A 57,671-nucleotide genomic window follows, 5' to 3' on the forward strand; every position below is an offset into this window, starting at 1 on the left:
CCCAAACCTTGCTTATTATTAATGGCGATGGAGCAGGCTGGATAACGGCATGTCGGGAGTATTTTCGGGAACGCGCCTTTTTCACCATGGATCGGTTTCATGTAGCTCGTTCGATGAAACAGCTAATGAAGAGCCATCCTCGATACCGCTACATGAGAAGAGCGTTAAAAAACTACCAGGTAGAAACATTACTTCTAGAGTTGAATAGTGCAGTAGGAACAATGGATACACCAGAAGAAGAAGAAAAACTAGAGCATTTCCTCGCCTTTTTAACGCATCATCAGGAAACCATAAAAGATTATCGTAGTTGGTTACAGGAGAAAGGCGTGGATACGACAGCGTATCGACCAATGGGAAGTGCAGAAGCAATGATGAATCAATTAGCCAAACGATTAAAAAATGGAAGAGCATGGAGCAAAAAAGGCGTCATGAGCATGGCACGTTTGTGGATTGGATTGAAGGATGACCTATCCATCCAAACGATATATGGGAAATGGGAGAAAGAAAAAAGCCTAAATACATCAAAGAAAGAACATCAACCGAAAAGAAAAATATCCAGAAAATTAGTAACAGAAACCGTGCGTCAGAACCTGCCATACTTAAATCAAGCGATTGGAAAACCCATTCACTTTGCCTTACAGGGATTAAAAGGTTTTTAAAAAAGAAAAAGACGAAATTTTGATGAAAGAAAACATTTAGAAAACGGATACAAAATTAGAAGTTTTACTTTATAAAAAGGGAGCTAAAAAAAACTCCCACAAAAACTTGACTCAATCTTTTAGAATAAGTGATTTGTTACTGTTACCTTTTTTTTAGTAAACTGGCTTTTATGGATGGTGCCACCTCGTTTATCCACCAAGCCATAAAAGAAAGACCCTTTCTGTCTGAAAAAGAGTCTTTCTACTTCGTATATTTATTGATAACCTCTACTAAATGAGGAACCGATTCAAATCTATACAATTTTTCCTTTAGCAATCCCTCTTCTACAATAACTAAACATGGAACACTTTCGACTTCGTACTCTACCGCTAATTCTGGTGCATAATTCAAATCCATTTTTCCTAAATGTAAATCTGGCTTCATTGTATGTAATATTGTTAGCATTTTAGAAGCAACCATACATGTTCCGCAAAGGGGAGTATACAAATAAAGACATACAAGAGGAGCATCCTTGATTTGTTTCTCCCATTGGTCGATCTTCCAATCTATCATAATCCATTCATCCTTGCATCTAAATATTTTGCATTAATCTCAATGTTTGCCTGTAATAATAGTGTTGCTAAATGATGTTCAGGAGAGGTAGCAACTTCTTTGTACTTCCGATCAATATAAAGAAATTCTGCTTCTGGAAGCTCTCTTTTAAACTGCTTTCTTATCTTATCTCCAGATTTGTCTGCATCCACTAGAATATACACATCTTTATCCATTAATTCTTCTAATAATTCATCCAGCTTCGAAACGCCAATTGTTCCATTTGTGCAAATAATATCCACCGGTTCACGTACAATTTTTTCTACTTTTCGTTTATCCGATTTGCCTTCCACAATGATTACTTTTTTCATTTTGATCACCTAAAGGAGTTATTTGATATACTTTAACATATTCAAACTTAAAGAGAAAGAAGTAGGTTAATGGAACAATTTTCAACTTAATATTTATCTAATTAAGCACTCTATTGAAGAAAAGACATCGGCAATTTACCGATGTCATCATTACTAAGAATTATCCTTCATTCGTCATGTCTTCATATTGCTCTGCAGTCATTAGTGTTTCAATGTCTGCTTTATCACTTGGTTCAATAATTACCATCCAAGCATTTTCATAAGGAGATTCGTTAACATACTCTGGATTATCACTAAGATCCTCATTTACTTCTACTACTTTACCGCTGATTGGAGCATATAATTCCGAAACTGTCTTTACAGATTCTACACTTCCAAAAGGCTCATTCGCAGTTACTTCATCGCCTACTTCCGGTAGTTCAACAAATACGATATCGCCTAATTCAGATTGTGCAAAATGTGTAATTCCTATACGAGCATTATCTCCTTCAACTTTTACCCATTCATGTTCTTTTGAATATCTTAAATCCTTTGGTACCGTCATTATTAACCCCTCCGTAAAATCATATTTGCCCTTTATCTTAGAGCCACCTATTAAAAAAAGCAGGTAATGTTATGCCCAACTTTCTTTAAACATTTCTTCTTTAAAGCCTAATGTAACTTTATTTCCATCTGTCGTTAAAGGTCTTTTTATTAACATGCCATCAGAAGCAAGTAAATCAAGCAGTTCGTCCTCTGATGATTCTTTCAATTTATCCTTTAATCCTAGATCTCTGTATTTCTGTCCAGACGTATTGAAGAATTTCTTTAATTCTAGACCACTTTTTTTATACAAATCCTCTAATAATTCGCGGGAAGGAGGATTATCGACAATATGTACTTCTTCATATGACACATGATTTTCATCCAGCCACTTTTTTGCCTTACGACAAGTTGAGCATTTTGGATACCAATAAAAAGTAACTTTCATTCCATCACCCATAATCTATGTATTTTATAACATCCAACTAAATATTATCACAATTTTATATAAAGTGAAACTTCAATAAAGAAGACCTCTACGGAACTTATCTCCTAACTAGATTTCTCCATTCATTTTTGCGTTATGCAAAATGGAACTTCTTCTCTTTTGAAAAGGAAGATAACCATAAAGTATTGGGTTGATACAAGAGAAAGGTTCTTCATGATAGTAACCTAAACTGTCTGAAGAACCTTGAATCATTCTTATCAATAAAATTATACCTGATATCCACCGGCTTTTAATATACATGTAGCAGCCTCTCTCTTACTTCTAATAATCGGCTTTGGCGTAAATCTAGTATATTTCTTCAATACGGAAAGGGCTAATCTTAATTCATCGCCGCTAAGCATATATGCTAAAGTATCTGTTGCCTCTAAAATCACTTGTTGGAAGGCTTCTTGGCAATATATTTCCGTATATAATAATTTTTGCATTTCATCGTTCTTGCCCTTTATCATCGCCTTTTCCGTTCTTATAATACAAGAATCCATTGCAAAGACAGCATTGATTATATTTGTTAGATTCACCATAATCTCTTGCTGTTCTTCCAATTGTTGCTTATATTGTCTCAGCATCATTCCAAATAAGAGATAGGTAATTTTTCTTGCATTGGAGAGGAGCATCTTTTCTTGTGATAACGGTTTTCCATCTGGTTCATCCGGAAGATAGGAAAGCATCTCTTTTTCTGTCATCGCTGCTAGGGACAAAATGGGAAGCTCACCTTTTAGGCACTTTTTCGCCAAGGTAGGAGGTATCATTAACCTGTTTATTTCATTTGTTCCTTCAAAGATACGATTGATTCTTGAATCGCGGTACATTCTAACAATATCATAGTCTTCCATAAAACCATTACCACCATGAAGTTGAACACATTCATCTACAACCATATCTAATACTTCTGATGCAAAAATCTTATTTAAACTACACTCAATTACGTATTCATTAATAATTTTTGCCATTACTTTCATTTCTACATCGTCCGATAGTTCATCCATTGCTTCTGAAAGCATTCCAGCTGTTCGATAAACAGTGCTTTCTGCGGCATAAATATAAGAAGCCATCGTCGCATACTTTTCAAGTGTTAGAGGAAAATGAGCTATTGGGGTGGAAAATTGTATTCGTTGTTTTGTATAGGCAATCGTCTTTTTAAGGGCTTCCTTGCTAGCGCCAATAGCTCCAAGGCCTAGTTTATAGCGCCCAATGTTTAAGATATTTAATGCAATTAAATGGCCTTTTCCTACCTCTCCCAATACATTTTCAATGGGTATTTCTACCTGATCAAAACGGACTGCGCAAGTTGATGAGCTCTTGATTCCTAATTTTTTTTCTTCTTTTCCCACTGACACACCAGAAAATTCTTTTTCAACGATAAAGGCAGTAAAATACTCTTGATCGACTTTTGCATATACAATAAATATATCTGCAATTCCAGAATTCGTAATCCATTGCTTTTCTCCTGTTAAACGATAATGTGTGCCTGCCTCATTTAAAACAGCCTTTGTTTTTACACTAAGCGCATCTGATCCGGCCGTAGGTTCTGTTAATGCGTAAGATGCTATTTTTTTACCGCTAGCTAATGCTGGTAAATACTTTTCCTTCTGCGCTTTATTTCCAAATAAGACAATCGGCAATGAGCCAATTCCTATATGGGCACCGTGCGTAACAGAGAACCCCCCTGCCACAGACATCATTTCCGAAATAACTGCTGTACTAATTTTATCCAATCCCAAACCGCCATATGCTTCAGGAATATCTGAGCTTAAGAGTCCTAACTCTCCTGCTTCTTCCATCAATTGTTTCGTAATTGTAAATTGATGATTTTCCATTTCAGCTAAATGTGGCAATACCTTTTTTTGCACAAATTCACTTGTCATTTCTGCAATCATTTGATGCTCTTCTGTAAAATCCTCTGGTGTAAAGATAGCGTCTATGGTGATTGGTTCTGTTAAAAAACTTCCACCCTTTTGCATAGTAATCCTTTCCTTCCTTTCAAGGTTTTTCATCTTTATTTCGCTGTCAATGGCTTCCCTGTTTGTAATAAATGCAGCATTCTTTGCTGTGTCTCTTGTTTTCTAATCAAACGAATAAAAGCTTCTCTTTCTAGGTCTAATAGATAATCCTCCTCTACCAATGCTCCACAATCTACATCGCCGCCTGTAAGAACTGTTGCAAGATTGCTTGCAATGAAGGCATCATACTCCGATATAAACCCGATTTTTTGTAGCTTTACTATTTCCTTCATTAAGAATTGATAGCCATTTCTACCTGACACAACAATTTTTTCTTTTTTTGGAGGGAGATAATTTTCATTGGCTAATTGTAGGACTGCTTTTTTGGCATCTCTTAATATAAATCGTTCATTATTGGTTATCCCATCCATCTCCGTAAAAAAGCCTATTTCCTTTGCATGGGCGGCAGAAGTAGCAACCTTAGCTGTTAAAATCGTCTGAAATACCTCTCCTGTAAGCTTTAGTAAATCCTCCGTTGAAGAACTTGGCTTTTTTCTCCATTTATTACAATACAATTCGGTTGTTCCTCCACCACCTGGAATAAGCCCAACCCCTGTTTCCACAAGACCAATATACGTTTCTAAGGAAGCTTGCACCTTGCTTGCGGCCAGACAAATTTCCGCTCCTCCCCCTAATGTTTTTTGATAAGGAGCCGCTACAACTGGCTTTTTGCAATATTTTATGCGCTTCATTGCTTGCTGAAAACGGCGGACGGCTAGCTCTATTTCAACAGTATCTTCGTTTTGTGCTTCTAGAAGCATCAATGCTAAATTTGCACCGAGGCTAAAACTCTTTTTTTCACTACCAATAATCAACCCTTTAAATTCCTGCGCCTCTATCAATGCTATCGATTGCTCAATCATCGTCAGAATATCGACACCAATACTCATATTTCTACTGTGTAATTCAAGCAATAAGACACCATCACCTATCTCTATTAGACTTGCTCCATCATTAGAAAGAAGGGGATCTCTTTGCTTTTTACTTTCTCGAATGCTTATTTGATCCATACTTTTTGGAATGGGCAAATATTGTCCTTTATGATAATAATGCTCCACCCCATTAATTTCTTTATAAAATTGGTCAAATCCATGATCAATCATTTCTTTGATCCATAAAGGAATATCCATTAATTCTTCTTCCATTCGCTCGATCGTGTTTTTTAGAGATAATTTATCCCATAAACGAAACGGACCATTTTTCCAGTTAAAACCAGATTGAACAGCCTGATCTAACTCATAAATGGAATCTGTTATCTCACCAGCCATTTTTGCAGAGTAAAGCAAAAATGGGGCAATTCCATTCCATAAAAAAAATGCTTTTTTATTTTTTTCCTGTAAAAACGATGAAAGAGGCTTTTTAACCACATTTTCTTTCGTTGCTGTTAAATCCTTGTATGTGAATGTATGATAATCTAAAACTTTTAATCCTTTTTCTGTTTTACTATAAAACCCTTTTCCAACTTTTCTACCAAGCATCTTCTTCTTAAGCATTGCTTCTAGCAAAGCTGGGATTTGGTACATCTCTATTTCTTCTGCTAATTTCATTTTTCCTTGCATGTTTTGAATGACCTGATAAAAAGTATCTAACCCAACCATATCTAAGGTTTGAAAGGTGGCACTTTTCGGGCGGCCAATTAGCGGACCAGTTAATTGATCCACTTCATCGATTGTTAAATCAGCCTTCATCATTTCTTTCACAATGTTTAAAAAAGCATATGAACCAATTCGATTCGCAATGAAATTAGGAGTATCACTGGCTTTTACTACCACTTTTCCTAATGTCTCTTCAGCAAAATCACTTATGATTTTCACCACTACGGGGTCAGTTTCTTCTGTAGGAATTATTTCCATCAATTTAATATAGCGAGGCGGATTAAAAAAGTGTGTCCCTAAAAAGTGTGCTTGGAAATCTGCAGAAAGAGTCTCTTTCATTTTATTTATGGAGATACCAGAAGTATTACTGCTAACAATTGATTCTTTTTTTCTATATTGATCTACCTTTTTAAATAATTCCTTTTTTATTTGAACATCTTCAATTATCGCTTCAACTATCCAATCTACTTCCTTCAGAAGTGATAAATCATCCTCTAGATTCCCTATTGTTAAAAGCGATAAATTATGAAAAGAGGTGAGTGGACTAGGAGAATCTGTTTTCATTTTTTCGATGGCAAGCAGTCCATATCTATTTCTTACCATCTTATCCTTTTTCGTTAATCCTTTCTGTTTCTCTTCTTCTGTTAACTGATTTGGCACAATATCCAGAAGAACGGTAGAAATGCCTGCATTAAGAAACTGTGCCGCAATCGCTGCACCCATTACTCCAGAACCAATAACCGCAGCTGATTTTATCTCTTTCACCTTACTTCCTCCTTGAAAATTAATTAAGTTTCGATTGGCTTTTGTGTTTGTATTTGTTTGGCTGTTTTCGTAATGTTTGTTGCTATGAACCGCAGCCTGAATACACTTCGCTTTCCACGGGGCGAGTGGCGAGCCTCCTCAGCTACTGCGGGGTCTCGCCTTTCTCGCTAATCCCATAGGAGTCTACGTGTATTCAGGCTGCTCCGTATTACTAATTAGTTTATTTTCCCTTTTGAAAAAGCAACAATTCTATAAGAAAACAGCCTTTTGTCTAGATAGTCAATTATTAACCAAAACCCTTCTGTCTTTACGTATATACCATTTCTAATTAAGGACTGGACATAATAATCTCGAAGCTATGTGCTCATTAAATAAAAAAAATAGGAAATGCTAAAAATGTAACAAGAAAGGGAGGTGAATAGAAAGATGGCCCGTCTTAAAAAGAATCCTTCTAAATCAGGTGTTAGTGCGACTAGTGTGAAAGGAAATGCTGGTCCGACCGTTGAAACAGATGGTGGTGGAAAAGTCAATAGTCAAAATAATCAATATAAAAAGCGATAGTTTTTAGGAGGTCAAATTAAAATGCAACAACAGCAACCCAATAATATGACACAGCCAAACGGGATGATGATGAAACCACCAGTTATGGTAACAGTCAAAGATTCCCTTTATTTAACAGATATGCTATCTTGGAATTTATTAGCAATGAAAAAAGCACATTTTTTTGCTCAAAGTGCCCAAGATCCGGCTATTAAATCGCAGCTTGAAAAATGTGGACAAATGCATCAGCATCATTATGAAAGAATACTTAATCACTTAAATGATAGCAATCAGCCCATGTCTCAACAACCACAATAATTACTTACTAAATTGCAGCGATTGTTGATTCATACTGCTCATTCTGCTAAAGAGAATGCCAAACCTTATTTTGATCTTGTCTTTGGCAGAATGAGTAGCTTCTCATAAAAGAGAATGGATGAATCAGCAATCAAACATATGAAATAATATCTTGTGAGGAAGGACAAAGAAAATGAACCAACAAAATACAATTCAAAATCCTGAAGCGCAGGTACCAAAAACACCACAAATGAATGATCGTGATTTCACTAATGATATGCTTTCAACGGAAAAATATTTAACCGACTCTTATTCAACAGCATTAAATGAAGCAAGCAATGAACCACTATATCAAGATTTATTATCGATTTTTACTGAAACGCAAAATATGCAAAGGGAACTATATGATTTAATGTTTCAAAAAGGCTGGTATAAGCTTGAAGCAGCTGATCAGCAAAAGCTTCAACAATCCTATCAGCAATTTAAAGGCTATAGTAACCAGTTCCCTTACGGCAATACTACTATTCAGTAATCTTATTGATTCATACCACCTACGTATTTGGTGGTATGTTTTTGTACTTTGTCCAGGCTTTCTATATAGCATATGTTTTATTTCTGATTTTGTTTTCTTATCTCATTCATTTTTTTTATTTCGGATATTATTTCTATCATCGTTTGTTTACCATCTGGAAATTTAGCATTCCAATGCTTTACCAATCCTGGCATGTTTTTCGACATAAATGAATAAAGCATCCATATTTGTACTTTTTCATTTAACTCCTTATTTTCATCTCCTAGTAGTAATTCTGTATAATTACTTAATAGTGCTTCAAATTCTTCTCGAAATTTTTCATTCATTATATTATTCCTCCTTATATATACATTGACAATAAAAATAAATTGTTTTATTATTAGATTACACCAAATGATAATGATTATCAATATCATTAACTTCCCAAAATGATGGCTATTCTTTCCTTTTCTTCCCCCTCATTAAAGAATGGAGAAAGAATAAACGAAAAGAGGCTGCACCCTGTCAGCCTCTTTTCGTTATGCTCAAATAAAAAATTGTTATTCATCGCTGGAAAACATATACTTTTTATAATGGTATCTAATCGAAAAAATTAATCCCATAGAAAGCATATTCCCCATTAAAGAACTACCACCATAACTAATAAAAGGAAGTGGAATACCAGTGATTGGAAGAATCCCTACTGTCATTCCAATATTCTGGAAAACATGAAAACAAAGCATACTAATAATTCCTACACTCATACAAGTATAAAAAGTATTTTTTGTTTCCAATGCTACTTTTGTAATGTGGTATATAAGTAAGAAAAACAAACTAATTATAATACTAGCGCCAATAAAGCCAAACTCCTCTCCAACCACACTAAAAATAAAATCAGTGTGATTTTCAGGAAGTACTACTTCACTAGTGCCAATGCCCTTCCCTGTCGTTTGACCCGATCCTATCGCAAGTAAGGATTGGGTTAAATGATATCCAGTTGTGCTCTGATACGTATATGGATCCAACCAAGAGTAGATTCTTCCCATTTGATATTCCTTTACTCCAAAATACGTTGTAATCCAATCCGAATGCCAAATAACCATATATAGGACTGCCGATGCAATAACGGCAAAACTGGAGAAAATAGGCGTTAATATCTTCCAAGAGATACCAGAGATAAATACCATACCTAACATAATAGCAAGGAACACTAAAGAAGTTCCTAAGTCAGGCTGTAACATTACTAAGAATAGTGGAAGTGCCGTTACTCCTCCAATTTTAAATAATAGTAAAAAGTCACTTTGTAAAGTTTTCACAATATATTTTTCTTGATGTTCTACAATTAATCGAGATAGCGCTAATACTAAAAACACTTTAACGAATTCAGAAGGCTGTAAAGAAAAGCCAGGAAGCGTAAACCAACTTTTCGCACCATTAATTTTTCGTGCAATACTTTCTGGCGCAATAATAAGTAAAACTAATAATAACAAACCAAAACCATATAAATACCAAGTTAATTTTTTTAACTGATCCGAATCTAGCCGAATCACTCCAATAATAATTCCGATACCAACCACATAATATAAAACCTGCTTTAACACATAAGCAGAATTCGCTCCATAGATAGCAGTAAGACTTGTTAAGCATAAAAGCATTAATATTAGAACAAGTGTATAATCTATTTTTGATGAATTTTTTGGGGACATATTGTCATTGCTCCTGTTCAGTAAAACTTTTAACAGTGGGGCTTGAATCCTCTCACACTAAAAACTATTATTTTTTATATTTATATTCTCCCTAAATGAATAGAAGTAATTTGCATATTTACAATTCTCCATTATATTTGTATTTGCATGAAATAACAACTTTCGACAATCATTTTCGTAAAATTTATTATTTTGATTCCTAACTTTAATCAAATTGAATCAAAACTGTTTAAAATGTCATACAACGATTATTCCCTTTTATATTCCCCCAAAAAAAAGAGAATGATCAAAAGTGTTTAGCATCCAGTAGAATTTATCTGGAGATGTTAACTTATCTTTTGACCATTCTTATTTTTTGTTTTTCATTTAATTTAGTTTACACGGATTGTTTTTGTTAACTCCACTAAATCGTCGGCAATTTTCGCTAAAGATTTAGTAGAAGTAGCTATTTCTTCGATTGCTGCCAGTTGTTCTTGGGAGGCTTCCGATACGTTCATCGAATTTTGACTATTTTCCTTCGCGATACCTGTAACTTGATCCACAGATCCTGCAACCTCCACAATATTCGTAGAAATCTTAGTGGCAGCATCCAAAATGTCTTTCATTTGACTGCTCATTGATAACATAGAATTGGAAATAATACTAAACTTTTGCTTTGTATCATTTGTAATATTAATGCCATCCTTTACTTCCTCTGTCACTCTTTTCATTGTTTTAACCGACGACAGGGTATCTTTTTGTATTTCATTTACTAATACAGCAATTTGTTTAGCAGATTGATTAGATTGTTCAGCAAGCTTTCTAACTTCTTCAGCAACTACTGCAAAACCTTTTCCTGCCTCTCCGGCTCTAGCTGCCTCAATTGCTGCATTTAAAGCCAATAGATTGGTCTGATCAGCAATTTCTGTGATTACATTTAAAAATTGCCCAATTTCTTGTGAACGCTCCTGTAATAATACGATAGAGTCATTAGATTCCTTCACTGAATTCTGGATTAAACTCATTTGAGTAACAGTACTCTCCACAACTTCTTGTCCTTCTTTTGCCTTCAATACTGTATCATTCGTGTTTTTCACCATTTCTTCTGTATTTTTGGCAATATCTTTAATTTCGTTATTAACAACTGCAACAGAATCTACAATGAACTCCATTCCTTTCGTTTGCTCTTCAGACCCTGCTGCAACACTCTGAATGGAGGAAGAAATTTGTTCTGATACATAGCTTGTTTCCACTGTATTCGCCGTTAATTTTTCAGCAGATGCATTAATATGTTCAGATGTCTCGTTTACTTTCAGCACTAAATTTCTTATAAATTCTTTCATTAAAATAAATTCATCTGTCAATTGGCCAATTTCATCATTCGAAGCCTTATTAATTTCAATATCTAAATCGCCTTCTGTAATTCTCTTTGTAGAATTTAATAATTTTTTAAGTGGAGATATGATGATTCGTCGTGTAAATAATGAAACAATAATCGTCACAAAAACTAGATTAATAATCGTATTTACGAAAATACCAAATGCTTCTGGAAAAATGCCTGACTCATGAATAATTTCATGCAACTTAAACGAAATCATCGTACTAAAGAATGTAGCAAAAAGTATGATGATTATCATTTTTGTTCTTAAACTATGAAATAAATTTCTTCTTTTCATATAGCTATACCATCCTGACTTTTTATAGTTCTTTTCACCTGTTTTTTCTAAAAAACCTCCAACTTATTTTGTTTATAATTCTTTTATCGACAGGACAAATGAATTATAAATAGGAAATTTGATGAAATTTTCACAAAACAAATAGTTGTTTATACCTATTTTACAAAATACTGTTGCTTAAAGCAATTAGGAGGAAAAAATAACCCTATTTTGGTTGAAAACACCCTTCATTAAAAGGGCGTCATGAATTTTGTCGCTATTAACCGTGTTTCGCGAACTATAACAATGATAAATACGCTTATGTATCGAGATATAAAAAAAGAGGTATAGCCAAACGAACGGCTATACCTTAAGTGAGAGGAGGTTATGGGGTTACGGTATAAGAAATATGACTGTGTATTCAGCTTCTAAGAAGGTGATACAAGCTATTCCTTATACTTATTAAATATGCTTTTTTGTAAAATCAGTGAGGGCTTATCCCCTTTATCCATAAAAAAGGGCAATCACCCTTTAAAAGTAGTATATTATTAATTCTCCACATATACTAAGATATATGAATAGCTGAAAGAAGGTTCGAAATGAAAAATCACGTATATGTAAACACGATTATCTATTGCTGCATATTGACTCTTATCATAACGTTTCTGTTCTATGCTATATCTGGTTTATCGGTTTACACCATTGCTTCTTTGCTCTCTGGTATCATTGTTGCTTTCTTAAATTTATTAGAAGAGGAAGTCATTCATAAGAAAATTCATGATAAACAATAGCTTCCTTTTTCAAAAAGCATGTAGATTTTAAAAAAATTATCTTTGTATGTATAAAAAACGAAAAAGGGGGCCACAATGATACTACAAAGTGTAATTCCCCCTTTTGTTTTAGAGTTGTTAAGGAATCTCCTTATCCGAGTTTCCTTAACAACTCATTTTTTTATTGAATTAATTGTAGGAATTGCTGTGTTCTTTCTTCTTTAGGCGCAGTAAAGATATTCTGTGGATTTCCTTTTTCCATAATATAGCCACCATCCATGAAGATAACTTCATCTGCAACCTCACGCGCGAATTTCATTTCATGTGTAACTACAATCATTGTCATTCCCTCATTAGCAAGTGCTTTTATTACCTTTAATACTTCACCAACGAGCTCTGGATCTAACGCTGAAGTCGGTTCATCAAACAACATCACTTCTGGTTCCATTGCCAATGCTCTTGCAATGCCAACACGCTGTTGCTGCCCACCTGAAAGCTGGAATGGATAGTAATCGATTTTATCCCCAAGCCCAACTTTATTTAATAATTCAATAGCTTTATTTCTTGCTATTTCCTTTGATTGCTTTTTCACCGTAATAGGGCCTTCCATTACATTTTCCAAGGCCGTTTTATGTGGAAAAAGATTATAGCTTTGAAAAACCATTCCTGTCAATTTTCGAAAATCGGTTATAGCCTTTTTTGTAACCTTTTTCGAGAAGTCCAATTGTTTATTTTCAATCGTAATATGGCCATTCGTCGGTATCTCCAATATGTTTAAACAACGCAGCATCGTCGTTTTACCAGATCCAGACGGTCCAATAACGACAATGACTTTCCCTTTTTCTACTTCTAGATTTATGTCCTTTAATACTTGTAAATCACCAAAATGCTTTGACAACCCCTTGATGGAAATCATGCTAGTTCCTCCTTTCTCTATCGATTATTTATTTTCTAATTAGAAGCTTGATTATTTATTCAAGTGACGTCCGAAGCGATTTTCAAGACTCTGCTGAATAATAGATAGAGGGAAGCAAATAAGCCAATATAAAAGCGCAACCTCTGAGTATAGAAGCAAAAATTCATAGTTTGTGCTTGCTATTTCCTGTGCTTTTCGAAACATTTCTGTTACTAGGATTAAGGCAGCAAGGGATGAATCTTTAATTAAACTTATAAATGTATTCGACAATGGTGGAATGGACACGCGCGCAGCCTGTGGCAAAATAATTCTTTTTAAATTTTGGGCATAGCTCATTCCAATCGAATATCCAGCTTCCCATTGCCCTTTAGGAATACTCAATATGGAACCTCTAACTATTTCTGACCCATACGCTCCAACACTTAAGGAAAAACCAATGATTGCTGCTATAAATGGTTCAAGCGTAATGCCAATGTTCGGAAGCCCGTAAAAAATAATGAAAAGCTGTACGAGTAAAGGGGTTCCTCGAATTACGGAAACATAAATCCCTGCAATGATTTGCAAAATTTTAACACTTGATAATCTAGCTAAAGCGGTTAATACAGCTAAGATCAGTCCAATGATAAAGGAAATAATTGATAGTGGTATCGTATATAAAATAGCCCCCTTCACCAAAGGAAGAAGGGAACTAACGGCAATATCATAATATCGCTGGAATGCTTCTGGGTCTGTAAAGATATTATTTAAGTACATCTTCTCCGAACCATTTCTCAGATATTGATTTATACGTACCATCATCAATCATTTCTTGTAATGCTGTATTTACCGCTTCTACTAACGAATCATTTCCTTGTCTAAACATTAATCCACTTTGTGCTACATCATCTGCAGTATCAGCAATCACAACTTTTGCATCCGGCTTTTGTTTTTTAAAGTCTAAAAATGATAATTTATCATTAATTGTTACATCCACTCGTTTTGAATTTAACAATTCAACAGCTTGATTAAATCCATCTACCCCAACTAACTCAGCACCGTTAGATTTGGCGATTTCAGCGTAATTACTTGTTAATGATTGTGCTGACTTCAATCCTTTAATGTCTTCAAAGCTTTTTACATCTGAATCTTCTCTTGTGATAAGTACTGCAGAAGAAGAAATGTATGGATCAGAGAATGAATACTTCTCTGTTCTTTCATCATTAATTCCTACTTGGTTTGCAATCATGTCAAAACGCTTTGCATCAAGTCCAGCAAATATGGCATCCCATTGTGTTTCCATAAATTCAGCTTCTACACCTAATCGTTTTGCGACTTCTTGTGCGATTTCCACATCAAATCCCGTTAATTTCCCTGAATCATCATGAAAAGTAAAGGGAGGGTAAGTACCTTCCGTACCAATTACTAATTTTCCATCTTCTTTAATTTGCGCTAATAAATCTGTTTTGTCATCATTTTTATCTGCAGAATCATTTGATTCATTATCTGAATTACCACCACATGCAGCTAAAACAATGGTAAGACTTAGTAATAAACTAAACAATATACTTAATTTTTTCATATTAATCCTCCTAATTCCGATAAGACTTGTCAGCAATTGTTATCATATTATATGGGGATTACCTTTGTCAAAGCTTTCCTTCTAACTTTTATTTTCACCAAAAGTTCTGTCATTAACCATTTGCGCTATATCCATTTCATACCAAAAAAGCGACCCTTTAAAGGGTCACTTTTTTCATTTATATAAAAATCCCCTTACTAACGATATTAATTACCAAGAAGCTATCCTTAGTAGGGGTATAACATTTGTTGTCTAGGTATGATAAAAATATAATAGCTTCATGCTGCTTTTTTCGTAAAAACAAGTGGATATAATTGTAATTCCCCTTCATAAACCCTATGCATATTATATTCATCTAATAAATCATATGGGGTTATTAAACAAGGTGGCTTAGTAAAAAATAAAACACCACTTTCATGTAAGATAGATGCAACAAACTGTGAACAAAAATAAGCATTTTTCCGATTATAAGGTATTTTAAATAAAATAAATAATAGGCCAAGAAGATTGTAGCGGTAATTTCTTTGTTCTTTCTCCATTTCTTCAATCTTACACTTCATTTTTTCATATTGTGTCTCCGTCACAGAGATGGAATATATGATGCAACGGCTTTTTCGAAAAAAATCATGTTTTACATTTTCCTTAACAAAGCCGCCAACAAAGGGATTGCTAGGTTTCCTTCTGCCAAAACTATACACTTCATTTAGTTGTGGATCAAAGGAAATAGATGCATGATTATGGGGCTTTCTCGTAAATAACTTAATACAACGTGTGAATAATGTTCCTGTATCAGATAAAATAATATATACTTTTTTTTCCGTCACACAAACACCCCTCCCTTCTAAAATCCGTAATTTACACTCTTTTCACTTTACTTTCGTAAATAAATAGATCGTAAGGAAATAATTGTTCTGATGTATCTTTTAATTTTCAAAGACACCTATTACTTTTTCCATTCCTCTGTACTATCATATAAAGATTATCTAAGTCTTGAAACAAACTCTTGGATTATTTTTGTCTACGTCTTTAGACTTAAAAAGTGACAAAAAGCATCCTTACATAAGAATTCTGCCATCATGATGGTTGTTCCTTCTATGTAAGCATGCTTAAAGCAATTTTTTAATTAAGGATGTTTTCGTTACATGCACTTTCCTTTCCATGGGGTACGCCTAAGCCAAGTCGCAAGCTTAAACTGTGGAGCCGCCATTCTCGCTTATCACCTAGGAGTTTATGTATTCAGGATGCTCAATATGTCTAATTAATTCATTTTAGGACAAGTGATCGATAATTATCCAGGGGAGGTAAGGATCCCTTTTTAGTTGCGACCATTGCTCCTAGCTTATTGGCACACCTTATATAATTCACCATCTCTTCCTCTGAATTAGGGAATCCTTTTTCGTGTATATAAAATAGAATTGTTGCCATAAATGCATCGCCAGAGCCATTGGTATCTAAAACATTCACCGCCTCTGCAGGTACATGCATTTTTTTCTCAAGCAATCGTCCAATAGCTCCTTTTTCTCCGAGAGTAACAAGCTGAAATGGGATATTTAAATTTGCCAGCTCTTCCATCCCTTCTTCCACCGTATCTACCTCCATTAGAAAATAAAGCTCTTCTCTTGATAGCTTTAGAATATCAACAAAAGGCAAAAGTTCTCTAATCACCTCTCTACATTCCTCTTCCTTATTCCATCTTTTCAAGCGTATATTCGCATCAAAAGCAATTAGCAGCCCTTTTTCCTTTGCTAAGCTTATTGCTTTTTTCGTTGCTGCTCTTGCATGTGGATGAAAAAGTGTACCTGATCCAAAATAGAAAATAGCTTTATTTTCAAATGATTGTCCTTTAATATCTGATTCCAATACGACTTCATCGGGAGTTTCATTTTCGTAGTTATGAAAGTGTCTTTCCCCATCTTCATCGAGATGAACAAAAACTTTGGAAATTTTCTTTGTTGATGTCCGAACGCTTTCATCCAAATTTATTTTTTCCTTTTGCATCTCTTCTTCCACAAATATACTATCTTCATCTATTCCTAACTTTGTAATATAAAAGCTTGGAATAGCAAATCTACTTATATGTACAGCGACATTAACAGAAGCTCCTCCTAAATTTCTATCAAAACTGTTATTATCCCTTGTTTGTGAAACAAAATCGATAAACGCATCACCAAGAGATAGAATTCCTTTTCGAGCCATATTATTCTCTCCCCCTCTACTTTACTTCCTTAGTATATCTTCATTCCTCTTATTAAGCATTTTAACTCAAAGAATTTTTGATAAAATTAGTGAAACTTATAATTCTATTTCTACGTTTTACTCTATGTAAAAATTTAAATGGCAGAAATTTTACATCACATATCATTCAGCTTTTGCAAAATATTTGTTATGATAGTTGGGTGTATGTTTTTGAAAAAGTAATTTACATATTAATTGATAAATAGGAGTGAACAAGGCTTGGATAAATTATGGGAATTAATTGTTGCCTTTATTTTAGGCATAGTAGAAGGTTTAACTGAATTTGCACCTGTTTCATCAACAGGACATATGATACTTGTTGATGATTTATGGTTAAAATCAGGAGAACTTATTTCACCTGAAGTAGCAAATACCTTTAAAGTAGTGATCCAATTAGGATCGATTTTAGCAGTAGTCATTATCTTCAAAGATCGCTTTCTTAATATTCTTGGTTTGAAAAAAACGATTGATGGCGAAAAAGTAACAGGACATAAATTGAGCCTCGTACAAGTTATCATTGGGTTGATCCCAGCTGGTGTTTTAGGGCTCCTTTTTGATGATTACATAGATGAACATCTATTTAATTTTGAAACAGTGGTGTACGCTTTGATTGTTGGAGCTATTCTGATGATTATCGCAGACTATACACAAAAGAAAAAGAAACCAACTACAACTTCTTTGGATCAAATCACCAATAAACAAGCGTTTTTCATTGGTCTATTCCAATGTATTGCCTTATGGCCAGGCTTTTCAAGATCTGGATCAACGATATCTGGTGGCGTACTTATGGGACTAAGTCACCGTGTCGCAGCTGATTTTACCTTTATTATGGCTGTACCGATTATGGCCGGGGCAAGCTTTATTTCTTTATTAAACAATTGGGAATATATCACATCTGCGTCTCTTCCATTCTTTATTGTTGGATTTATCAGTGCATTTATTTTTGCATTAATTTCCATTCGATTCTTTTTAAAGTTAATTGATCGAATTAAATTAACACCATTTGCAATTTATCGTATCATTATTGCCATTATTATTATTGTAGTGTTCTTATAAACCTAGTGAATAATACTATCCTTAACAAAAAAGTCACCTCATTTTGAGATGACTTTTTTGTTTGAACTTTTTTTACTTCCCTCTTTTTTGTCGCTCTTCACTTCTAATATATCTAACAAGAATATGAAAATCGGGATACCGACGATTAATCCCCAGACTCCAAAGAAGTGTTCAGAGAAAATAAGGACAATAAATGTGAAAAATACTGGCAAATCTGTCTTAGAAGACATTAGTTTTGGGTTTAAAATATATGCCTCAATAGAGTGGATAACCATAATTAAGATAACAACCGAAATGACATGACTTATTCCTCCGACCGTATAGCCAATAATGCATAATGGAATGAAAGAAATAATCACACCTGCAACTGGTATAAGACCAAGCAAAAATATCATAATGCCTAAACCAAATAATTGAGGAAATCCAAGAAAATATAAAGAAGCTGTCGTTAAGATACAATTAATTATGGCAATTATAAATTGTGCTTCAATTACTTTTCCAAAAGTAGCAACAAATTTCTTTCCAAAATACATGCATTCAAAATAAATCGGTGCTATTTTGCTAGTATGGAAACGATTAGCAAACAATCGTAAGCGATCTTTTTCTAACAGAAAAAATAAGCTTAGCACGATCGCCATAAACACTTGAAGAAGATTTCCCCAAATATTAGTAAAATACTTAAATATAAAGGTGATTCCCTGATGCAAATAAGTTGTGATACTAAAATCATTGATTTTATTCACTATAAAATTTAACACAACATTATCATGTGGCTGCATATAAAAATCTGTAAGCTGAATAACTAATCCAGATATTTGCTGAATGACAACAGGTAAATAGGTGGAAATCCCATATATAAGCAAGAATATCACTGAAAAATAGAGTAAGATAACAGCTATTGTCCGTTTAATTGCAAACTTACTTGTAAATACCTGAACAAGTCTATCCATTAAGTAGGAAAAAATAAAAGTAAATAAAAGGAGATTTATCATACTTCGTACAAAATAAAGGCATAAACTAATTAAAATTAAAATTAAAACTCTTTTTACTCCTTTTTTTCGAAAAAATGAAAGCAATATTTCCATGTGAAAGACTCCTGACGCTGACGATTTATAATACCTAGCCAATAGAAATTTTTTTACTTTACAACTTATTATCAATCCAATAATGAAAAATAACAAGAAAAAACGATTGAATTTTTTTACACTTTCTTTTGAATATAGATCTTATTCGATGTCCTTATTATTTTCACCAAATTGTAACAAAAAGGAACAAGTTTCTTTATTTTTTAGAAAAAACTTTCTTTACAGTCTATATGAAAATTAGTAAAATAGGAAAGTCGTTTTTCAATTTGGTCGACATTTTTATGCAATTTTCGCAATTTTTTATCATCAGGAGGTTTACATGAGTATCTTCAGAAAAAAGGCAGTAACGTCAAGCACTAATACCTCGCTTAATCGTGTACTCGGTGCATTTGATTTAACGATGTTAGGGGTCGGTGCAATTGTTGGTACTGGCATTTTCGTATTGACAGGTGTTGCCGCTGCTAAATATGCAGGACCTGCTCTTATTCTTTCCTTTATAATTGCAGGCCTTGCCTGTACTTTTGCGGCTTTATGCTATTCGGAGTTTGCTTCTATGATTCCGCAGTCAGGCAGTGCCTATACTTATAGCTATGTAGCATTTGGAGAAGTAATCGCTTGGATTTTGGGCTGGGATTTAGTATTGGAATATGGACTTGCTTCGGCCGCTGTGGCAAGTGGCTGGTCAGGTTATTTTCAAAGCCTGTTATCAGGTTTTGGTATCCATTTGCCTACTTTTATGACAAGTGCCTTTAACCCTGCAAATGGTACATTTATCGATATCCCTGCTATTATAATCGTCTTTATTATTACGCTTTTATTAACGAGAGGGATTCAGGAGTCCTCAAAATGGAATATCATTATGGTATTCATTAAATTAGCAGTCGTTTTACTCTTTATATTTGTTGGTGTCTGGTATGTAAAACCTGATAATTGGGTACCCTTTACACCATTTGGTTTTTCTGGAATCACTACAGGGGCAGCTGTTGTGATATTTGCTTATTTCGGCTTTGATGCTGTTTCTACAGCAGCAGAAGAAGTAAAAAATCCACAAAGAAATCTGCCTATTGGGATTATTTCCGCCTTAGCCATTTGTACTATACTCTATATTATTGTATCGCTTATTCTAACTGGAATTGTTCCTTATCATCAATTAAATGTCAAAGATCCTGTTGCCTTTGCTCTTAGCTATATTAATCAAAATTGGGTAGCTGGCTTTGTTTCTCTTGGTGCTATTATCGGAATCACGACCGTCTTAATGGTAATGATGTTTGGGCAAACTCGCCTTTTTTACGCCATTAGTAAAGATGGTTTGCTTCCAAAATCTATGCAAAAGGTTAGTAAGAAAAACCAAGTACCTATTGTCAGCACATGGATAACATCCGCTTTAGTAGCAATTTTTGCTGGTTTAGTGCCATTAGATCGATTAGCAGAACTAACCAATATTGGGACATTATTTGCATTTACTATGGTTTCCCTTGGTGTCGTCGTCTTACGTTACACTCAGCCAAACCTTCAAAGAGGATTTAAAACTCCTTTCGTACCATATATTCCAGGACTAGCTGTCATTTTTTGCGTTTATTTAATGCTTCAGCTAAGCAGCTTCACATGGAAAGGCTTTGTCGTTTGGCTAGTAATCGGATTGATTATTTATTTTTCATACGGTTTTAAGCATAGTAAATTAAATAATACTAGCGAAAACTCTATTTAATAATAAAAAGAGGAAGACTTTAAGGTTACAGCCTAAAGGTCTTCCTCTTTCTTATTTAGTCATTAACTCGTTTAAACGGCCACCAGTTTGCTTCTCCAAAATTCTTAACAAGTACAGGAATAAGCAATGGCAAGATGATAAACGCGTATAAAAATAATCCAACTAATACTATACTAGCTATTTGCAATAAGGAAAGCATTCCTGATGGCATCATTGCTGCGAATGTACCACCTAAAATAATGGCTGCTGATATAATGACAGTTCCCATCCTCTTCATTGCTTCTAGCATCGCTTCTTTTATTGTTAAATCCTTATATTCATTGAAGCGATCCATAAGGAAGATACTATAATCCACACCTAAAGCCACTAAAATAACAAAGGCAAAAAATGGTACTGCCCAGCTGATTCCTGTATAGCCAAGCATATTGACAAAGATAGCTTCATTTATTCCAAGTGCTGTGTAGAATGTTAAAATCAATGATCCAATTATATAGGCTGGCATAATGATGGAACGGAATAAAAAGATTAATACAATTGAAATTCCAATCATCATCCAAATAACGGTATTCGTATAATCTGCATCTGACATCGTTCGAAGGTCTGCGTTTGTACTGGTAATTCCTGAAACAGCAACTTCAGCGTTTTCTAGCTTCGTCCCTTTTGTTATACTTTCCACACTATCCTTTATCACATCAATTTGATCGATGGCATCGTTAGAATAAGGGTTATCTGCGAAAATAACATCAAAAGTCATAATTTTGCGATCGGGAGATAAATACGTATCTAATGCGTCCTTGAATTCGTCACTCTTTAATACTTCTTCTGGAATATAGAAACTATTTGTTTCATTCTTGGATAAACCAGCTAAATAGTCTGTAGCGGAACCTATTCCATCGGAAACTTGATCTAATCCTTCCGCACTTTGTGTTAGTCCATCGGTTAATTGCCCAAGCTGTCCGCCAATTTCGCTAAAACCATCCAATAACTGCTTCTGTCCATCATTAATACTGCTTAAGCCATTCGTTAATTTAGGCATATTTTCAACAATTTGCCCTTGACCGTCTGCTAGTTGATCTAACCCTTTTTGCTGTTGGTCTATTCCATCAATTAATTGCTGTAGCCCAATTGAAATATTGCTTTGATTTTTTAGAATCTCAGCATAGCCTTCATTTGCGGCACTTACTCCCGATTGTAATTCTGCAAGGCCATCATTTAATTGACTTATCCCATTGCTAATGGCAGGTAATTGCTGTTGAGCTCCTAGAAATCCTTCTCTTATACCGAGGTAGCCTTCCTCATCAGCCAATCCAGCATATTTATTTTCTAAATAGCCAAATGTTTCTTTTGGAATTTTATTTAGACCTGTGGCTAATTGCTCTACACCAGAACCAATTTTTTGATATTCCAAAAGGGCAGTGGCTAAATTAGTTTCCACTTTTTTATAGCCGCTTTGTAAATCTTTATGTGCAGCCAATAATGCTTCTGCTCCTGTTTTTGCTTCTACTAAACCAGCTTTTATTTGATCAGACCCAGCCGATCCTTGACGAATGCCTTGCTCAATCTTTTCGAGATTGTTTTGAATTTCGCCTAAGCCGGCTTTAACATCATCGGTTCCTTTAATAAGCCCATTAATCCCATCGGCCGCTTCATTAAGCTGCGGTTCAGAACTTTGCAACTCATCTCCAGCACTGTAAAGTCCTTCACTTATTTGATCAAGTCCTTCTTTTCCTTGATCCAATCCCTCTTCTAGCGTCTTAGCCTGATTAGAAATATAAAAATCCTCAATCGATTCTCCCATTGGTCTCGTTATGGAACGAACTTTATCGACTAAATCTACTTTAGCTAATTCAGTTGTAACCGAGTCTGCTAATGATAGGTATTCAATCGAGTCTAATTCATCATCATTTTTAATGATAACAGTTGTTGCCATCGATTCTCCTGGTCCAAAGCTGTCAGCAATGGCATTAAATGCTTTAATAGATGGATAATCATCACTAATTTCTTCTAAGGAATTAAAAGAAAGATCCCCATCATATGTGACAAGGAAAGGCACACAGATACATGCAACAATTAATAAGGATAACAATGGTCTCTTTAAGGATAAATTACCTGCCATTGCCCAAATCTTACTATCTCCATGTTCTGCTGACCCTTTTGACGGCCAAAATAATTTATTCCCTAGCAGTAGCATGAAGATTGGCACCACCGTGAACAAGGCAACCAATAGAATTGCTACTCCAACCGCGACAGCAGAAGCAGATTGATAAAGTACAAATTTAGAGAATCCAATCGCAGCAAAACCAATCATTACAGCGACACCACTAAAAAATACGGTTCTGCCTGCATTCTTGTACGTTTCCACTATCGACTCCCAAATACTTTCCCTGTGCATCATTTCTTCTTTAAATCTACTTAATAGAAGAATGCAATAATCTGTTCCTATGCCAAAGAGTACTGCAACTAAGAAGATTTGCGTATAGGTGGAAATCGGAAAATCAAATTTATCTACTAAAATAGACACGATAGATTGAGATGCTAAATAGGTAACACCTACTGTGATTAATGGAATAAACGGTGCAATAACTGATCTAAATACAATTAATAGCACTGCAAGAATAAAGACAACTGTTATCCCTTCAGTCTTCTTTAACCCTTCTTGCGAACTATTAACTAAATCTTGGTCAATCATCCAATTGCTCGTATAAAAGTGATCTACATCATATTCTTCGATCGTTTTATATAATGCATCACTTACTTCCTCTGCTTCTCGGCCATTCCAGCTAATCGTTAATGAGGTGAGAATGGTTTTTCCATCTTCTGAAACCAATTGATCTTCTAAATCTTCATTGGTAAAAGAAGAAATAATATCTGTAATTCCAAGCTCTTCCTTGTTTGCTTCTAATGCTTCAACTGCCTTTTTCGCTTCCGTTATATCATTATCAGATAACTTTTTGTCATTATGGAAGACAAGTGCTACAGATGACTGCTCTCCCACATTTTTCTGATTTTGAATTTCATCCAGAATCTTTCCTGCTTGGGAAGAGGAATACTCATCAGGTATACTAATCTGTCCTTTTTCCTCCACTAGATCTCCCATATTTGGAGCGATGATAAATAATCCTACTATAGCGATAATCCAAGCTCCAAGAACAAACCATTTTCCTTTTAAAATAGCATTCACTTTCTTACCTCCAACCTTTATTCCTTATTTCCCTCAATCAGTCCATCTAATTTTGCATAAGTATCTAAGAAATTTTGAATTTCAGTATGTTCAAATTTCGAGATGACAGATTCAATCACACTTTGAATTTTTTTCTCCATTTCGCCAAAAATCACTTTGCCGTCAATGGTCAAGGTTAAATAAATGACACGCCTATCCTTTTCGTCCCTTGTTCTTTCCACCCATCCTTTTTCAACAAGACGATTGATAATGGGTGTAATGGCACTTTTCTTAACACCAAAGACAACCGCAAGCTCAGTCGATGTACATACATGGACATTATTTATATGGCGCATCGTAAAATGCTGCTCTGTAGTAAGAACATCACCGATTTCCTGTCTAATTAGCTGATCAAATTTGCGATTTACTGAAAAATTTATACTGACATATCGGTCAATAATTTGATCTATTTCTTTTCGATTAATAACAGTCACCTCTCCTTCTTTTAGTTAAATAGCTTAACTATTAAATATTTTAACTTTATTGTTATTTTTATGTCAACAAAAAATTTTCATTCCTAAAAGATACAGGAAGACTATTCAATCGAACCTTTACCATCAGTTTTTCTCCCTTTCCTCCATAAATAGTGAGCGTTTTATTAAAACTTAAGAGGAAGATAAAAGCGATGACATTCCTATTAAAGGAAGGGGCAAACGAACTTAAAAGATACCTATGTTATAATAAGGAAAAAAAACAAACGGAGAATAAGATTATGTTTCCAAACATTTCAATGAAAAATACGCTTATGGAAAGCTTAGGAATCAAAATAGTGAATGTGAAAAATGGAGAATGTATTGCGACAATGCCAGTTGATGAAAGAACAAAACAACCCTTTGGCTACCTTCATGGCGGGGCTTCCGTTGCCTTAGCAGAAACGGCTGCCAGTGTTGGAGCAGCAAGTCTAGTTGATTCGAAAAGACAGGCTGTTTTTGGACAAGAAATAAATGCAAATCACATTCGCTCCGTAAAAGAGGGGATAGTAACTGCAACTGCTACAGTTATTCATCAAGGAAAATCTAGCATGGTTTATGAAATCAAAATAGTGAATGATAATAAGGAATTAATCTGCATCTCTCGGTGTACGATGGCGGTAATTTGTTTAAAAAAGTGATTCTTTCGTTTGGCTGATTTATTTGGCTTTTGGCTGATATCCTGTTTGCTTTGGCTGATATCCTGTTTGCTTTGGCTGATTTATTTGGTCTTTGGCTGATATTCTGTTTGCTTTGGCTGATATCCTGTTTGCTTTGGCTGATATCTCCACTATTAGGCTTTAATCCCACGTTATTTACGGATGAATTTCACTTAACACACAAAAAAGTGCATCCAAAATGCCAGTTAATCTGACTTTTAGATGCACTTTTGCCTTTAAACTACATGTTACTTACACATATATAATCTTGCTTCATACGGCTGCAATGAAATCGAAGTAGTTGGCTCATGCTCTTCCACTGCATAGTTCGCTAACAATAGATTTTCATGCTCTAACTCTACAACACGATTTTCAAATACTGCCTCTTCTGCTGATAAATTAGTTATAATAACCATTTTTTTATCATCTAGTGTTCGCGTATAAGCAAATACCTGATTATTTTCCTCATCTACTAAATCAAAGGTTCCATAGGTTAAAATAGGACCTGATTTTTTCAACTCTATCATTTTCTTGTAAAAATGATAAATAGAATCTGGATCTTTCTTTTGGTTTTCTACATTAATATCTAAATAGTTAGGATTAATCCCCATCCAAGGAGTATGTCGGGAGAATCCTGCGTAAGCCTCGCTTGACCATTGCATTGGAGTTCTAGAATTATCACGGCTAGAAGACCAAATAATTTCCATTATCTCCTTATGGCTAACTCCTTCTTCTCGTTTCAATTTATATAGATTTTTTGTTGCCACATCATCATATTCCTCAATTGTCGGAAACTGAACATTTGTCATGCCTATTTCTTGACCTTGATAGATAAATGGCGTTCCTTGCATAAAGAAATACATCATGCCAAAAGCCTTCGCACTTTCTTTCCAATATTCTTTATCATTTCCCCATGTAGAGACAGATCTCGCTTTATCATGGTTTTCGATAAATAGCGCATTCCAGCCTTTATTCTCTAAACCTTTTTGCCATTTATTTAGTACTTGCTTCAATTCCATAACATCTACGCCGTAATTTTTTTCATTATCCCATAAATCGAGATGCTCAAATTGAAAGACCATATTAAATTTACCTTTTGTTTCTCCAACCCAAAGCTCTGCTTCTTCCACTTTAACTCCATTTGCTTCTCCAACTGTCATAATGTCATATTTAGCAAATGTCTCGTTTTTTAATTCTTCTAAATAGGTTTGAATTCCCTCCACATTCATATGTTTATCAAAGGATGGAACAAAGTCTAAATTTAAAGGATTATCCATATCCTTTAATCCTTCTTCTTTTTTGATATGGCTGATTGCATCAATTCGGAAACCGTCAATTCCTTTATCAAGCCACCAATTAATCATATCGTATATAGCTTTTCTTACATCTTCATTTTCCCAGTTTAAATCCGGTTGTTTTGTTGAGAAAATATGCATAAAGTACTGTCCCGTTGTCTCATCAAGCTTCCATGCAGACCCGCCAAATATACTTTCCCAGTTATTAGGCTCCTTCCCATCTACGCCATCTCTCCAAATATACCAGTCTCTCTTTGGGTTATTTAAAGATGAGCAAGATTCCAAAAACCATTTATGCTCATCACTCGTATGATTTATAACTAAATCAATGATTAGCTTCATTCCACGTTGATGAACTTCATAGAGAAGTAAATCAAAGTCAGCCATTGTTCCAAACTCATCCATAATATCCTGGTAGTCGCTAATATCATAGCCATTATCATCATTGGGAGATTTATACATTGGACAAATCCAAATGCAATCAATACCAAGATCTTTTAAATAATCTAATTTTGTTATAATCCCCTTTAGATCGCCTATCCCGTCTCCATTTGAATCCATGAAACTTCTAGGATAAATTTGATATGCTACTGCTTCTTTCCACCACTTTTGCGTCACTGTTTTAACTCCCTTTCTACATCTAGTTTCTGTCTTATTACCACTATTAAGCTTGTATTACTCTGCTACTTTACAACATGAGTTTCTTTCCACCATTTTCGCTGGCACTGTTATTCGCTTCATTACTGAATTAGGATACGTTATATCATCAAGTAAACATTTCGTTGCTTCGACGCCAAGTTGAAAAATATTGATATCAACACTTGTCAACGAAGGCTTCATGTACTTACCGGTTGAAATATTATTAAAGGCAACAATCGATAAATCTTCTGGAATAGATATAGAAAGTTCCTCTGCGTAGCTGATTAATTCAATTGCAATAAAGTCATCGGAAACAACTAATGCTGTCGGGCGACTCTCCATATTCAATATTTCAGCAAGCTTTTCTTTCGTTCTCCCAGCTATTTCCTTATCATATACAATTAATTCCTTTTGATAAGCAATTCCATTTTCCTTTAATGCTTGTTTAAATCCTTTTAGTCGGTCAATTGTAAAGACCATTTCCATATTTGCACCAATAAAGGCAATTTTTTTATGCCCTAACTGAATTAAATACTCGGTAATTTGCTTTGTAATAAACACATTATCATTATCGACAAACGTTATTCTTTCCGCATTTTGATAAGGTCTACCAATAACTGTAAACGGAAAATTATTGTGTAAAAGATAGTCCATAATTTGATCATTCGTTTTACTATATAAAAGAATAATTCCATCGACTCTTTTTCCATGAACCATCTCGATAACTTCCTGCAATATTTCTTCTTCTGTTGCTCCAGTTGTCAAATATATTCCAAACTGACTTTTTCTGGCCTCCAAACAAATACCTCTTAGTACTTCTGGAAAAAACGGGTTTTCCAGTACCCTCTCCGTTGAGTTCGGCATAATAATTCCGATTGTTTTCGTGCTTTTTACTACTAGGCTTCTTGCTTGAAGGTTTGGATGGTATCCTAATTCCTCCATTGCTTCGCGGACTTTTCGCTTTGTTTCATCACTTATTTTTGGATGGTTTGCAAGCACTCTTGAGACTGTGGAGGGAGAAACATTTGCTAATTTACCAACATCTTTAATTGTTACTGCCATACTTGTACCTCCATCATTATGGTAAACGCTGTCATTTCCGATTAAAAAAATGTATGATTTCTATTGTTTCTTCGTGCAAACGATTGCACTAATATATGTTGAATATACCATAGGAAATGTTTTATATCAATACAAAATTACATTTGAATGGTTACTGCCTTTCCTTTTAAAAAGGGGACTTGGAAATGACTTCTTTATTTTTCACTTTGCAGGCGCAGAGAACGCTCCTTTGTTACTTTGCGGAGAGCCTTTGTGTAGCATCATACATCTATAAAAGAGAAAAAAACCTCACAAGGAAGGTTTTCTTTTTGTAGATGAAATTTATTTATCCAATGACTCTAGTTCCTTTATTACTGGAGGATTCTCAAGCACAGTGTCCATATAATTTCTTCCCCAGCTATACATTGCATCTAAGATAGGCATAAGGGATTCCCCTTCCTTTGTTAAAGAATACTCCACTTTTGGCGGAACAACAGGATAGACAACTCTTTTTATAATATAGTCATTTTCTAATTCACGTAATTGATTCACAAGCATACGTTGCGTTATTCCAGGTATCAAAGCCTTTAATTCTCCAAATCGCTTTGTTCCTTCCTTTCCCAGATGCCAGAGAATGAGCATCTTCCATTTTCCGCCTATGATACTTAACGTTAATTCTTTCTCACAGTTGAATTCTTTACCTGCCATTCGTTCCATCCATAAACCTCCTTCATGCAAAATACACTTAGTATACTTTTAGGCACTATATAAAAATAAAGTGCGTACTTACTTAAATGGATTATAAAACGTATAATGACGTTTGTACAGAAATTAACATTTCAAACATCTCAATAATTAAAGTGAAAAAGAAAAGGAGCGTGCTAAAAATGAAATTACAATTAGCATTAGATTTAGTTAATATCCCACAAGCAATTGAGGTTGTAAAACAGGTAGAACAATATGTTGATATTGTTGAAATTGGAACACCCGTTGTCATAAATGAAGGACTTCACGCGGTAAAGCAAGTGAAAGAAGCTTTTCCAAACGTTTCCGTTTTAGCAGACTTGAAAATTATGGATGCAGCAAGATATGAAGTAAGCCAAGCAGTAAATGCAGGAGCTGACATTGTCACTATTTTAGCGGTTGCTGAAGATGAATCTATAAAAGGTGCAGTTGCTGAGGCGAAAAAACTTGGCAAAGAAATTCTTGTTGACATGATTTCAGTTAAAGATATTAAAACACGTGCACAACAACTTGATGAATTTGGTGTTGACTACATTTGTGTTCATACTGGTTATGATTTACAAGCAGTAGGAAAAAATTCTTTTGAAGATTTAAAGGCAATTAAGAGTGTTGTAAAAAATGCAAAAACTGCTGTAGCTGGTGGAATTAAATTAGAAACATTGCCTGAGGTTATTGCTGCACAACCTGATTTAGTTATCGTTGGTGGAGGAATTACTAGCCAAGATAACCTAAGTGAAGCTGCTTCTAAATTTAAAGAACTAATTGCTCAAGGATAAATCATGAAAACAAGCGATTATCTTGGCCAAGTTATTCAAGAACTATCTCAAGCTGGAACACTTATTGCTAATGAGGATTTAGAAAAACTTGTTGAGCATATTCTTCACTCAAAGAAAATTTTCGTATATGGCGCTGGCCGTTCTGGATTTATGCTTAAGTCATTTGCAATGCGAATGATGCATATGGGAATCGATGCCTATGTTGTGGGTGAAACGGTTACCGCTACCTATGAAAAGGATGACCTACTTATTATAGGGACTGGGTCCGGCGAAACAAAAAGTATTATTACCATAGTAGAAAAAGCAAAAAGTATTGGTGGAAACATTGCAGCTCTTACAATCTCTCCTGATTCTACTGTTGGTAAACTAGCTAATCAAGTTATAAAAATGCCTGGTTATCCAAAAGATAGAGGAAATGAAGATGCAAAAAGCTTACAGCCAATGGGCTCCCTGTTCGAACAATTACTCCTAATTGTCTTGGATAGCGTCATTTTAAAATACATGGAAATAAAAGAATTAGATTCCAATAAAATGTATGGAAAGCATGCTAATTTGGAATAGTATTTTTTAAACATCAAGAGGATAGATAAAAGTATGTTCCATATAATTTTTATCTATCCTTTTGAAACATTTTTAATCTGAACTACCACCACAACTGGAACAGGAGCTACCTGACGAGCAGGAGTTATCAGACGAACAAGAATTACAGGAGAAAAACGATCCAGATCCGCAACTTGTGCAGCTTGACGAGCTACTACTACTTATTTTCATATAACTTGAAAAATCTTCATAATGAAAATAAGAAACAGATAAAAAAGGAACAAGCATAATGTTAAATTTTTGTTCTCTTTTCCCTTTCTCCATTTTGTCATATATGACGCTCTTTTGATAATCCCTTACCTTCCTTACTGTTTTTTCATAGATGCAATAAGTGCAAATACCGTTGGAAGATATTTCGTGTCACTTTTAAAATATCGTTCAAGCAGCTCAGCTTCTGATAAATCCTTAAAGTCCTCAATGATTGCGGGATGAACAGGATACCGGAAAAAGCCATTGTATAAATAGATATTCTCCTTTCTTATAAGAAAAAGCTCCGCATATACCCAATCAAAAAATCCTCGCAGATCAGGGTCAGACTTTGCCTTCACATTAGGACTGTGATGAAGAGTAGTACCTAAATATTTTCTAGAAAAATCGTCGTATTCACGGGTGAACATAAGCATTTGATGCCATAATTCATCGACTTTCTTACTAAACATTGGAGACTCTTTTAAAAGAGAAGTTAAAACAAAGTAACGTTTTAAATCAAGTAGGCGCCATTCATACTCATTTTCTTTTAATTTATTTTCTTCCTTCACTCTATTTTCTACATTTTCCATATAACTTCTAGTAAGGGAGCGATCTAAATCGTCATTCAATTTTTTTAATCCTTTAATTGGCTTTATCTCTAATACTTTAGGAGACAAACCAAATTTAAACGTTAGTTTTTTACGTAAAAATAGACTCAACCAAATAATAAAAACTGCACATAGAAGCAACCATGCCATCTAACTTCTCCCCTTCCTATTAGTAACATATAAAAGCTATTTACCTTGGTTATTATTACTCTTACGAAATTTTTTATATAAAGTTCCATTTTTACCTTTTTTTAATATTTAGATTAGGAATTATTTTAGAAGCTACTAAAAAAGGTACATCACTACGTAAAGTGATGTACCAAAGGATATGATATATGCCATTTTAATAATTTTGAAAAATTAGCAATATCTTGCTTTTACATTCTTTCTGCATAAATAATATAGCGCTGTGGAGCGTTTCCTACAAATCTAAAAGGATAACATGTTGTTAGAATTAGCTCCTCTTTTGAATCATCTAACGTAATAATCGAACGATCATCTGCCTCAACTATTTTTGTCGAAGTGATTTGATAAGAGAATTCTCCATATGGCAACACAATTTTTAACTCGTCCCCGATTTCTAGTTCTCCCGCTCTCCTAAATACTGTATCTCGATGACCTGACAAGACAATTTGTCCATTTTCATTCGGGTAAAAACTGCCTTTATAATGGCCGACTCCTTTATCAAGATCATCTGGATCGGTACCTTCTACAATCGGTAATATGCCATCAATCTTATCAATCTCCAATAGCCCCACTGCATCACCAATGGATGGAATAAAACGGTCGCTTTCTTTATCTACCCATTTTTCATTCCCCTTGTTAATGGCTGTTTTTGCTTCCGATAAGGAATTCTCTGTTTGCGCTTTTGTGTCCATAATATTGAAGACGCCATAACCAATAAAAAGTACTCCTCCTACTATAAGCAGGAGGGATAACCATTTTGTCCATCTCATGATATCCTATGCCTTTCTTCTATTATTTGCATAGAAAACAACAACTCCTATGAAGAATAATAATAATCCTACTATGATAAAATTGTAAGTCATTGTCGCTGTATTTGGCAATAGATTTCCTTTTTCTTTCTCTGGCTGATTAACTGTATCATTGTTTTCATCTAATGAAGTTTCTGTACCTTCATCAGATCCATCACTTTCGTTATCTTGCGTACCATTTTCATCTTCTCCATCATCTGGAGCATCTGGATTTTCTCCCTGCTCTTCTTCTCCATCACCTGGGGTTTCTGGATCGTCTCCTTGATCTTCATCCCCATCACCTGGAGTTTCTGGGTCTACTTCAGGTTCTTCAGCACCACTGGAAACTTCTGAAATACGTCCTTCAGCAGTATAGGCAATTGGTTCATCGAAAGATTTAATAAAATCGACCGTTGCCTGTAAATCCTCTGGTCCTTGAATTGGATTTTCCCCATACGTATTTAGTAAGTATGAATCGGTACTATGTGGATACATATAGCTATTAACCGTTACTGTATATGTTTTTTCTAAATCTAGCTTCGTTCCATCTAGCATAAGTAGATCCACGACTTGTCCAAATTGTCCTAAAGATGCATCCCATGTATATTTAAAGCCAGCAATACTGACGTCTGGACCATAGGAACTAAATTGTGTATTCAATACTTCTTTTAACTCTTGACCGGTAATTTCCAATTTAACAAGGGTATTATTAAATGGCTGAATATTAAAGAGTTCCTGCCAAGTAATTTCTCCTTCCAGTAAATCATCTCTAATTCCGCCACCATTCATTAAGGCAAAATCACTGTCCATCGCGGCTTTCATTCCGTCGGCAATTAAATTGCCAAGACCATTATCGCCAACTTCTCCTTTTTGTGCATAGCCACCTGTTATGTCAGTAGCAGCTATTCCAATTACTTCATTTAACTTCGGACCAACTTGATCGATATACTTATCCAATATGGCTTTTACTTCAGAATCTGGTGTAACATCTTCTTGAACAACATCCACTATCTCCGCTGTTTTTTCAGAGAAATCCTTTGTTAGTGGGTCAATGGTAAAATCAATATCCGAATAAGCCTTGCCATATTCCCATGCTTGAACAATTAGCTTATTATCCACAACCCCATTTAGCTTCACATGGTTATGTGCGGCAAAAATAATATCAACTGCATCATCTACATTTCGGGCAATATCTGCAATTTCTCCTGTAATTTCATTTGTTCCTTCTTCTTGGCTTCCAGGAACATGCGCTAAAACAACGATTGCTTCAATTCCTTGATTTTGTAATTCAGGAACGTACTTATTAATCGCCTCTGTCTCATCTGTGAAGCGAATATGCTCATTTCCTGTAGCTACAATCATGCTTGGAGTTTCTACTGTCGCCACCCCAATAAAGCCAACCTTTACCCCATCTATTTCTTTTATTGTATATGGATCTAATACTAATTCACCAGATTCCTTATATTCTACATTTGCTGCAAGGACTGGAAAATTCATACCATCATATTCACTTGTTCCCTTAGGGTGATCGCCTCCATTAATCATGCGGAGCATCTCGTCTACCCCTTCGTCAAATTCATGGTTTCCTACTACACCAACATCAAAGCCTAGTGATTCCATTATTTCAACAGTTGGTTCGTCCTGTAAAAGGGCTGATACTGGTGAACTTCCACCAATCATGTCCCCTGCATGTACTAATAATGTGTTCGGGTTCGTTGCTTCTGCTTTTCTTAAATAGGTAGCTAAATAATCCATTCTTCCATAATTAACACCATCAACTGTTCCTGTTACATCAATTTTCCCGTGCAAATCATTCACACCAAGGAACTGGCCAGAAATGGATGGAAGTGGTTCTGCATTTATTTCCTTAATTCTTCCTGTATTATAAGAGATTGGACCACTAAAGCTTCTTACAAATTCTACCGTTGCTTCTAAATCTTCTCCACCTTGAATTGGATTCTCCCCAAGCTTTTGAAGAAGATATTGGTCTGATGTGTGATCAGCCATATAATTATTTACTGTAACAGTATAGTTTCCATTCGGATCTATTTTTTCCCCATTAGGCAAGAATATATCTACTACTTGTCCATATTTTCCTGCTTTACTATCCCAAGTATACGAAAATCCACCAATACTAACATCTGGTCCATAGCTACTAAATTGACTATTTAATATTTCTTCTAAATCACTACCACTTATCTCTAACTTTACTAATGTATTATTAAAAGGCTGTACGTTAAATAAATCGTTCCACGTTATTTCCCCGGAAACTATATCATCGCGAATTCCGCCGCCATTCATTAAAGCGAAATCACTATCCATTGCAGCTTTCATACCGTCAGCAATTAGATTTCCTACAGGGTTATCTCCTTCTGCTTCTTTTGTCGCATACCCACCTACCATATCAGTCGTAGCTTCGCCAATGACTTCATTTAGCTTTTCGCCAACTAATTCTTGGTATTTTGCTAAAATAGTAGACACTTCAGGATCTGGAGTAACTCCAGTTTGAACTACATCCACGATTTCAGCTGATTTTTTCACAATGTCGCCTGTCTCCGGGTCAATTTCTAAATCAACATCTGCAAAAGCTTTTCCATATTCTCCAGCTTGAATAATTAATTTATTATCCACAACAGCATTAACTTTTACATGATTATGAGCCGCAAATATGACGTCTACAGCATCATCTACTTCTGTTGCAATTTTGGCAATATCACCAGTTGCGCTTTCACCAGCTTGATTTCCGGGAACATGTGCTAGAACAATAATCGCTTCTACACCTTGGGCTTGCAATTCTGGCACATACTTATTAATAGCATCTGCTTCATCAGTAAAGCGAATATTTTCATTTCCTTTTGCAATAATCATATCTGGCGTTTCTGTTGTGGCGACACCAATAAATCCAACCTTTACTCCCTCTACTTCTTTAATAGTATATGGATCAAGTACTAGATTGCCAGTATCCTTGTATTCAACATTTGCTGCTACCATTGGAAAATCAATTCCATCATACCCTTTTGTTCCATTTACATGATCCCCACCGTTGATTAAGCGGAGCATCTCGTCTACTCCTTCATCGAACTCATGGTTACCAACTGTTCCTACGTCAAAGCCGATTGATTCCATCATCTCCACAGTAGGCTCATCTTGAAGCAATGCAGAAAGCGGGGAGCTCCCTCCTACCATATCACCAGCGTGTACAATTAGTGTATTAGGATTTGTAGCTTCCCTTTCTTTTAAGTACTGTGCTAAATAATCCATTCTACCAATTATATTTTCTTTCTTTTCATCTTCATATTCTTCTGTCACTTTTCCATGAAGGTCATTTACACTTAGAAGCTGAAGTTTAATTGTATCCTTCTCTTCACCACCATTTAATGCTGTATACCCATTGTTCTCTGCTTCATTGGCACTAGCAAAGAAAATGCGATTTTCCACTGGTACTTCCTGAAAATCTTCTGGTAACACATATTTCTTTGTTTCAGAATTTCCTACATATCGCAATAACCCTTTTCCTTGTTCTCTAGCTCTAAATTCAAAAGGCTGTTCCATTAAAGGATTGTCTTTATCCCAAATCCCTTTATGATTATCCATTGCATCTTTCACTGCGGACTGGAACATATCATAATCTGCTTCATCAGCAACTGGCCAAATAAAATATGTCGATGCATATCCTTGTTTCACCATTTCAAGATTGGTATTTAATTGATCGCTCTTACGAATAATTTGTGCCAGTAGACGGCCATAATCATCTGTTGCTTCTTCCCCTACTTTTACAATTACTTTATCACCAGGCTCTAAAAGCGTATTTAAATACTCTTTTGCTTTATTTCCATGTTCTAATTGGTTTTCATCTGCTTCATTCTGAGGAGTATGATAGGTTTCTGGTGTATCGATATTCACATAGCGAACTTTCGTTGTCCCTAATACTGGAGTTTGTAAATGGATTGTATCTCCGTCTACCACACTGCTAACAGTGCTTTCATATTCTCCTTTAGCAGAAGGAGAAGGTGGTTGTTCTGCCAATAACTGAACATCACTAGCTTTTCTAGGCAAAATTTGATAGGTATTATATTGACTAAGAATTCCTGTGAATTCATACCATTTTCCTGTTTGTATAGACGAAATCGCCTCAGTTTCTTCCATTACTCGAATAGTCGTTCCATTAAAGCTTTCATCTAACACCGTCACATTATATCCGCCACCTGCAGCAGTTTCAGGAACTGTTTGCACATAGCCTTTTACTTTCACTAACTGTCCTTCTTTTAATTCTGCTACACTATCATTATTTAAATCTGCTAGATTCATAGTAACTGGTACAGGTAATTCATTGTTTTCAGAAATCACCTCAATTCCATCTTCTGCTGGGACAATTTCCAATAACTTATTATATTCTGTTATTTTCCCGGTTACTTTTACTTTCAGACCTTCTGTTAATACAGGAAAAGAACTTGCATCCTGAGAAAAAATATTAATGCCGGCTTCCTCATCTTGAATATAAGTGGATAGCTTTCCTCCGCTGATGCTCGAATTATCAGCAGTGACAATCCCTTCAATTGTTACATTTTGTCCAACCATTGCTCGTGCTTCTTTGATAGATTGGGGCTCAGTTGGATCGGTTGTTGGCTCTTCATTTCCATATAACTCTTCTCCAAACAGATGATTGCCTAAATGAGAGAAATCATCTTGGTTATACGTATCCCATTCTTCTGATGGATCGAATTGATTCTTTCCTTTATTTCCAGATGAGATATTATTTTTTCTTACAAGAGTATGATCCTTTGTTTGGCCATCGCCCCATTCTTGTTGTTCGCCAACTATCCCAAATACATCAATGATTTCTTCATTATGTTTTAAAACTATGGCGTCATCCCCATTAAAGTTTGCAACCCCACTCACCATATTCGCTTTTTCCTTAATGGCTTCATTAGCAGATGAATGAGCAATAATAAATAATTCACCATGTTTTAGATTACCTTCTAAACGAAGCGTAGACGTAGTATTTGTTTTACCATTTGAATACAGTTCAACTGAATAAGACGATAAATCTACATCCTTTCCAGTTCCATTAAACAATTCTATCGCCTTGTTATTGGAACTGCCTTCTATGTACTCAGAAATAAATAAGTCTGTTGCCGTTAAGTTTTCTGATGCTGCTCTTACCGTAAATGTACTAAATAAATTCGAAAAAACTAATAAGAAAATTAAAAATATTGAAAATAATTTTTCGCTACTATTTCCCTTCAATCTTTTTCCTCCTCAACCTATTAATCGTAATCTCTTCTACTCCATTTATTGCGAAAAACTCTTTAATAGAATTAATTACTATATAAAGATAACTTAATATTGTAAAAACTACACTAGCAATTTGTAAATTTATTAATAGAAATGGAATATTTCGTTATTTATACCTATTTTCTCAATAAATTCACCTATGAAGTTTTACCTATTTTTGTTAATTATCAATTTAACTTAACCTATAGCTTTTTTCGAAAAATAGACCACATGAGAATTCACCCATGTGGTCATAAACTTTCTTATTTAACGATTGCTATCGCCTCTGCAATATTGGCAGCATGATCGCCTACTCGTTCTAGATTACTGATAATATCGACAAAAACAATTCCGGCATCGCCACTACATTTTCGTTCATTTAAACGGCTTATATGCTTTTTACGATATTGTTTTTCCATTTTATCAATTTCTTCTTCGTTTGTAATAGCTTTTTTAGCAAGCTCCACATCTTTTGCAAAAAAGCTATTATAGGAAGTTTTTAATGTTTCCACTGTAAAGCGATACATATTTTCTAATTCATTTTTCGCATCTATTGAAAATTCTACTTTTTTATTGATTTTATAATCCACAAGTTCGACGATGTTTTCCATATGATCCCCAATTCTTTCAATATCTCTGATTGAGTCAACCAAAATAGAAAACTCTTCACTTTCATGTGGTGTTAAGGCTTTGGATGAAAGCTCGACTAAATAGCTTGTAATTTCCTTATCTAAATTATTAATCCCTTGCTCGTATTGCAACGCTTTTTCTTTATACTTCTTTTCTCCTGTTTGTAAATACTTGAATGCTTCTTCTAAGCCTTTAATAGAGAAATCCTTCATTCGTTCTAATTCTTCCTTTGCTTGCCCTAAAGCGATAGAAGGAGAATGTTCAATAAAGGTTGTGTTTAAATGCTGCGGTTTTGTAATAATACCTCCATCTTCTCCTGGAATTAACTTTGTCACAATCCATGCCAAGGCAAAGATGAACGGGAATTGAATAATTGTATTCGATACATTGAATATCCCATGTGCAAATGCAATGGTCATCGGTTCATTTAAACCTAAAACTCCTTGCAAATACGTAATAAAATGAGTAAATGGCGCTAAAATAATTACAAAAATCACTGTTCCAATAATGTTAAAGAGTACGTGAACCATTGCCGCTCTTCTTGCAGCTATCGACGCACCAATGGAAGCTAGAATCGCAGTAATCGTTGTTCCTATATTGTCACCAAATAAAACTGGCAAAGAAGCCTTCAAAGAAATAGCATCTGTAGCAAATAACTCTTGTAAAATTCCAATTGTAGCACTTGAACTTTGAACGATTAATGTCAAGACTGTTCCGACTACAACTCCAAGAATCGGATTATTACTCATATTAACAGTTAACTCATGAAAAGCTTCTAATGAACGTAGCGGCTTCATACCAGAACTCATTAGTTCTAGTCCATAAAACAATGCTCCAAATCCAAATACAACTTGACCGAATGAAGTGATTCTTGGATTTTTAAAGAAGAATAATAGGACAGCACCAGCTGCAATAATCGGTAAAGCATATGCTCCTATATCAATCCCAATGATAAAGGCAGTAACCGTTGTTCCTATATTTGCCCCCATAATAACGCCAATCGCTTGGCGCAAGGTCATAAATCCAGCACTTACTAACCCTACTGTTATGGCAGTAGTTCCTGAACTGGATTGGATTAACACTGTTACAAAAATTCCGGCTAATACGCCCATAAATGGATTTGTCGTAAACCGATCCAAGATTTCCTGAAGACGGTCTCCTGCAGCATTCTGCAAACCATCTCCCATATATTTAATACCAAAAAGAAATACCCCTAATCCTCCAAGAAACTGGAAGATCATTTCTTGATAATTAATTTCCAAAAGTTTGTCCCCCTAAAACCTAATTCTTTTAAGACATATACCAAGTTATCATAACAACATCCGACAAGAATTTACACTATTCCAGAATATTATTTACATGAAATTAATATTTATTTACGAAAAATTTACATTCTGATTTCAAAAGATTAGTTGACATTTTTATTTCTATCATTCAATAGGAGATTAATTTATGAGAAGAAAATAATAAGGGGGGTAATACGTAAAAATAGAGGATGGCAACTAATGTCCCTCCTCTATGAATTATTATTTTATTATGGAGTTAATAACCTTTCCATGATCCATTTCATGAACTGTATCACAAAGGATTTCGATATCTTCTTTTCCATGACTAGCAAGGATGATTGTTTTCCCTTCTTTTTTTAACTCTAAAAGAAGTTTACGAATATCTGCAACTCCTTGATTATCTAATCCATTCATTGGTTCGTCTAAAATAAGAATACCAGGTTCTTCCATAAGTGCTTGCGCTAATCCTAACCTTTGTCTCATCCCTAATGAATATTTCCCTACCTTTTTCTTGCTTTTGGAATCAAGGCCAACTTTATCAATGGTAGCCAGAATTTGTTCTTTCGTGATTTTTCTTTTTATTGCTGCTAAAAACTTTAAATTAGTATATCCATCATAATTAGGAAGAAATCCTGGAGCTTCAATAATGATGCCTACATTATCTGGTACATCACAATCTTTTCCTATTTGTTGATCACTTACTTTAATGGTACCAGTCGTTGGAATAACAAACCCACAAATACACTTTAAGAGCATTGTCTTCCCTGATCCATTTCTTCCTATTAATCCATGAATTTTATTTTTTTCTAATGATAAAGTAACTCCATCTAAAACCGTTGTTTCGCCAAATTTTTTACTTATATTATTTATCTCTATTGCTACTTGTTGCATTTGTTTACTCCTCTCTTTTAAATAGGTGGTAATACATGGATAGATTGTTTTCGGTTAGCTATTATGCCTAAAATAATCATCCCAATTATAAGAATAGCTAGACCAATATAAATATACGAAATAGATGGCATCTGGGTTGTCCCATTAATGTCGATTCTATCTAAATTGCTCCATGAAACAGGTGAAAATCGATAGATGGAGGGAAAACCAGTTACTGTAGCATCGAGTACAAGTAAAAAAGATGCTGTTAATACCCCCCATATTCTCGTATTTGATATTGAATTAATGACATAGATTACTAATCCCAAAACAATACCTACTAACCAAGACAGAAAAAATGTAAACCACATTGCTTGTAGAGGAGTGAAATAATATAAAATATTTCTCGACACAAATGTTTTGAGGCCTATTACCGAAGAAGCATTCGTATTAGCAAGCGTTCCGAGTACTTTTCCCCAACTGCTTGTAAATTGTATATGAGAGATATTAATAATAATAGTTAAGAACAGGAGAAATAGAAAGTATATAGAAGAGGCAATTATAATATACGCAATTTGTCCAATACTCCATGGAATCCGACCACTCCGTGCGATTACATATGCTTGGTTATCATCAATAAATGGTGCATCACAAAAAAGCAAGATCAATGGAAAGAAAAATAATAGCTTAACAAATTTTTGTGTAAATAAAAATGGAAAAATCCATGGAGTGACCTCTATATTGATTGCTTTAGAAAATTCAATAATTTCTTTTGTGAATATTTGAGTAAACATAAAAAGTAAAATGGCAATAATCCATACTCGATAATCTACTTGCCATTTACGAAAGTTTTGCAAACAAACATAGCTTGCTACATTAAACAACTTCATTATTTATTCGCCTCTTTACTTGATATTGAAACAACAATCCTGCCAATGCTGAAAATGATACAAATACAAATATAAAATAGAATAAACTTATGTAAGGACCTTGATGAATGACATCTTCACTTCCTGTCAATTTGTAAAGATTTAACCAATCTGGTAGATAAAAATACGTTATTTGCTCCAAAAAATAACTTGCAATAACGGTCGAGGCAATCGCTACAAAGTGAATGGGAATAAATGCAGATACAGTTAAACCAACAACACTCCATAAAGCTGCTGATAGACTAAACACAAAGCATCTTGCAACTATATAACTAATCGGGAAAAAACTAGTTGCTAGGGGGGCAAGAGGAAGATTGATCATATTCTCGTAATTCCCCACAGGAAAAATCGGCATTCTGAAAGATAATACTAAAATGAATAATAATAAACCTAAAAATACTGTCATTAACCCCGTAACAAAGCAAGTAATGATTTTAGCCCTTATATATATATTTATTCCAGAACGAATAATAACTGGCTTAATGTACTGGCATTTCCAATCTGAACAAAAACTTGAAACAAAAGGAATGGCCGCAAATAGAACGACTATTTTTTTAAACATGGCCAGCCCAATAAATATCTCGATCAAATAACTAACCGAAACCCCTGGCATTTTTAAAGAATCCCATACACTAATAAAACATAGTACAGTAACTCCAATAATAGCAAGATAAAAAACTTTCGAGGTATATACTTGCATGAAAGACATTGATAAAGCTCTTCTCTTCATCATCAGTATTCTCCCCCTATAAGGATTTCTTCACCAGTCTCTGCATTAAAAATGATAGAGAATTCAGATGAACTCTGAGATGTCCCCTTACTATCTGTTACCGTTATTTCTTGATTTGCTGTAAACACCCAACAAGGAACAAGCTCATATTCTATTCCTTTATTTTCAGCTATTACTGGCACATATTCTAAGGCAATTTTCGAAATAGTCACCAAATCGGTTAGTAAAGTATCTTTATATTTATCTTGTAATTTAGTAATTGCTTTTTCAATAGATATTGGCTTTATCTTTTCCTTAACGGTTTCACCAATATCATATATTCCATTTGCTGTCATATAAATTAAGCCACCCTTGTTTACAATACCTAGTATACGACTTCCAATAACAGGAATACCACTACTGCTATTCAGCGAAAAATAACCCTTATTCGTTATATTTATCTTGTCATAGCTGATTGGAAATATGACAGCATACGCCTCATCGTCTTTCTCCCATTGGCGAGGATGACTTCCATCTTTCATTTCATAGTCTTCCCATTCCTGCTCTAATGTTTTTAAATCAAGAGAAATAACCTGTGGCATACCTAAATCATCAATTCCCAATTCTTCCGCAGTCTCTTTTACTTGATTAATCGCATCCTCTTTTGATATATGCTCAAGTGAATTAGCTTTAAATACACTTTCTAAATCATCACGAACAAAATACGTAGCATTTGAGATAACACTATCGTACTCACGATTCATATAAAATGGAGTTCTATAAGTAACTGAGCCCATTTCCAAACTTAGAGAAGTATCATCTGAAAGTTCAAAGTACTTATCTGTATACTCAGGAAAGAAACCATTCTGTACTTCGTTTGTCTCTATTATTGTATTATCTACTAAAAATATATCCTTTACTTTTTCCTCGTCAAATACTTTCAATGAAATAGAACTTCTTTTTAAGTTAACATGATCAAATCCGACTACTCTTGCTTTAATTACTAAGTTATTTTCTATTTTCTCCTCAATAAATTCAGGTGTAGTCCCATCCTGCTGATCAAGCTTTATTTCTTCGGAAGAATTACTATTCTTTTCCCCCTCTGGAAAACAAGCTGTTAGTATAAAAGATGATAGACACAAAAATAAAAAATATATTATTTTTTTCACTGGGAAACCTCCGTTCTAAGATTATCAAAAAATAGATCGTCACAGGTAAACGATCTAAGGTTTTAAGCTAATTGCTTAATATTTTTAAGAGTACCAGTAGCCTTCCGCATGTACTGAATACAGGTCAGTATCAGCTTGAAGAACTAATGATGTCCCTTTTCCAGCGTAAGTGTGATAACTATTCACAATTTTTGATGCATTATTTGGAGTCACACGAATAAAGCCAGTATATGATGTGGAAGAAGTACTCGCACTACGCTTCACTCTATAATAAAATTTATCAGAACTGATAATATTGTGACTAGTTGTATAAATATATGCATTTTGCTCATTATCATCTTTAGGATTGGGGGCAGAGTATGCTGTACCATTGCTTATAGAAGGAGTTACACTAAAAGAAAAATTCTTTTTCGCTGCAAAAGCAGAAGGTGTTAAAATTGTTAGAGCAGTTGCAAAAATAAAAGCAAAAGTTATTAGTTTTTTCTCATTTAAAATTCCCCTCTTTAATAATGATTATTTATTTAGAATCTATCAGTGACCTGTATGGTAGATTACTAGCGGATGAAAGTGAGTATTTTTTTGAAAATCAACCATTCATAAATAGTTTAATATTGTATTTAAAATAAGTGCTATTTAATGTTCATATGGAAATTCTGTAATTGTAACAGTATTGTTAAAAGAAATTTCTATCAACATATTGCTATTAGGTATGTAAAACAGTGTAAAAGCTAAACCAACAGTAAAAAGACTTTTTATTATTTTCTTCATTTTTTCAATCCCTTTCTGTATATTTCTTAGCCTGATTTTAATGCATAATTAAAAACACTGTATTTTACAAATTCACTGAATTTTCACCAATAAAGTACAATATTTAAGTATTTCATCCTATTTTCGTTGTACAATATGAAGATAGGAATATTTTTGAAGGAATGATGGATACATGGATAATAAAGTAGGGCAGGAAATTAGAAGATTAAGAAAATCACTAACTATGACTCAAGCATCTTTATGCAAAGGCATATGTGACCAATCGATGATTAGTAAAATTGAAAAGTGAGAAACATATCCCTCTGCAACTATTTTATATCAACTAGCAAAGAAGCTTGATGTAGATATGGAACATTTCTTTCGATTCTCCAAAATTCCCAAACCTGACTATGTTCACCACTTTTATCAATTATTACGAAAAGCTGTTAGAGAACATGATTATAAGGAAGTAGAAAATCTTATTAAAAAGGAAGAACACCATCCGGTATTTAAACAATCTGAATTAAAACAGGTTATTCTTTGGCATAAAGGAATGGTCTCTTATTATGTATACCAAAATTTCCAGAATGCTGTTGATTTTTTAAATCAATCATTGGCTATTAGTCGTTCTAGTAATGAGAACCGCTCCTTTTCAGAGAGAGAACTTGAGATTTTAAATTCATTAGCTGCTCTTCATGCAGAAATAGAAATGTTTGAAAAAGCAGATAAGTACTATATGGATGCATGGAATGTATTGAAGAGAAAATGGCCATTAAAGGATCCAACTATTTATATTAGAATTATTTATAATCTTTCGAAAGTAAAAACAAGATTAGGAGAAAAGGAAAATTCTATTAAAATGTGCAAAATGGGCATTAACTATTGTAAGGAAACAAACCTTATGTATCTTTTAGGAGAGTTGACTTACCATATTGGGTATAACTATGAAGTTCAAACAGAGGAAATGGAAAAATGCATTGAATACTACCAGAAAGCAATTGCGATATTCGAAGTCCAAGAAAATGAAAAAGCCATAGAATTTATCGCTGAAAAAATAAAAAAACTATCAATTAATCCTCCCTTTCCAACTCCTAAAATTTAAGGAGTTTTTTTGAATAGTAACTGTTAGTTTATTTATAAACATATTGACTAAAAATGATAGGCATCTAAATATGTACACCTTGATTTAAATTTAACGATATCATATCCTCTAAAGTACCATCTACTCCCTTTTTATTCTTTTCTATTATTTTGACACCAACAATAAAAAATTCGGTTTTTGTTCAAATAATCATCCAATAACTTATGGTAAGATTATAATGTTTTTCCTAAACATTTTTACTGGAAAGAATTATCCTGCAAGGAGCGTAATTATTCATGATTGATAAAATCAAACCAATACCTTCCTTATCCTCTAATTCCGTATTCCTAGCTTCTTTATTAGGAATAGTTGGTGGTTTTTTAGATGCTTATACATTTATTAGTAGAGACGGTGTATTTGCCAATGCACAAACAGGGAATATCGTTTTATTCGCAGTAAACGCTGCAACAGGTGAATGGGTGGAATCCCTTCATTATATCCCGCCATTAATAGCCTTTGTCTTAGGAGTCTTGGTTTCTGAAATTGTCAAAATACCTTCTCTAAGGGAAATCCTATACAGCTATAGACGATCAATCCTTATTTTAGAATGTATCGTCTTAATTATAGTCGGATTCTTGCCAACATCTGTTCCGAACATCATTGTTACAACCAGCATCTCATTTGTATCTTCTTTACAAATATCAACATTTAACAAGTTAGATAAATGGGCATATAATTCAACAATGACTACTGGGAATCTAAGAACTGCAACTCAAGCCGCTTATGCTGCTTTTACAAAACAAAGTCAAGAAGCGAAGATCCAATTTAAAGAGTTTTCCATTATTATCGGCTCCTTTTTATTTGGGGCATTACTTGGTACCTTTACAACCACTCAATTTGGCAATAAAGCCATATGGGTATCGGCAATTATTCTAATCGTCGCATTAGTCCTTTACCATAAAGATAAAGGGTATATTCGTAAACGTTGTGCAGATAGTTTATAAAAAAGGAGAAAGGCTGAATGATTGACAGCCTTTCTCCTTTTTACTTACGATTCATAAGTCCATATAGTTCCTCCCACTGTCTTTCAAGCTCCTCCTTTTTAGAAAACAACTGCTCCAATTTACCCCAATCCGTTTCTATTTCCATTATTTTCTCTAATTCTGAAATCTTTTTTTCCAATCCTTCTACTTCCTTTTCCAATTGAATTTGATTAAAAGAAGCTTCCCTCTCCTGTTTTTCCTTAATTGTGGCCTTCTTCTCTTTTTTTGATTTTACTGGATTAGTTTGTAGATTCTTGGACGTTTGTCTTTCCGTCGACTTTTCGCGTGCATACGTGTAGTTCCCCTCAAAATAGTGAACTTCCTTTGTTTGAATCCAATAAATTTTTTGAAATAGTTTATTTAGAAAATAGCGATCATGGGAAACAGCAAGAATCGTGCCATCAAAATCTTCTAAAGCCTCTTCTAATACTTCACGGGACTCTATATCTAAATGATTCGTTGGCTCATCTAGAATTAATAGATTGATTTCTTGATACATAAGCTGGGCTAAGCGAAGCCTCATTCTTTCTCCTCCACTTAAATTGCTGACCTTTCGAAAAACGGAATAACCGTAAAAGAGAAATTGAGCTAAAATATGCCGTGCCTCCCCCTCTGTCACATGCACTTCATTTCGAAAAGCTTCGATCACTGTTTCCCCTTCCATTTCCATTAATACATGCTGAGAAAGATAGCCAATTTTCACGTTACTTCCCATTTTGACTTCTCCTATATCTGGATCCATTTGTTGAAGAATCATCTTCAACAAAGTTGATTTCCCCGATCCATTCTCTCCAATAATTGCCGCTCTGTCTTTATAGCTTATTTGCATTTGAACTTGTTGAAACAATAGTTGATCGCCAAAGCTTTTTGATACATTCTTCAGCTGAATAACATCCTTCCCACTTCGGTCACTTGCTTCCATGTCAAAATTCATTTTCTTTCTATTTATAATGGGGCGAGCTAGTTTTTCCATTCTTTCGATAGCCCTTTCCATATTTCTCGCTCGCTTATGCAATCCTTCATTAGGCGGATTCGCCCTATTCGCCCATTCACGAAGTCGTTTGATTGCTTCTCTCATTTTCTTGATTTTCTTTTGCTGTTCCTCATATGCCTGAAACTCTCTTAAAAGCCTTTCTTCCTTTTCCTTTGTAAAATTTGTAAAATTAGTATAGTAGGTTGTTACTTCCCCATCTTCTAAATCTACCACCTTTTGAATCACTTCATCTAAAAAGTAGCGATCATGGGAAACCACTAAAATGGTACCATGATAATCCTGAAGAAATTTCCCAAGCCACTCGACTGCCATTAAATCCAAATGGTTCGTCGGTTCATCCAATAAAAGAAAATCAGGTTCTTGGAGGAGTAGCATCGCTAAACCAACCTTTGTTTTTTCCCCTCCACTTAAAGCTCCATATTCTTTCATGACTAACTGCTCAATTTTTAGCCCATTAACCATTTTCTCTATTTTTGCTTCCATTTCATATCCACCAGCATTCGTAAAATACTCTTGCGATTTTCCATATTCCTCCATTAATAGCAATAGCTGTTCTGGATTGATATCCTGCGCCATTTCCTGTTCCATCTGTTTTATCTTCCCTTCTATTGTTTCAAGGTCAGAAAATGCCTTTTTTAATACTTCCTTCACCTTCATAGATTGTTCATATTCCGGAATTTGTTCTAAATATCCAATCTTTAATCCTTTTTTCCAATGGATTTGTCCAGCATCAGGTGTTTCCTGCCCTGCAAGTAATCGAAATAATGTGGTCTTCCCGCTCCCATTTCTTCCAACAAGACCAACTCTTTCTTTTTCCTTTAACTCTAATGATATGTCTTCAAATATAGTATTTCCTCCGTACATCTTCGCTATATGATTGACACTGCAAATAATCATAATTCTGCTCGCTCCTTTTTCTATGATTATCTCTTTTCCCTGACTCTTTCATGGACGGTTTAGTCCACTTTTAGCAACGCAAAAAAAGCCATGGAAAACAAAGTTCTCCATGGCATTATTTAAGGAAAAAGATAGGTACACTTTTTCCATTAAATATAAATACCTCTAAATATACTTTTAGAAAGAGCCATATATAGTTGCATACTGGCTCCTTTCTATTAATAAATGACATTCCATTCTGCTTTGGTAAAGCCATTTAAAAAAGGAGTGCATGAAAATGCACTCCTTTAACCGTCCAAATAGAGATGTGGGTAAGAGATGTTTTCACTGTTTTAGTTTGCTATTTAGTTGTTTAAAAAAGGGCATACTTATCCCGTTAACAACTACGATCGCAAATTTTGCACGGTTAATATATAAACTTTCCATCATATAACCTTGCACTAAAACAGTTGAACTTAACATCCTTCCCACCTCTTTTCTTTTATAAGTTAGTTTTATTATATCTTTAAAGGAAATCACACACAAGAGAAAATAATAAGAAAAATCAATTATGTCTGAATAATGTTCCTTAGGCACCATCTTTAAGTACTTTATTTTTTTCATTGATGAGTAATATGTTACTTGGTACAAACTACCATCTATTATCATTTGATTCTAGTATTGTCCTTTATCATTTCAGCAAGGAATTTTATCGATATTCTCCAAATACTTTTAAACTAAAATATATGTTTAATCACCTTAACAATAGGGTAGATACTTCTTGTTATTAGTTTTTATTGTAAATTAGTGCTTTACTACCTTAAATTAATCCAGGGGAGTAGTTGTATGAATACAATAGCTTACATAAAGGAAGAATTAAAAACTTTCATTAACGAAAATGAAACACCATTCAATCAAAAACTTCTTACTGAAGCAATAAACGTTTCCACCAAAATTACAGATATTTTGAACAAAGGAAATATCGATTTATTAAAAAACGCCAAAAAATTAATTTTTTATACAGTGGATCAACAAGAAGCAGAACTAATCTCTTTTGCGAAAGTTGAAGGAATTGCATGGGCAAAACACTCTTTAACACTTGAATTAAAGCTTGAATGGGTGCAAGCGATAAGAAGAACGTTATGGCACTTTATACGGATAATAGATGAGGAAAAAGATATATTGAAAAATCGTGATGAGTATTACGGGATGGAAAAATTATTTAATGAAAAAATAGATCAATTTTTAAATACCTTTTTTCTTAGCTATTCTCATTACAAGGATGAAATGCTACATAAACAAAGAGAAGTAGTGGAACATTTATCCGTCCCAATTATTCCAATTAAACAATCTATTTCTGTTTTACCGTTAATCGGTTTTATTGATTCATACAGAATTAAAATAATTGAGGAAAAGGTTCTAAATGATATAGGAGAATCCAAAATCCAAATATTAGTTATAGACCTTTCTGGTATTGCCATAATGGAAATGGATGTAATAGATTACTTCGAAAAAATATTAGCAGGAATTTCAATGATGGGTTGCAAAGCAATTCTGACTGGATTAAGGCCAGAATTAGTAAAAAAAATGGTGCATGCTGGCATTCATTTCGAACAAAATGCAGAAACAAGAGGTACACTGCAAGAAACTTTGAAAAATATCCTATAGCTTAAAGGAAAAAGACAAGTATTAATTGATAGCCAAAAGGGGATATTTAAGTCCCTTTTTTGGCAATTTTTTTCTCTAGTTTAAGATAGCACTATCCTAGCTTGTTATTCCTCCAGGCTGTATAGGATATAAAACGCCCCCCAAGGCGAACGATATTCTGCCTGTTTCCTCGGAAACGACTATAACTAATGCATCAGTTATCTCACTTAAACCAATGGCTGCTCGGTGTCTTGTCCCCAATTTTTCCTTCCCATTGTAATGAAGAGAGGAAGGGAAAATATTTCCGGCTGAAACAATTGCGTTCTCCTCAATTAGTACCCCTCCATCGTGCAAAGGATTACCCGGATAGAATATTGCTTCTAATAGAGACGGAGATAATTTTGCATGCAAAGGAATTCCTGAATGAACACGTGTTTCTAATTCATCATTACGTTTAATGGCAATTAGTGCACCATGACGTTTCTCTGATAAGACTTGGGCACATGCTGTAAGAATTTCTAAATCCTCTGTATATGGCTCTAAATATAATTGTAAATAGAAGGTAGCAGCACTATGATGAATACTTTTAAATTGTTTATTTACTTCTTCAAAGTCATTCAAGATGCAGCAATTTTTTTCATCCATCGTACGCTGGAGTTCGCCAATTTTATCTTGTAAATGGGCCAACGCATGGTGCATATGATTACTAAACTCTATAGGTAAATCTCTTTCTCCTTCCATACGAACACCCCTTTTTTTTACCTTATCCAAGCTCTGTTAATTTATGCATGCTGAAAGAGAAATTCGTTATTTACGGTAACTTTTTTCGAAACATTGAATTCATATTTTACAAATGATAGACTAATAGTTGAGTATTTCAAAAGGAGGGAATATTTTACAGATGAAATTTTGGACTTGGACTATTGCTATCCTACTAACAGTTACTGCTATTGGCGTTTCTTCCTTTTTTGTCATACAAACACTATTTGACAGTGATTCGCCCTTACAAACAAATAATGAGCGGTCCGTCGTGAAGGAAGCATCTACCGAAGTAGAAGAATCTTTTGATACGGAAAAAGTTAATACTCCTGTCAATGAGGAAGTTGTCACTTTAGCAGATGGAACGAGCGGACACACGTTTATTTCTATTTGGCATGATTTTTATAATGAAACATTAGGTTGGGGAAGATTGGAAACGACAAGCTATGAAGAACAGAAAGAAGCAGCACTTTCCATTCTTGATGAGATAAAGGACATTAAAGTCTCCGATGAAGAAATAGAACTAGACATGAAAGATATCGCTGCAAATGCTCAGATTGTAGCAGAAAAAGATGATCGTAGTGCTATGCGAAATCTGCATCGATATTTTCATGACTTAGATATTTATTTTAATGGCTATAACTATGATCAAACATTTGGTATTACTGAATTTAGAGGGAACTAAGCCACATCTTCGTTCCACTCTAATTTTTTTCGTTAAAAGGATATTTCTGATTAAAATAATTTGGTTTTTTGCCTTCATTATTGTAGCGTTTATGAAAAATATGGGTAGTTGCAGGAGATAGCGGTGGAATTAGCCATGCCCAATTGCCTGTAATATCTCTCCCTTTTTCTGCCTCTTTATTTTCAAATATCTTAAATTGCTGTGCTGCGGTATGGTGATCAACAATTGTTACACCTGCTTTTTGAAAAGAGTCCAATACAGCAATATTTAATTCCACTAAAGCCTTATCTTTCCACAGAGTAGCGTTCCTTTTCAGGTTTAGACCAAGCCATTCCCCAATCGTTGGTAGCATATTATAGCGATTCTCATCCGCTAAGTTTCTTGCACCAATCTCTGTACCCATGTACCAGCCGTTAAATGGTGCTGCTGTATAAGAAATACCACCAATTTCAAGGCGCATACTAGAAATAATTGGAACAGCATACCACTGTAAGCCTAATTCTTCAAACCATCGATAATCTGGATGTTGAATCGGGACTTCTAAAACAATGTCGTTTGGGATTTCATATAGTTTCGGCTTTTGCTCATTTACTTGAATGACAAGTGGAAGGATATCATAATTTGTTTGCTCTCCCGTCCAGCCTAGCTTTATACACTCTTTTGTAAAAGCTATAGAGTCCGGATCTCCAATAACTCCATGCTCTGTTTCATAACCAGCATAACGTATAAGCTGATGATTCCATATTCGGATAGAGGAATTTCTTGTCTCTTGCTGAAAAATAGTAATCGTTGGCTTTATTTTCCCTCCATTTGTTGCATAGGCAATATGATGGAACAATGCCTCTTTTATTGCTTCTTCCGTGTTAAGATGTCGTTTGTCTAGCACATGTAGATTTTCCCAAAATAATCGACCGATACAGCGATTACTGTTTCGCCAAGCCATTTTAGCTCCATATATTAGTTCTTCCTCTGTATGCTCATAATATCCCTTTTCATTGATGGCTTGTTCCACTTGTATAAGTCTTTCTTCTATCTCTTCTCCAGACTTATTCAGTTCGTTATATGCCGTCTCAATAAACATTTTTGCTTCTGCTAGTAGTGTATTAATCAATAAATCAGCCTCCTAACGCTTATTATTTGAGCACTTTACGAATCAATTTATCCTTTTTTTCGGTATACGGAGGGAAAAGAATCGGGATATCTACTCTAACACTTTTTCTAAGCACACTTCTTTGATGCGAAAAAGTAGTAAAGCTATATTCGCCATGATAAGCTCCCATTCCTGATGCCCCAACTCCTCCGAAAGGCAAGTTAGGAGGAACAATATGTGTCAGTACATCATTTATCGAAACTCCGCCAGATGATATGGCATGGATCACCTTTTCTTCTGTATCTTTGCTATTTGTAAAAAGATAAAGGGCCAGCGGTTTATCTAGCTTTTTTATCGCTTCCACTGCTTTGTCTAATTTTGAATAGGATAATATAGGTAAAATTGGACCGAAGATTTCTTCTTGCATAGAAGCGGATGCCCATGTAGCATCCAGAATAGTTGGTTCAATAAAGCTTGTTTCTATATTACTATTTCCTCCAAATAAAATCCCTTCCCGGTCCGCTTCTAGCATTTCTCGTAAGCGAAGAAAATGCCGCTCGCTCACAATTCTGCCGAAATCTTCCTTCTCTTCAATCCTTTCTCCGAAATAATTCAATAATGTATTTTTCAACTCAGCGATTAATGGATCTTTGACCGATTCATGTACCATAATATAATCTGGTGCCACACAAGTTTGACCAGCATTTAATGTCTTTCCCCATATTATGCGCTTGGCCGCAATCTTCAAATTAGCTGTTTCATCAATAATAACGGGACTTTTTCCTCCTAGCTCTAGTGTAACAGGCGTTAATTGCTTGGCAGCTGCTTCCATTACAATTTTTCCAACCTTTGTGCTACCGGTAAAGAAAATATAATCAAAGTTAGCATGTAGTAGCGCTTGATTTGTCTCCACTCCACCTTCCACAGAACAAATATAGGAAGGTTCAAAAACAGTATTAATTATATCTGTTACTACAGCTGAAACTGTTGGTACAAGCTCGGAAGGCTTTAATATCGAGCAATTCCCTGCAGCAATTGCTCCAATTAATGGTTCAATCAATAATTGAAAGGGATAATTAAAGGGACCAATAATAAGAACCGTCCCATATGGCTCAAAAAGTATCTGTCCATTAGAAGGAAATAGACTCCATGTACTCTTTACTTTTTTAGGCTTCATCCATCTTTTAAGACATTTCATTGTGTGACGTATGCTATTAAGCACAAAACCTATTTCCGAAGTATAGGACTCAAAAGGGTGCTTTCCTAAATCTATCTGAAGAGCTTCTATTAATCTTTGTTCATTTTCTAAAATAGCATTTCTCAATTTGTCCAGCTGCTGCAGCCGGAATGTATAAGGCAATGTTTTTTGGGTTGCAAAAAATGTTTTTGTTTGTGCTAATCTTTCGTCTACATTCAATTTCAACAGCTCCGTTAATGTTTATCTTTTAAGTTTGAGTGTACCAACTTTTTCTTTCTTTAAGCAAGTTTTATAGACGATTCTCTTTCATTTGGGACAATCTTTAACTTGCTATTCCATTTAATCTATAAAAAAAGAATTTCGCCTAGAAACGAAATCCTTTTTCATAAAGGGAAAGTTCCAACAAGGTGGTAATTCCTCCCCACTGATGGATAATGGAAACTATCGTTTTCGAATGCTCCTATGCTTGTAGTTGAACCCTACTGTCCGTTAAGAGTACGATAAACTTTTATGTAAAGTAGTTAAGATATTTCTTAATTCTTCAATTGGAATTTGCCCTGGTGCTGATGCTTTTTTTGCTGATGCAAACGTAATAGCTGAACCAAATATTTCTCCTGCCATTCTACTTACAGCCCCTTTTCCTCCCATTGACATTGTTACAATTGGTATGTCTGCAGCAATTTCCTTCATCGTTGCCGTTGCATCTAATAATGTTAAAACATCTTTAACAGATTGAGGCATGACTGCAATTTTTGGAATATCAGCACCTAATTGTTGTGCTTTCTGTAATCGAGAAATAATTTCCTCTTTCGATGGTGTTTTTTCAAAATCATGGTTAGATAGTATAACAGCGATTTGATGGGAATGCGCCAGCTTGATAACTTCCTTCATTGCATCTTCTTCCGTAAATAATTCGATATCCAGTAAATCAATCAGCCCTGTTTCTACCATATTTTTATTTAAATGAAAATATGCTTCCTTCTCTATCGACCTTTCTCCACCCTCTTTAGCTGTGCGAAAAGTAAATAGTAAAGGAATATTTCCTATCGTATTTCTTATTAGATGCAGAGCCTCTGTCACACTGCCTATCTCATCTACTTCTGCAAAATAATCACTTCGCCATTCTATTATATCGATTGGAAGCTCCTTAAGTAAGGCGGCCTCTTCCCTTAGCTCTTGGACTGTTCTACCAATCAGGGAAACACATATTTTCGGTAATCCCTCACCAATGAAAACATCTCTTACTTTAACGCTTTTACTCACCTTTTTCCCTCCAATAACCAATTTCTCTATCATTATTTAAGCAAGATCCAAGGAATCTATTACGGATTCTACTATTTCCTCCAGCTCTTTCCCATCCATTTTCACCTTCAAATGATGGTTTACATAGATTGCCTTTCTCTCATTAAATAAATTCTTTATCTCTTCCTCTGATTTCCCTTGTAATACTGGCCTGCTATCGATAATAAATGGAATTCTTTGCTTCCACGCTTTAAAGGACATGTCTAAATATAAGACGATACCATTTTCAAGACAGCTTTTCCGAATGTCTTCTTGTAAAAAAGCTCCTCCCCCAAGGGATATAACTTTTTGTGTCTGTTTGGATAAAGCAATAATCATCTCCTTCTCCTTTTTTCGGAAGAACGCCTCTCCATGATATTGAAAAATTTCGGTAACTGTCATGTTATATTCTCTTTCTAATTGATGATCAACATCTATAAAGTCTCGTTTGAGTTTATTTGCTAAAGCCTTTCCAATCGTTGTTTTTCCTACACCCATAAACCCAATTAGTATAATACTTTTCTGTTTTCCTGATTCCTTTTGCAACATGAAGTAAAGCCCCCTATAATCTATTCCGACGAAAATCTTTCTTTCATTATAAGGGAAATACAGTCTTTATCCTAGCAGATTATAAGGAATAAATCGGATACACCATTCATAAAATTTATGGATATAACTATTTTCTATTCATATATATAAGCTTCTTGCATATTTCCTAATTCTCATTCATGTATTTCTTTTCTCTATTAGCCTTTTCTATAAAATCTATTCATTGTCAAGTATTACTTGTTTCTTAGCATATAAAACCCTATCATATTATTCCCTCTGAAAACTTATTTATAATAATTATAAAATTATATTGATTTTTTATTTATAGATGATATTATAATATACATATGCTAAAGAACTAAATTATGAGGTGATTTTTATATGTCAAATAATCGATTAACTACTAGCTGGGGAGCACCAGTTGGGGACAACCAAAATTCCATAACTGCTGGACATCGTGGACCGACTTTAATACAAGATGTCCATTTACTTGAAAAATTAGCTCATTTTAATAGAGAACGTGTGCCTGAGCGTGTGGTTCATGCTAAAGGGGCTGGAGCTCATGGATATTTCGAAGTGACAAATGACTTAACAAAATACACAAAAGCTAACTTCCTATCTGAAGTAGGTAAAAGAACACCAATGTTCATTCGTTTTTCAACAGTTGCTGGGGAATTAGGTTCTGCTGATACTGTTCGTGATCCACGTGGATTTGCAGTGAAATTTTATACAGAAGACGGAAATTACGACATCGTTGGTAACAATACGCCTGTATTCTTTATTCGCGATGCAATTAAATTCCCTGATTTCATTCACACACAAAAAAGAGATCCAAAAACACACTTAAAAAATCCAACAGCTGTATGGGATTTCTGGTCGCATTCACCTGAATCTTTACACCAAGTATCCATTCTTATGTCAGATCGCGGTATTCCTGCAACCCTTCGTCATATGCATGGTTTCGGGAGCCATACCTTTAAATGGGTGAACGAAGAAGGAGAAGGCGTGTGGGTAAAATATCATTTCAAAACAGAACAAGGGGTTAAAAACCTTGATGTGAATTTAGCAGCTAAACTTGCTGGGGAAAATCCTGATTATCATACAGAAGATTTATTTAATGCGATTGAAAAAGGAGACTTTCCTGCTTGGACACTTTATGTTCAAATCATGCCATTAGAAGATGCAGATACGTATCGTTTTGATCCATTCGATGTAACAAAAGTATGGTCACAAAAAGATTATCCTTTAATCGAGGTTGGACGTATGGTGCTTAATCGTAATCCAGAGAACTACTTTGCGGAAGTAGAGCAAGCTACTTTCTCTCCTGGAACATTAGTACCTGGTGTAGAAGTTTCACCAGACAAAATGCTACAAGGTCGTTTATTTGCTTATAGTGATGCACATCGTTACCGTGTTGGCGCAAACCATAATGCACTACCAATTAACCGCCCTCGCAATGAAGTAAATAACTATCAACGCGATGGTCAAATGCGCTTTGATGGCAATGGTGGGGGTTCAGTTTATTACGAACCAAATAGCTTTAGCGGTCCAAAAGAAACTCCTGAAAACAAAACAACTCCATTCGCAGTATCTGGAGTAGCAGAAAGTGTTGCATATGACCATAACGATCATTACACGCAAGCTGGAGACCTATACCGCTTAATGTCTACAGAAGAACGCGAAAGATTAGTTGCAAACATTGTTGGCGCAATGAAACCTGTAGAATTAGAAGAAATCAAACTTCGTCAAATTGGTCACTTCTACAAAGCAGATCCTGAATACGGCACAAAAGTTGCTGAAGGATTAGGCTTGAGTGTACCAGAGACAGTAAAATAATTACGTTTTGTTGAAAAGCCCTCTATCATAGAGGGTTTTTCTTTCTATTTAATTGAATGGTTTAATCACTTAAGTACCAATACCTTGTTTAATTAGTTGATTCCCCTTTTTGATAGGCTTTAAACTAGTTTTGGCGATTTTTGGCGGATGGTTGCTATATTTAGAGGGGGATTTTTGCGACTTTGGTGTTCTTATTTGCGACTTTGGCTCTTTTACTTGCGATTTTGGCTCTTTTACTCGCGATTTTGGCTCTTTTACTTGCAACTTTGCCTCTCTTACTTGCCACTTTGGCTCTTTTACTTGCGACTTCGACTTTTATTTGCAACTTTCACCCTCTTACTTGCGACTTCCACACTCTTTCTTGCGACTTTCTCTCTCTTACTTGCGACTTTGGCTCTTTTACTTGCGACTTCGACTTTTACTTGCAACTTTCATACTCTTTCTTGCAACTTCCACCCTTTTACTTGCGACTTCCACACTTTTACTTGCAACTTTCATACTCTTTCTTGCAACTTCCACCCTTTTACTTGCGACTTCGACTTTTACTTGCAACTTTCATACTCTTTCTTGCAACTTCCACACTTTTACTTGCGACTTCCACACTTTTACTTGCAACTTTCATACTCTTACTTGCGACTTCCACACTCCTTCTTGCGACTTTCTCTCTCTTACTTGCGACTTTGGCTCTTTTACTTGCGACTTCGACTTTTACTTGCAACTTTCATACTCTTACTTGCGACTTTCACACTCTTACTTGCGACTTTCTCTCTCTTACTTGCAACTTTGGCTCTTTTACTTGCGACTTTCTCTCTCTTACTTGCCATTTTGGCTCTTT

At 34.7% G+C, this 57,671-nt stretch carries 55 protein-coding genes (1 of these 55 running past the window's edge); 15 read left to right on the forward strand and 40 right to left on the reverse strand.

The window, feature by feature from the left end; genetic code table 11:
- Window positions 1–659, forward strand: a 659-nt coding sequence (locus ACTNDN_RS05425; RefSeq protein WP_441130835.1) for a UPF0236 family transposase-like protein, incomplete at its 5' end; no start/stop codon positions are given.
- Window positions 660–900: 241 nt separating this feature from the next.
- Here ACTNDN_RS05425 and ACTNDN_RS05430 read toward each other — a convergent pair.
- The 6 genes from ACTNDN_RS05430 to ACTNDN_RS05455 all read right to left on the reverse strand — a co-directional run bounded on the left by ACTNDN_RS05430 (window position 901) and on the right by ACTNDN_RS05455 (window position 6,952).
- Window positions 901–1,212, reverse strand: a complete 312-nt coding sequence (locus ACTNDN_RS05430) for a thioredoxin family protein (RefSeq protein ID WP_031536338.1) — start codon at window positions 1,210–1,212, stop codon at window positions 901–903.
- A complete protein-coding gene (locus ACTNDN_RS05435) occupies window positions 1,209–1,562 on the reverse strand; it encodes a toprim domain-containing protein (RefSeq protein ID WP_031536339.1) in 354 nt (117 codons plus the stop codon). Before ACTNDN_RS05435 ends, ACTNDN_RS05430 begins: the two co-directional genes overlap by 4 nt.
- A 160-nt stretch (window positions 1,563–1,722) precedes the next feature.
- Window positions 1,723–2,106 (reverse strand): glycine cleavage system protein GcvH, encoded by a 384-nt coding sequence (gcvH, locus tag ACTNDN_RS05440; protein WP_031536340.1) that lies wholly within the window; start codon window positions 2,104–2,106, stop codon window positions 1,723–1,725.
- A gap of 69 nt (window positions 2,107–2,175) precedes the next feature.
- Window positions 2,176–2,532 (reverse strand): arsenate reductase family protein, encoded by a 357-nt coding sequence (locus tag ACTNDN_RS05445; protein ID WP_349205082.1) that lies wholly within the window; start codon window positions 2,530–2,532, stop codon window positions 2,176–2,178.
- Between the two features lie 266 nt (window positions 2,533–2,798).
- Entirely contained in the window at window positions 2,799–4,586 is a 1,788-nt protein-coding gene (locus ACTNDN_RS05450) for an acyl-CoA dehydrogenase family protein (protein ID WP_441130836.1), read from the reverse strand.
- Window positions 4,587–4,588: 2 nt separating this feature from the next.
- Window positions 4,589–6,952, reverse strand: coding sequence for a 3-hydroxyacyl-CoA dehydrogenase NAD-binding domain-containing protein (locus ACTNDN_RS05455; protein ID WP_441130837.1), 2,364 nt, complete (start codon window positions 6,950–6,952; stop codon window positions 4,589–4,591).
- Window positions 6,953–7,378: 426 nt separating this feature from the next.
- Between ACTNDN_RS05455 and ACTNDN_RS05460 the strand changes: the two genes are divergently transcribed.
- The 3 genes from ACTNDN_RS05460 (at window position 7,379) to ACTNDN_RS05470 (ending at window position 8,321) form a co-directional block, all read left to right on the forward strand.
- A complete protein-coding gene (locus ACTNDN_RS05460) occupies window positions 7,379–7,513 on the forward strand; it encodes a YuzL family protein (RefSeq protein WP_235248169.1) in 135 nt (44 codons plus the stop codon).
- A 21-nt stretch (window positions 7,514–7,534) separates the two neighbouring features.
- Window positions 7,535–7,810 carry a hypothetical protein gene (locus tag ACTNDN_RS05465; RefSeq protein WP_031536345.1) on the forward strand — a complete coding sequence of 92 codons (276 nt, stop codon included), beginning with the start codon at window positions 7,535–7,537 and terminating at the stop codon, window positions 7,808–7,810.
- Between the two features lie 172 nt (window positions 7,811–7,982).
- Entirely contained in the window at window positions 7,983–8,321 is a 339-nt protein-coding gene (locus tag ACTNDN_RS05470; RefSeq protein ID WP_031536346.1) for a spore coat protein, read from the forward strand.
- Between the two features lie 77 nt (window positions 8,322–8,398).
- On the opposite strand, the gene ACTNDN_RS05475 is transcribed toward ACTNDN_RS05470, so the two are convergent.
- From ACTNDN_RS05475 to ACTNDN_RS05485, 3 genes are all read right to left on the reverse strand, one after another.
- Window positions 8,399–8,647, reverse strand: a complete 249-nt coding sequence (locus ACTNDN_RS05475; RefSeq protein ID WP_031536347.1) for a DUF2573 family protein — start codon at window positions 8,645–8,647, stop codon at window positions 8,399–8,401.
- Between the two features lie 213 nt (window positions 8,648–8,860).
- Window positions 8,861–10,006 (reverse strand): rod shape-determining protein RodA, encoded by a 1,146-nt coding sequence (gene rodA / locus ACTNDN_RS05480; protein ID WP_031536348.1) that lies wholly within the window; start codon window positions 10,004–10,006, stop codon window positions 8,861–8,863.
- A gap of 371 nt (window positions 10,007–10,377) precedes the next feature.
- Complete coding sequence (locus tag ACTNDN_RS05485) at window positions 10,378–11,661, reverse strand: methyl-accepting chemotaxis protein (RefSeq protein ID WP_048716747.1); 1,284 nt, start codon at window positions 11,659–11,661, stop codon at window positions 10,378–10,380.
- A gap of 578 nt (window positions 11,662–12,239) precedes the next feature.
- Here ACTNDN_RS05485 and ACTNDN_RS05490 point away from each other — a divergent pair.
- On the forward strand, window positions 12,240–12,431 hold the full coding sequence (locus ACTNDN_RS05490) for a hypothetical protein (protein ID WP_152910785.1): 192 nt from the start codon (window positions 12,240–12,242) through the stop codon (window positions 12,429–12,431).
- 160 nt (window positions 12,432–12,591) lie between these two features.
- On the opposite strand, the gene ACTNDN_RS05495 is transcribed toward ACTNDN_RS05490, so the two are convergent.
- The 5 genes from ACTNDN_RS05495 to ACTNDN_RS05515 form a co-directional block, all read right to left on the reverse strand.
- Complete coding sequence (locus ACTNDN_RS05495; RefSeq protein WP_031536350.1) at window positions 12,592–13,326, reverse strand: amino acid ABC transporter ATP-binding protein; 735 nt, start codon at window positions 13,324–13,326, stop codon at window positions 12,592–12,594.
- A gap of 51 nt (window positions 13,327–13,377) precedes the next feature.
- A complete protein-coding gene (locus ACTNDN_RS05500; protein WP_031536351.1) occupies window positions 13,378–14,079 on the reverse strand; it encodes an amino acid ABC transporter permease in 702 nt (233 codons plus the stop codon).
- The gene (locus tag ACTNDN_RS05505) at window positions 14,066–14,884 is read right to left on the reverse strand and encodes an amino acid ABC transporter substrate-binding protein (protein WP_284561413.1); all 819 of its coding nucleotides are present in this window, start codon (window positions 14,882–14,884) and stop codon (window positions 14,066–14,068) included. The genes ACTNDN_RS05500 and ACTNDN_RS05505 overlap by 14 nt, the downstream gene beginning before the upstream one ends.
- A 278-nt stretch (window positions 14,885–15,162) precedes the next feature.
- Complete coding sequence (locus tag ACTNDN_RS05510) at window positions 15,163–15,708, reverse strand: hypothetical protein (protein ID WP_031536353.1); 546 nt, start codon at window positions 15,706–15,708, stop codon at window positions 15,163–15,165.
- Between the two features lie 439 nt (window positions 15,709–16,147).
- The gene (locus ACTNDN_RS05515; protein ID WP_031536354.1) at window positions 16,148–17,080 is read right to left on the reverse strand and encodes a carbohydrate kinase family protein; all 933 of its coding nucleotides are present in this window, start codon (window positions 17,078–17,080) and stop codon (window positions 16,148–16,150) included.
- A gap of 258 nt (window positions 17,081–17,338) precedes the next feature.
- Here ACTNDN_RS05515 and ACTNDN_RS05520 point away from each other — a divergent pair, with 258 nt between their 5' ends.
- Complete coding sequence (locus tag ACTNDN_RS05520) at window positions 17,339–18,175, forward strand: undecaprenyl-diphosphate phosphatase (RefSeq protein ID WP_235248190.1); 837 nt, start codon at window positions 17,339–17,341, stop codon at window positions 18,173–18,175.
- Window positions 18,176–18,213: 38 nt separating this feature from the next.
- On the opposite strand, the gene ACTNDN_RS05525 is transcribed toward ACTNDN_RS05520, so the two are convergent.
- The gene (locus tag ACTNDN_RS05525) at window positions 18,214–19,260 is read right to left on the reverse strand and encodes an AI-2E family transporter (RefSeq protein WP_235248191.1); all 1,047 of its coding nucleotides are present in this window, start codon (window positions 19,258–19,260) and stop codon (window positions 18,214–18,216) included.
- Window positions 19,261–19,579: 319 nt separating this feature from the next.
- Between ACTNDN_RS05525 and ACTNDN_RS05530 the strand changes: the two genes are divergently transcribed.
- On the forward strand, window positions 19,580–20,968 hold the full coding sequence (locus tag ACTNDN_RS05530) for an amino acid permease (RefSeq protein ID WP_284561414.1): 1,389 nt from the start codon (window positions 19,580–19,582) through the stop codon (window positions 20,966–20,968).
- A 55-nt stretch (window positions 20,969–21,023) separates the two neighbouring features.
- Here the strand turns inward: ACTNDN_RS05530 and ACTNDN_RS05535 are convergent, their stop codons facing one another.
- A complete protein-coding gene (locus ACTNDN_RS05535; protein WP_349204993.1) occupies window positions 21,024–24,149 on the reverse strand; it encodes an MMPL family transporter in 3,126 nt (1,041 codons plus the stop codon).
- Between the two features lie 17 nt (window positions 24,150–24,166).
- Window positions 24,167–24,622, reverse strand: a complete 456-nt coding sequence (locus ACTNDN_RS05540) for a MarR family winged helix-turn-helix transcriptional regulator (protein ID WP_284561416.1) — start codon at window positions 24,620–24,622, stop codon at window positions 24,167–24,169.
- 278 nt (window positions 24,623–24,900) lie between these two features.
- Here ACTNDN_RS05540 and ACTNDN_RS05545 point away from each other — a divergent pair, with 278 nt between their 5' ends.
- Entirely contained in the window at window positions 24,901–25,299 is a 399-nt protein-coding gene (locus ACTNDN_RS05545) for a hotdog fold thioesterase (protein WP_349205006.1), read from the forward strand.
- A gap of 18 nt (window positions 25,300–25,317) precedes the next feature.
- Here the strand turns inward: ACTNDN_RS05545 and ACTNDN_RS05550 are convergent, their stop codons facing one another.
- From ACTNDN_RS05550 to ACTNDN_RS05565, 4 genes are all read right to left on the reverse strand, one after another.
- Window positions 25,318–25,449 (reverse strand): hypothetical protein, encoded by a 132-nt coding sequence (locus ACTNDN_RS05550; RefSeq protein ID WP_349204994.1) that lies wholly within the window; start codon window positions 25,447–25,449, stop codon window positions 25,318–25,320.
- 116 nt (window positions 25,450–25,565) lie between these two features.
- Window positions 25,566–27,230: a glycoside hydrolase family 13 protein gene (locus ACTNDN_RS05555; protein WP_349204995.1), complete on the reverse strand. Its 1,665-nt coding sequence runs from the start codon at window positions 27,228–27,230 to the stop codon at window positions 25,566–25,568.
- A 57-nt stretch (window positions 27,231–27,287) separates the two neighbouring features.
- Window positions 27,288–28,313, reverse strand: coding sequence for a LacI family DNA-binding transcriptional regulator (locus ACTNDN_RS05560; protein WP_031536363.1), 1,026 nt, complete (start codon window positions 28,311–28,313; stop codon window positions 27,288–27,290).
- A gap of 321 nt (window positions 28,314–28,634) precedes the next feature.
- A complete protein-coding gene (locus ACTNDN_RS05565; RefSeq protein WP_031536364.1) occupies window positions 28,635–29,009 on the reverse strand; it encodes a winged helix-turn-helix transcriptional regulator in 375 nt (124 codons plus the stop codon).
- A gap of 170 nt (window positions 29,010–29,179) precedes the next feature.
- Between ACTNDN_RS05565 and hxlA the strand changes: the two genes are divergently transcribed.
- Both hxlA and hxlB read left to right on the forward strand, forming a co-directional pair.
- Window positions 29,180–29,812, forward strand: coding sequence for a 3-hexulose-6-phosphate synthase (gene hxlA, locus ACTNDN_RS05570; RefSeq protein ID WP_031536365.1), 633 nt, complete (start codon window positions 29,180–29,182; stop codon window positions 29,810–29,812).
- 3 nt (window positions 29,813–29,815) lie between these two features.
- Window positions 29,816–30,373: a 6-phospho-3-hexuloisomerase gene (hxlB, locus tag ACTNDN_RS05575; RefSeq protein ID WP_441130838.1), complete on the forward strand. Its 558-nt coding sequence runs from the start codon at window positions 29,816–29,818 to the stop codon at window positions 30,371–30,373.
- Window positions 30,374–30,717: 344 nt separating this feature from the next.
- On the opposite strand, the gene ACTNDN_RS05580 is transcribed toward hxlB, so the two are convergent.
- From ACTNDN_RS05580 to ACTNDN_RS05615, 8 genes are all read right to left on the reverse strand, one after another.
- Window positions 30,718–31,359 carry a hypothetical protein gene (locus ACTNDN_RS05580; RefSeq protein ID WP_441130839.1) on the reverse strand — a complete coding sequence of 214 codons (642 nt, stop codon included), beginning with the start codon at window positions 31,357–31,359 and terminating at the stop codon, window positions 30,718–30,720.
- Between the two features lie 227 nt (window positions 31,360–31,586).
- On the reverse strand, window positions 31,587–32,165 hold the full coding sequence (locus tag ACTNDN_RS05585) for a class D sortase (RefSeq protein WP_441130840.1): 579 nt from the start codon (window positions 32,163–32,165) through the stop codon (window positions 31,587–31,589).
- A gap of 6 nt (window positions 32,166–32,171) precedes the next feature.
- Entirely contained in the window at window positions 32,172–37,430 is a 5,259-nt protein-coding gene (locus ACTNDN_RS05590; RefSeq protein ID WP_441130841.1) for a 5'-nucleotidase C-terminal domain-containing protein, read from the reverse strand.
- 290 nt (window positions 37,431–37,720) lie between these two features.
- Window positions 37,721–39,349 (reverse strand): Na/Pi cotransporter family protein, encoded by a 1,629-nt coding sequence (locus ACTNDN_RS05595; RefSeq protein ID WP_441130842.1) that lies wholly within the window; start codon window positions 39,347–39,349, stop codon window positions 37,721–37,723.
- Between the two features lie 264 nt (window positions 39,350–39,613).
- Window positions 39,614–40,264: an ABC transporter ATP-binding protein gene (locus ACTNDN_RS05600; RefSeq protein ID WP_235248262.1), complete on the reverse strand. Its 651-nt coding sequence runs from the start codon at window positions 40,262–40,264 to the stop codon at window positions 39,614–39,616.
- A 17-nt stretch (window positions 40,265–40,281) separates the two neighbouring features.
- Window positions 40,282–41,133 (reverse strand): hypothetical protein, encoded by an 852-nt coding sequence (locus tag ACTNDN_RS05605; protein WP_441130843.1) that lies wholly within the window; start codon window positions 41,131–41,133, stop codon window positions 40,282–40,284.
- Window positions 41,120–41,905 (reverse strand): hypothetical protein, encoded by a 786-nt coding sequence (locus tag ACTNDN_RS05610; RefSeq protein WP_235248272.1) that lies wholly within the window; start codon window positions 41,903–41,905, stop codon window positions 41,120–41,122. The genes ACTNDN_RS05605 and ACTNDN_RS05610 overlap by 14 nt, the downstream gene beginning before the upstream one ends.
- Window positions 41,905–43,050 (reverse strand): DUF6034 family protein, encoded by a 1,146-nt coding sequence (locus tag ACTNDN_RS05615; RefSeq protein WP_235248274.1) that lies wholly within the window; start codon window positions 43,048–43,050, stop codon window positions 41,905–41,907. The genes ACTNDN_RS05610 and ACTNDN_RS05615 overlap by 1 nt, the downstream gene beginning before the upstream one ends.
- A 1,114-nt stretch (window positions 43,051–44,164) precedes the next feature.
- Here ACTNDN_RS05615 and ACTNDN_RS05620 point away from each other — a divergent pair.
- Together ACTNDN_RS05620 and ACTNDN_RS05625 are read left to right on the forward strand one after the other, a co-directional pair.
- On the forward strand, window positions 44,165–44,899 hold the full coding sequence (locus ACTNDN_RS05620) for a hypothetical protein (RefSeq protein ID WP_441130844.1): 735 nt from the start codon (window positions 44,165–44,167) through the stop codon (window positions 44,897–44,899).
- Between the two features lie 275 nt (window positions 44,900–45,174).
- Entirely contained in the window at window positions 45,175–45,882 is a 708-nt protein-coding gene (locus tag ACTNDN_RS05625; protein WP_031538907.1) for a YoaK family protein, read from the forward strand.
- A gap of 40 nt (window positions 45,883–45,922) precedes the next feature.
- Here ACTNDN_RS05625 and abc-f read toward each other — a convergent pair whose 3' ends face one another.
- Both abc-f and ACTNDN_RS05635 read right to left on the reverse strand, forming a co-directional pair.
- Entirely contained in the window at window positions 45,923–47,812 is a 1,890-nt protein-coding gene (gene abc-f / locus ACTNDN_RS05630; protein WP_441130845.1) for a ribosomal protection-like ABC-F family protein, read from the reverse strand.
- A 324-nt stretch (window positions 47,813–48,136) separates the two neighbouring features.
- Entirely contained in the window at window positions 48,137–48,274 is a 138-nt protein-coding gene (locus tag ACTNDN_RS05635) for an RAxF-45 family protein (protein WP_251628094.1), read from the reverse strand.
- 363 nt (window positions 48,275–48,637) lie between these two features.
- Between ACTNDN_RS05635 and ACTNDN_RS05640 the strand changes: the two genes are divergently transcribed.
- A complete protein-coding gene (locus ACTNDN_RS05640) occupies window positions 48,638–49,459 on the forward strand; it encodes an STAS domain-containing protein (RefSeq protein WP_251628096.1) in 822 nt (273 codons plus the stop codon).
- A 96-nt stretch (window positions 49,460–49,555) separates the two neighbouring features.
- Here the strand turns inward: ACTNDN_RS05640 and cdaS are convergent, their stop codons facing one another.
- Window positions 49,556–50,179, reverse strand: coding sequence for a sporulation-specific diadenylate cyclase CdaS (cdaS, locus tag ACTNDN_RS05645; protein ID WP_251628098.1), 624 nt, complete (start codon window positions 50,177–50,179; stop codon window positions 49,556–49,558).
- Window positions 50,180–50,339: 160 nt separating this feature from the next.
- Here cdaS and ACTNDN_RS05650 point away from each other — a divergent pair, with 160 nt between their 5' ends.
- Window positions 50,340–50,882 (forward strand): hypothetical protein, encoded by a 543-nt coding sequence (locus ACTNDN_RS05650; protein WP_284561420.1) that lies wholly within the window; start codon window positions 50,340–50,342, stop codon window positions 50,880–50,882.
- A gap of 19 nt (window positions 50,883–50,901) precedes the next feature.
- On the opposite strand, the gene ACTNDN_RS05655 is transcribed toward ACTNDN_RS05650, so the two are convergent.
- From ACTNDN_RS05655 to ACTNDN_RS05670, 4 genes are all read right to left on the reverse strand, one after another.
- Window positions 50,902–51,993, reverse strand: a complete 1,092-nt coding sequence (locus ACTNDN_RS05655; protein WP_441130846.1) for a nitric oxide synthase oxygenase — start codon at window positions 51,991–51,993, stop codon at window positions 50,902–50,904.
- A gap of 22 nt (window positions 51,994–52,015) precedes the next feature.
- Window positions 52,016–53,389, reverse strand: a complete 1,374-nt coding sequence (locus tag ACTNDN_RS05660; protein ID WP_441130847.1) for an aldehyde dehydrogenase — start codon at window positions 53,387–53,389, stop codon at window positions 52,016–52,018.
- Between the two features lie 270 nt (window positions 53,390–53,659).
- Window positions 53,660–54,433, reverse strand: a complete 774-nt coding sequence (gene aroD, locus ACTNDN_RS05665) for a type I 3-dehydroquinate dehydratase (protein ID WP_284561422.1) — start codon at window positions 54,431–54,433, stop codon at window positions 53,660–53,662.
- A 36-nt stretch (window positions 54,434–54,469) separates the two neighbouring features.
- Complete coding sequence (locus tag ACTNDN_RS05670; protein ID WP_031538917.1) at window positions 54,470–55,000, reverse strand: shikimate kinase; 531 nt, start codon at window positions 54,998–55,000, stop codon at window positions 54,470–54,472.
- 381 nt (window positions 55,001–55,381) lie between these two features.
- On the opposite strand from ACTNDN_RS05670, the gene katA reads away from it, so the two are divergent.
- Complete coding sequence (gene katA / locus ACTNDN_RS05675) at window positions 55,382–56,836, forward strand: catalase KatA (protein WP_031538918.1); 1,455 nt, start codon at window positions 55,382–55,384, stop codon at window positions 56,834–56,836.
- Window positions 56,837–56,905: 69 nt separating this feature from the next.
- On the opposite strand, the gene ACTNDN_RS05680 is transcribed toward katA, so the two are convergent.
- The 4 genes from ACTNDN_RS05680 to ACTNDN_RS05695 all read right to left on the reverse strand — a co-directional run.
- Complete coding sequence (locus tag ACTNDN_RS05680; RefSeq protein ID WP_441130848.1) at window positions 56,906–57,100, reverse strand: hypothetical protein; 195 nt, start codon at window positions 57,098–57,100, stop codon at window positions 56,906–56,908.
- 135 nt (window positions 57,101–57,235) lie between these two features.
- Window positions 57,236–57,388, reverse strand: coding sequence for a hypothetical protein (locus ACTNDN_RS05685; protein ID WP_441130849.1), 153 nt, complete (start codon window positions 57,386–57,388; stop codon window positions 57,236–57,238).
- Window positions 57,360–57,554 (reverse strand): hypothetical protein, encoded by a 195-nt coding sequence (locus tag ACTNDN_RS05690; RefSeq protein ID WP_441130850.1) that lies wholly within the window; start codon window positions 57,552–57,554, stop codon window positions 57,360–57,362. Before ACTNDN_RS05690 ends, ACTNDN_RS05685 begins: the two co-directional genes overlap by 29 nt.
- Window positions 57,526–57,671 carry the 3' portion of a hypothetical protein gene (locus ACTNDN_RS05695; RefSeq protein WP_441130851.1) on the reverse strand. 28 nt of this gene lie beyond the right edge of the window, so only the last 146 of its 174 coding nucleotides appear in the window; its start codon lies off the right edge, out of view; its stop codon occupies window positions 57,526–57,528. The genes ACTNDN_RS05690 and ACTNDN_RS05695 overlap by 29 nt, the downstream gene beginning before the upstream one ends.

It is taken from the genome of Niallia sp. HCP3S3_B10, from assembly GCF_052064465.1.
Lineage (GTDB): Bacteria > Bacillota > Bacilli > Bacillales > Cytobacillaceae > Niallia > Niallia hominis.

Bases quoted from the DNA above. Each gene is read 5' to 3' on its own strand.
- ACTNDN_RS05545 (WP_349205006.1), top strand. From the start codon at position 24,901: ATGTTTCCAAACATTTCAATGAAAAATACGCTTATGGAAAGCTTAGGA.
- ACTNDN_RS05610 (WP_235248272.1), bottom strand. From the start codon at position 41,905: ATGATGAAGAGAAGAGCTTTATCAATGTCTTTCATGCAAGTATATACC.
- gcvH (WP_031536340.1), bottom strand. From the start codon at position 2,106: ATGACGGTACCAAAGGATTTAAGATATTCAAAAGAACATGAATGGGTA.
- ACTNDN_RS05525 (WP_235248191.1), bottom strand. From the start codon at position 19,260: ATGGAAATATTGCTTTCATTTTTTCGAAAAAAAGGAGTAAAAAGAGTT.
- ACTNDN_RS05650 (WP_284561420.1), top strand. From the start codon at position 50,340: ATGAAATTTTGGACTTGGACTATTGCTATCCTACTAACAGTTACTGCT.
- ACTNDN_RS05435 (WP_031536339.1), bottom strand. From the start codon at position 1,562: ATGAAAAAAGTAATCATTGTGGAAGGCAAATCGGATAAACGAAAAGTA.
- ACTNDN_RS05560 (WP_031536363.1), bottom strand. From the start codon at position 28,313: ATGGCAGTAACAATTAAAGATGTTGGTAAATTAGCAAATGTTTCTCCC.
- ACTNDN_RS05470 (WP_031536346.1), top strand. From the start codon at position 7,983: ATGAACCAACAAAATACAATTCAAAATCCTGAAGCGCAGGTACCAAAA.
- ACTNDN_RS05580 (WP_441130839.1), bottom strand. From the start codon at position 31,359: ATGGCATGGTTGCTTCTATGTGCAGTTTTTATTATTTGGTTGAGTCTA.
- ACTNDN_RS05450 (WP_441130836.1), bottom strand. From the start codon at position 4,586: ATGAAAAACCTTGAAAGGAAGGAAAGGATTACTATGCAAAAGGGTGGA.
- hxlA (WP_031536365.1), top strand. From the start codon at position 29,180: ATGAAATTACAATTAGCATTAGATTTAGTTAATATCCCACAAGCAATT.
- ACTNDN_RS05475 (WP_031536347.1), bottom strand. From the start codon at position 8,647: ATGAATGAAAAATTTCGAGAAGAATTTGAAGCACTATTAAGTAATTAT.
- ACTNDN_RS05605 (WP_441130843.1), bottom strand. From the start codon at position 41,133: ATGAAGTTGTTTAATGTAGCAAGCTATGTTTGTTTGCAAAACTTTCGT.
- ACTNDN_RS05490 (WP_152910785.1), top strand. From the start codon at position 12,240: ATGAAAAATCACGTATATGTAAACACGATTATCTATTGCTGCATATTG.
- ACTNDN_RS05505 (WP_284561413.1), bottom strand. From the start codon at position 14,884: ATGAAAAAATTAAGTATATTGTTTAGTTTATTACTAAGTCTTACCATT.
- ACTNDN_RS05485 (WP_048716747.1), bottom strand. From the start codon at position 11,661: ATGAAAAGAAGAAATTTATTTCATAGTTTAAGAACAAAAATGATAATC.
- ACTNDN_RS05430 (WP_031536338.1), bottom strand. From the start codon at position 1,212: ATGATAGATTGGAAGATCGACCAATGGGAGAAACAAATCAAGGATGCT.
- abc-f (WP_441130845.1), bottom strand. From the start codon at position 47,812: ATGATTATTTGCAGTGTCAATCATATAGCGAAGATGTACGGAGGAAAT.
- ACTNDN_RS05600 (WP_235248262.1), bottom strand. From the start codon at position 40,264: ATGCAACAAGTAGCAATAGAGATAAATAATATAAGTAAAAAATTTGGC.
- ACTNDN_RS05460 (WP_235248169.1), top strand. From the start codon at position 7,379: ATGGCCCGTCTTAAAAAGAATCCTTCTAAATCAGGTGTTAGTGCGACT.
- ACTNDN_RS05565 (WP_031536364.1), bottom strand. From the start codon at position 29,009: ATGGAACGAATGGCAGGTAAAGAATTCAACTGTGAGAAAGAATTAACG.
- ACTNDN_RS05670 (WP_031538917.1), bottom strand. From the start codon at position 55,000: ATGTTGCAAAAGGAATCAGGAAAACAGAAAAGTATTATACTAATTGGG.
- ACTNDN_RS05465 (WP_031536345.1), top strand. From the start codon at position 7,535: ATGCAACAACAGCAACCCAATAATATGACACAGCCAAACGGGATGATG.
- ACTNDN_RS05620 (WP_441130844.1), top strand. From the start codon at position 44,165: ATGGAACATTTCTTTCGATTCTCCAAAATTCCCAAACCTGACTATGTT.
- ACTNDN_RS05515 (WP_031536354.1), bottom strand. From the start codon at position 17,080: ATGGCTCGAAAAGGAATTCTATCTCTTGGTGATGCGTTTATCGATTTT.
- ACTNDN_RS05495 (WP_031536350.1), bottom strand. From the start codon at position 13,326: ATGATTTCCATCAAGGGGTTGTCAAAGCATTTTGGTGATTTACAAGTA.
- hxlB (WP_441130838.1), top strand. From the start codon at position 29,816: ATGAAAACAAGCGATTATCTTGGCCAAGTTATTCAAGAACTATCTCAA.
- ACTNDN_RS05585 (WP_441130840.1), bottom strand. From the start codon at position 32,165: ATGAGATGGACAAAATGGTTATCCCTCCTGCTTATAGTAGGAGGAGTA.
- ACTNDN_RS05640 (WP_251628096.1), top strand. From the start codon at position 48,638: ATGAATACAATAGCTTACATAAAGGAAGAATTAAAAACTTTCATTAAC.
- ACTNDN_RS05635 (WP_251628094.1), bottom strand. From the start codon at position 48,274: ATGTTAAGTTCAACTGTTTTAGTGCAAGGTTATATGATGGAAAGTTTA.
- rodA (WP_031536348.1), bottom strand. From the start codon at position 10,006: ATGTCCCCAAAAAATTCATCAAAAATAGATTATACACTTGTTCTAATA.
- katA (WP_031538918.1), top strand. From the start codon at position 55,382: ATGTCAAATAATCGATTAACTACTAGCTGGGGAGCACCAGTTGGGGAC.
- ACTNDN_RS05530 (WP_284561414.1), top strand. From the start codon at position 19,580: ATGAGTATCTTCAGAAAAAAGGCAGTAACGTCAAGCACTAATACCTCG.
- ACTNDN_RS05625 (WP_031538907.1), top strand. From the start codon at position 45,175: ATGATTGATAAAATCAAACCAATACCTTCCTTATCCTCTAATTCCGTA.
- cdaS (WP_251628098.1), bottom strand. From the start codon at position 50,179: ATGGAAGGAGAAAGAGATTTACCTATAGAGTTTAGTAATCATATGCAC.
- ACTNDN_RS05445 (WP_349205082.1), bottom strand. From the start codon at position 2,532: ATGAAAGTTACTTTTTATTGGTATCCAAAATGCTCAACTTGTCGTAAG.
- ACTNDN_RS05500 (WP_031536351.1), bottom strand. From the start codon at position 14,079: ATGTACTTAAATAATATCTTTACAGACCCAGAAGCATTCCAGCGATAT.